Source organism: Microcystis wesenbergii NRERC-220 (assembly GCF_032027425.1).
Lineage (GTDB): Bacteria > Cyanobacteriota > Cyanobacteriia > Cyanobacteriales > Microcystaceae > Microcystis > Microcystis wesenbergii_A.
Genome location: NZ_JAVSJA010000001.1, coordinates 1,613,010 through 1,670,680, shown reverse-complemented (window position 1 = coordinate 1,670,680; position 57,671 = coordinate 1,613,010). Strand labels below are relative to the sequence as shown.

The following is a 57,671-nucleotide window of genomic DNA, read 5'->3' as shown; positions in this document are numbered from 1 at the left end:
TATTTTGGCGATAATAATAATTACCCGGCGACAAGCCAGAACAAATAATGGAAATAGGGAAAGACCGACGAGGATGGGACTAACTAACTGGCAATAATGATAGCGAGAAAAGAAGTGGTTTAGTCGTGCCGAATTCTCGTTCCCGATCATTTAGGAGGCAGGAAAGATGACAATTTATGTCACCCGCGAGGGAGATAAACTGGTGGCCGATTCCCCACTGGAGTTGGTGGAAAAATTGCAACAATGTCAGGGTAGAATGACCGAAACAAGACAGGACTTCATGACTCGGATGGCCGCACAGATGGTGGCCAGTCAAGGCGTTACTGTTCCGATCACCGATCCGGAGAATTTTATCGCCGAGCTAATCCACAACGATTTTCTGAGCGTGGTGGACAGTATTGATGGCTAAAAGTCGGACGGGGAATTGGCGGCAAAACTTAGCCCCTAGGGTTCCTAACACTCAAACCCACTAAGCTGCCCGCGCATTTAAATTGCTTGTTGAGACGAGGCAAAAGGCACTCTTGCAAGAGGCAAGCCCCCCCTGCCCCCCGACATCGGGGGGGTCGGGGGGGCAAGGGGGGTGGGCTAATCTAAGGATAGGCGGTTAAGATGCGTCTTAGCTTACCCTAGGTCAAAAAGCAAAATTTCCGAGTCTTCTAGAGATTGAATAGCCAAAGAAGTTTCCTCGCTAATTGCCGCTCCATCCCCCGCTCGTAAATGCACGCCATTTAGGTTTATTTGCCCTCTAGCCACCTGTAACCAGCCATAACGACCAGTGGCTAAGGAATGGGTGAGGGACTGGCCTAGGGGCAAAATTCCCGCGTAGAGATTAACGTCTTGATGGACTTTAACCGCGTTGCCAGCACCGGTGGGAGAGGCGATTAATTGTAGGGTATGGGGAGAAAATTCGATCGCTTTTTGTTCATAACCGGGTTCTAGATTTTTTTGGTCGGGAATAATCCAAATTTGCAGAAGATGGAGGGGATTAGTGGCAGAATGATTAAATTCACTGTGTTTTATCCCTGTTCCCGCGCTCATCCGTTGAATTTCACCGTGTCGAATCACGGAACCCGTGCCGAGACTGTCTTGGTGTTCTAGTTCTCCCTGCAAAACATAGGTTAAAATCTCCATATCATGGTGTGCGTGGGTGTGAAATCCTTTTCCCCCAATCACTTTATCCTCGTTAATAACTCTGAGACTCCTAAAATTAATCTGTTGGGGATCATAATATTGGGCAAAAGAAAAAGTATGATAGGTATCCAACCAACCATAGTTAGCGTGGCCTCTTTCCTCAGCTTTGCGTATAGTAATCATCAGTTTTCCTCTTTTTTATCTCTATATTCCCAGTCTATCTAATAAGCGTTTGTTGTCGATACGATGCACAATTACTATTCATAAGTACCTGAGCAAAATTAATTACACATTTCGACAAAGCTTTTGCCTCTTGCCTCTTGCCTCTTGCCTATCTTCACTAGGAAATTTATTTTGCATGACTACTTATCTTGATTCAGCAACGCCGACTTTTAGTCTTGAGATAATATAAGGTCGATGTCTGATAACTGATAATTGCTCGCTGAATTTAACTTCTTAAAGAAACTTGGAACTGTTTAACTAAAGCTTCTCGCACTTTTGTCATTAAGGGTTCCACATCTTCATCGGTTAAAGTTCGATCGCTGGCACGATAGACTAAACTAAAGGCCAAACTACAATGATTTTCTGGCACATTCTGCCCCTGATAGCGATCAAATAATTCGACTTTTTCTAAGAGATTACCTCCAGCATTTTTGATAGTTTTTGTCAATCTATCTACGGGTATATCTGTGGAAACAAAGAAGGCGATATCTCGCGCCGCCCCCGGATAGGTAGAATAGACCTGTAAACGCGGGGTAATTTTGGCACTATCGCTAAGAGTTGCTAACAGGATCGGGAACTGGATTTCAAAGGCATAAACTGCCTCAATTAATCCCTTTTGCTGACGCAATTGCGGGTGTAGTTGACCGAATATACCTAGGCGTTGTTTACCAATCCATAAAGAGGCTGTTCGTCCGGGATGAAAACGCGCATCTTCGGCATATTTTTCGTAGCTTACTGTCAGCGAAAGGCGATCGAATACTGCTTCTAAAATGCCTTTTGCTTCATACCAAGTCATGGCCACCTCTTTACCCGATCGCAGCCAACGTCCGGCAGGGAAGAAATCACCGCCGAAAATACCAGCAATTGCATCGTATTCGTTGATATTATCCGATTCTAAGCGGAAAACTCGCCCGATCTCGAAGCCATTTAAGGAACCGTTACCCTGAGACTGATTATACTCAAACGCTTCGATTAAACCGTCTAGGAGATTAGTCCGCAAAGCAGAATACTCGACAAAAAGGGGATTAGCGAGGACAACTTCCGCTAATTCCGGTTTAACTAGGGAATACTGGACTAATTCCGTCAAACCCACTGCGCGAAAAGCTTCCCGCACTCGACGCTGTATAGTTTCCTCAAAGGATAATCCTCCGGCTGCGGTTTTTGCCGGCAAAGTATCGACAAAGCGATCATATCCGTACAGTCGCGCCACTTCTTCAATTAAGTCAATTTCCCGTTCTAAATCCCGATAACGGTAGTCTGGCACTGTCACAGTCCACAGAACAGGATTTTTCGAGGTTAACTGCAATTCACAGCCTAAATTGCCTAAAATCCGTTCCACATCTTCGGCGAGAATTTCACCGATCGCACCATCATCTAGGGTAACTTGACCCAGTAGCTGCTGTAAACGTTCTAAACGCAATTCGATCGAACGACTGGACTGATCGGCACGATAATCAGCTTTAACCTGACTGCTGACAGTTCCCCCAGCTAACTCTAGAATTAAATCGATCGCCCTTTGACAAGCATATTCCAAAGCGGCGGGATTAACACCGCGTTCATAGCGTCCAGAAGATTCGCTGCGTAAACCCTGCGCTTTTGAGGAACGACGGATGGCGATCGGATCGAATAAAGCCGACTCTAGCACAAGATTAACGGTTTCCTCGTTAACTTCCGTCTCTTGACCTCCCATCACCCCCGCTAAAGCTACAGGCTGATTATTGGCAGTAATTAATAAATTAACCTCTTTTAAGCTTCTTTCCTGACCATCAAGGCTAATAATTTTTTCCCCTTCCTCGGCAAAACGGACCCCAATAGTAACGGATTTACCTCCGGCAAAACTTTGTAAACGATCGCGATCGAAAGCGTGTAAGGGTTGTCCCCACTCCAAGAGGACATAATTAGTAATATCGACCACATTATTGATCGATCGCAATCCGGCAGCCTGTAAACGCTGTTGCAACCATAGCGGAGATGGGCCAATTTTTACCCCCTCGATCACCGTACCAATATAAGCAGGACAGGCTTTATTTTCTGATATTTCCAGCGTTAAATCTTTTTTAGGGGAAAATTCCTGTAATTTGACTTTTGGTAGGCTTAATTCTCCTCCTGTCAAAGCCGCCACTTCCCGCGCGACTCCGATCATACTCAAAGCATCGGCACGGTTAGCGGTGGGAGAAATATCTAAAATCACCTCATCGAGTCCTAAAAGGGGACGAACATCTGTACCTAAAGGGAGATTTTCCTGACTAAAAATGTGGATTCCTTCAGAATCTTTAGTTAATCCTAATTCTGCGAGGGAACAGATCATCCCTTCCGATTTTACCCCGCGCAATTTAGCCGGTTTAATCGTTAAATTGATTTTGGGTAAATAGGTTCCCAAAGTAGCCACGGGAACTAGAATATCAGCCCTAGCATTGGGCGCACCACAGACAATTGTACTAGGGTTTTCCTGACCGATATCCACCTGACAGACACTTAATTTATCCGCATTGGGATGGGGTTGGCGATCGATAATTTTACCAATAACCACACCCTTTGCCCATTCTCGGCGATCCTCGATCTCTTCCACTTCTATTCCCGCAATTGTCAATAATTCGGCTAATTCTTGGGGAGATTGGACAATTTTGACTAATTCTCGTAACCAGTTGATCGAAATCCGCATCGTTAATTCTTGCTTGCCGTTGGTTCTTAACTATTGTAAACGGTGGGTTGTCACCGCGACTGGGTTGGCAGGAAAATGATTGCTAGTCAAAAAAAGAGCCACAAATGAGTTATAATACAAGGGTTTTATCGTAAAAATTGCAAATTTTATCTTTGATCCTAGCTATTTCAGTTGTTATCGGCAATATTGTAGGAGCCAGTAAAAATGACTCGGCTTTTTGAAAGTTTACAAATCAGTGGTTATCGTGGTTTTGAACAAATAGAACTGTCTTCTCTAGGACAGGTGAACATTTTTGTCGGTAATAATAATTCTGGCAAAACTAGCATTCTCGAAGCTGTTTCAATTGTTTGTAATCCCCTCGATCCCTTTCAGTGGCTAGAAGTGGCTCAACGTCGATTATATCTAGGCAGAACATCTTTAATGCGACCGGATTTGGAAGCAATTAAATGGGTTTTCTTTCGTCAGAATAATCTTGCTAGTAACGCATCCTATCAAGGACAAATTTCGATCAAGTGTACTGGAAATTCACCGATTAAAAATCTAGCAGCTAATCTCACCGATATTTACGGTGCGAGCAACGAAAAAGGCAACCCAGAAAAGTTCAATGATGATTCCACCGATTCGGAAACCGATCTGGTTATCAATGGGTTAGAATTAAGTGTTACCGCCCATATTTTAGAGCAAGGCAGTCTGCTTGGGATAGATAAGGAACAAGTATTTCAGTTTTGGGAAAAAGAGCGTTTTATTCAAAGGAAACGACAAAAAATACTGGTGAAAAATGCCACCATATTTCCTGCTTATTTGTCCTCGGAACCAATTCTAGATAGACTCTCACAAATCATCCTAAAGGAAGAAAATAACAAAGATGACATCCTAGATTTAATTCGGTTATTTGACGAGGAAATCACCGACCTACAAATACTTTCACCCAACAATAGACCAACTCTTTATATAGAACATAAACAGCTTGGTTTTGCTCCTCTCTATGTGTTTGGTGACGGATTTAAAAGAACCTTAGTTATGGTGCTTAGTTTGTTGACAATTACCGATGGGGTACTTCTAATTGATGAAATCGAGACATCTATTCATATTTCTGCCTTAAGTCGTGTATTTTCTTGGTTAATTAACACCTGTAATCAAAGAAGAATTCAACTTTTTGTAACTACCCATAGTTTAGAAGCAGTTGATGCCATGCTACGGTCAGAAAAGGCCATAGAAGACATGGTAGCTTTTCGATTAAATTCTCCAAGGGAAAAACCTCAAAGATTTTCGGGCGATTTATTGCATAGATTGCGTTGGGAACGTGGGTTAGATGTGAGGTAAAGATGGTGAGATACTGCTATATTGTTGTCGAAGGTCCGCAGGATGTCGAATTCTTAATTGGTTTACTTAAATTTTATGACTTAAAGCGAGTTATTCATTTATCTTCATTGGATAAATTTTGGGAAACACTTATCCCGACAGCTTATCCACTAGACGGTGATTTAACCAAACGAGTACCAGTACCATCTTTTGTTCAAAATGAGCAACTATCAATCGCTTTACATAGTTCTATCGGCATTACACGCATAGCGCAAACCATCGAAGAAAGTCTCAAGTTTATTCAACCTTCACAGCTTTTTAGTGTGGGGATTTTTGCCGATGCTGATTACAGGGAAACACCTCAAGAAAGGTTCAATAAACTAATTACTAAGTTATCGGATATTGACTTACCAAATTTGCTACCACCTTCTCAAATTGGTCAAGTTAACAATCATTCGCCTCGCTGTGGTATTTTCATCGCTCCTAACAATCGTGAGCAAGGAACTTTAGAAGATATTCTTCTCGAATGTGCTAGGATAAATTATCCTAATTTACTCAATCTTTCTCAAACCTACATAGAAAGTATTGACAGGAATCAGTTAACTAAAAAAGACCTCAAATATTTTGATAAACCAGCAGGTGAAAAGAAAGCAATTATATCCAGTATTAGTAGTATATTAAGACCGGGTAAAGCCCTACAAGTTTCCCTACAAGATAATCGCTGGCTAGATAAGCAAACCCTAGAATTAGAGAGCATCAAGCTTATTAAAAATTTCCTTGAGCAAATTATCGGACTTTGAGAAAAAAAAGATAATTGAATAGCTGCTATCGAAATTATCCCCATCTCCCCTAAAAACAAGCTATCCTAAAGATTGCCATCCCGTTGCGATTCTATCCGTGCCTTACTATTCCCAATATCCCGACGCTTTTACTCCCAGTTATCTGAGCGAACTACAAGGACAGATTCTCGCTTGTCCCCACTTCACAGTTAACAATTTAAATCGAGATTTCGTTAAAACCAAAGGCTTTTCTATCGCTTTTCGACGCACACAAATCAGCGAAGTCGCACGAATGTTTCCCTATTTTAAACCCTATCTTGATCGCAGTTTACAAGCTGACTGCAACGCTTTTTATCTTAACCCCTTACTCCTACAAACCGGTTCACGCGTCGATCCCCATATCGATCGCTCCCTGCGCTCCTATTGTAAAACAATCGATCCCCCGCTCCTAGTTAGCGTCCTTTATGTGCAGGTTCCTAAAGATATTCAAGGGGGGGAACTGGTACTAGCAACAGGCAATCGTTCCGTGGCCCAGATTCGTCCTTGTGCTAACACCTTGATCCTCTTTCAAGGAGATCTCACCCATTCAGTTAATCCCGTTAGCTGTTCTGGTATTCGTCTGAGTCTTGTCTGCGAACAATATCGTTTAGATGCCGAAGAATTGCGAGAGATTCCCGAAATGCAGATAGAATCGCGAACCATAAAACCAGAAAAGAAAAAAAAGAAAGATCGGGTCGTTGCCCTACAATAAAAGGGGATTTTTGTAAAGATATTCTAGATGGTGATGCGCGAACCGATCGTCGAATTAAGGGGAGTAACCAAAGCTTTCGGCAAGAAAGTAATCTTAAATAACGTCGATCTGAAAGTGTACGAAGGGGAAGCGATCGGCGTGATCGGTCCGTCCGGGACGGGAAAATCGACGATTTTACGCTTAGTCGCCGGATTACTGGCCCCCGATCGGGGAGAAGTGTACATCTACGGCACAAAACGCCAGAGAACCGTAGAACAGGGGGAAGATCCCCTCGGTGTTGGTCTAGTTTTCCAGCAATCGGCCCTTTTTGACTCCCTCACCGTCGGGGAAAATGTCGGTTTTGCTCTCTATCGCAACTCAAAGCTAAAACGAGCCGAAATCCGCGATTTAGTGGAAGAAAAACTCGATTTAGTGGGTATGTCCGGTTCCTACGACCTCTATCCCTCTGAAATATCCGGAGGGATGCGAAAACGGGTCAGTTTAGCCAGAGCAATTATCAGCGATCCCTCGATCGCCGCCGATCGATCGAATATTCTCCTTTACGATGAACCCACTGCCGGACTGGATCCCGTCGCTTCTACCCGCATCCAGACGGTAATTATGGAACTTCTCAAGGTAAAAAAAGCCTGTGGGGCCCATCTCATTGTCACCCACGTCCACAGCACCATCGAAAATACCACCGATCGCATCGTTTTTCTCTATAAAGGTCAATTTCAATGGGTTGGACCGACTCAAGAGGCTTATCACTCCGAAATCCCCGTACTCAAGCAATTTTTTACCGGCAGTATCGACGGACCAATTCAGTGATCAGTCAATTGAGGGAAGTGGGGTGTGGGGTGTGGGGTGATGGGGTGATGGGGTGATGGGGTGTGGGGTGTGGGGTGATGGGGAAGTGGGGTGTGGGGTGATGGGGAAGTGGGGTGTGGGGTGTGGGGTGTGGGGTGTGGGGTGTGGGGTGTGGGGTGTGGGGTGTGGGGAAGTGGGGTGTGGGGAAGTGGGGTGTGGGGTGATGGGGAAGTGGGGTGTGGGGTGTGGGGTGTGGGGTGTGGGGTGTGGGGTGTGGGGTGTGGGGTGTGGGGTGTGGGGTGTGGGGTGGTCACTGCGTGCGCGTTGCGGGGGGAAGTGGGGAGAATAAATAAAAATAATCTCCTGAATCCTGAATCCTGAATCCTGAATCCTGACTCCTGACTCCTGAATCCCGACTCCTGAATACTGAATCCTCACTCCCGACTCCTGAATACTGACTCCTTGACTCTTGCCTTCAGAAGCTGATCACTGAAATCCCACGATTTCTCCTGTAAGATACTTTTTAGAGATGAGGAGTAATTATTTATGGAAGCTGGCGGTTCACAACGAGGGATTTCCCCAACTCTGCGGCAAAGTGGTATCGGTTTAATGTTACTGACATCGGGGGGAATATTAATCTGGTTTATCGCCTGGTTAAGTAATTTTAGCTTCGGGGGGCGCAGTTATCGAGCCAGCTTCCTTTTTCCTAATGTGGGTGGCATGATGGTGGGAACCCGCGTCGGTTATCGGGGAGTGAGAATCGGGCAAGTGACGGCAATTACCCCAGAACCGGAGGGAGTCGCCGTAGAAGTGGAGATTTCGCCAGCAGATCGCCTAATTCCCAGTAATTCCCTCATCGAAGCCATTCAATCCGGTTTAGTGGGTGAAACCACGATCGATATTACTCCCCTGCAAGCTTTACCCGTCGGTGGTGTTAAAGAACCCCCTTTGAGTCCTAACTGCAATGGGGAGGTGATTATCTGTAACGGTTCCCGTTTACAAGGGCAATCGGCGCTAAATGTCAATACCTTGATCAGATCTTTACTGAGAATTTCTAATCTAGTTAGTGATCCCGATATGGTGGCCGGATTTCGTTCTTTTACCCAACGCGCTGCCAATGCCTTGGGGGGACTCGATCGCTTTAGTGGTGAGGCAACCACCGCTTTAAGTGAGGTACGTCGCAGCGGTACTCTAGGTAAACTTAATTCGGGGATGAGATCTCTAGAATCCTTACCCCAAGTATCCGGTTCTCTCGATCGCCTTTCTAGTGATCTTTCTGGTGTCGGGGGATTGAGTCAGGAAGCGACTACTTTACTGAGAAGTTTACAGGGAAGTGGCGGCCTGAGAAATTTAGACGCTACTCTAGTAGAGGCCCGAAAAACGCTGCTTTTGGTGGGACAAACCACCGAAGAACTGCGGGTTTTTTTGGCAGCTAATCAAAATCGTTTAATTGCCACTCTCGATAGTATCAAAACTACCAGCGATCGCCTACAAACTACTCTCGCTGCTTTGGATCCCATCCTGACGCAAGTGCAGAAAAGCCAAATTATCGAGAATTTAAACACTATTTCGGCAAATGCTGTTAAATTAAGCGAAAATTTAGGCAACTTTACCGCTTATCTCTCCGATCCTGCCACTGTTGTCACCCTACAGCAACTCCTCGACTCCTCTCGTGCCGCTTTTGCCAATCTTCAGAAAATCACCTCGGATGTGGATGAAATTACCGGTAATCCGCAACTGCGACAGGAAATTATCCGTTTAATTCAGGGTTTAAGTCGTTTGGTTTCTTCTAGCGAACAACTACAGCAGGAATTCGCCCAAGGTCAAGCAATGACAAGAATGGCCGCCCAAATTGCGACAATAGCCCCAAATCCCGCCCCTAATACCCCAGAAAAAGACGCTAAAAAACCTGAATCTGAGTAGCAGAATTTGGGGTTGGGGGTTGGGAAAAAAAAGTCTGAGCATTTGTACTAAATTTTTCAAGACCCAGTTTAAATACACAACAGTTTGCCTAATTTTTTATCATATAGCAAAGAGCGGGATAGTTAGGACATAATAGAGAAAAAGAAATGAGGAGAAGCTTTCATGGCAGCACCCTATAGTGATGATTTAAGACAGAAAGCAGTGAGTGCCGTAGAGCGAGGGGAGAAAAAAAGCCATGTCTGTCGCACCCTCAATATTAGTCGTAATACATTAGACCTATGGCTGAAACGGAAGAAACAAACTGGGACGGTGGCCGCTAAAACTAACTATCGTCGAGGGCCGAAGCCCAAAATTGACGATTTAGAAGCCTTTCAAAAGTTGGCCGAACAATATGGGCATTTGACCCAAGAAAAAATGGCGCAAAAATGGGCTAACCCAGTCAGTAGGATGAGAATTGGTCAAGCGCTCAAAAGAATTGGATTTACTAGAAAAAAAGGCTCTTCGTTACTCTTTATGCTAAATCAACAGACAAGATGCCAAGACAACATACTTCTAACCCAAAAATTCCGAAAGTTTCTAAAGCCATAGCCTCTTCGTTTTATTAGTTTAAGTTTATTGTTGATTCCCTCGACTAATCCATTCGTTGTCCTTCGCTCGAAATAACTAATGATTTCTCCAAACCAGTTTCGGATTGTTTGACAACTCTTGGTAAAAACACTGGAGGATTTTGCCAACCATTCCGAGATGGATAGCATTCCCTCTGTCGGATTCTTTGAGGTTTCGTAAATCCTTCTGAATTCTTCCTTTAATTCGTGCATCTCTTTCAAATTTAGCCAAGTTTTTTTGATAGCTTCTAGTTTGATTTTTTGGGGTTCCGTTAAATCTTCTTCATTTTTTAACAGGCTATATTTACTTCGCTTTAAAACTTCTAGCTTCGCTTCTTTTTCCGCTTTCTGTTTTTTATTTTTCTGCGCTTCTACGGCTCTTTTTTCTGCTCTTCTCTGTTCGTCTAACTCTTGATTAATTTGTTTCATTACATGGAATCTATCGGCGACTAATTCAACCGATGACATCAATTCTTTCACCAAATTTTTATAGGGCAACCAAAGGTCTATGCTCACTTCTTCAATTGGCTCTAACACCTCTTTTCCCCAGCCTGTAAGCGTTTTTCTCAACTCCTCTTGTGTTCGCTTCTCTAGAATAGCTATTAGTTTTCCCGTATCTAAATTTACTAAAACCGCACAGTAATTTTTTTGTCCTTTGACTAGAGCGATTTCATCAATTCCTAGTCTTTTTAATTCCGATAGGTCTGGCTCGGTAATTTCTTCAGCAATGTCCTCTAGCCTTCTTTGAATCTCTTCTTCCGTTACGTCATTTATTCGACTAACATTTAAAATATCTCCTGATTTTAATTGTTCGAGTATATTTTCGGCTAGTCTTTTCGTATAGGTTCGTTTACTGGCGACAAAATCTAACTCTTCGCTCAAGGGTTTTCGACAATTATCGCACTTAAATTGACGACGATTAACTTGTAGGTACACTGGTTGTCCTGAGATTGGTAAATCTTTGACTAAATATCGATGATTTTGGTGTAGTTTATCGCTCTCTAACCCACAACGAGGACAGATTGCTTTTTTCTTTTTCGATTCGACTGGTCAAACTATACCGACATTTTCTAGGTGTCGATAGCCTTGAATAGAGGTTCCTTCTAGGTTCAAAAATTTGTCAAGTATCATAAGTAAAATACTCTGGTTTTTGGCTATTATATCAAATCTTAACTCGATTGTCTATCTTTTGGTATTAACCTGTTTGTGTCTAAAATCTCTCCCTGTATAAATTTCAGCTATTTTTGAGCGTAGGCACTATCATCGAATTTTATTTGAAGTTAATTATTTGCATAACAATTACCGAAGAGCCGTAAAAAAAAACTTATGGCTACAGAGAAAGAGATGAAGAAGCCCGAAAAGAGTTTCTCCAAAAAATCAGAGGTTATGCCCCGGAAAGATTTGTCTATATTGATGAAGCTGGAATAGATAACACCATCGATTATCCTTATGGATATTGTCACAAATCAGAAAGATTTGAGGCTTTAAAGTTAGGTCACTGTAGCGAACGAGTTAGTGTGATCAGCGGTTGGTGGCGTGGTTCCACGATTCGCGCCAATGGTGTTTGAGGGGTACTGTAATACAGAGTTGGTGTGTGAGTGGATAGAACAATTGCTATTACCCGAACTACTACCCGGTCAAATTATCATCATTGATAACGCCAGTTTTCATCCCAAAGAGAGAATCAAAAAATTGTTAGCTAAAGCGGGATGTGAAGTGCTATTTTTACCCGCCTATTCTCCAGACCTCAACAAAATTGAAAAGTTCTGGGCTAGATTGAAAAACTATGTTAGTCAGATTATCAATGATAGTGAAAACCTTGTGGATGCTGTGAGTAAAGCCTTCAGGCATCTGTCCTAACTAACTCGTTCTATGCCATATTACCCGAACTACTACCCGGTCAAATTATCATCATTAATAACGCCAGTTTTCATCCCAAAGAGAGAATCAAAAAATTGTTAGCTAAAGCGGGATGTGAAGTGCTATTTTTACCCGCCTATTCTCCAGACCTCAACAAAATTGAAAAGTTCTGGGCTAGATTGAAAAACTATGTTAGTCAGATTATCAATGATAGTGAAAACCTTGTGGATGCTGTGAGTAAAGCCTTCAGGTATCTGTCCTAACTAACTCGTTCTATGCCATATTACCCGAACTACTACCCGGTCAAATTATCATCATTGATAACGCCAGTTTTCATCCCAAAGAGAGAATCAAAAAATTGTTAGCTAAAGCGGGATGTGAAGTGCTATTTTTACCCGCCTATTCTCCAGACCTCAACAAAATTGAAAAGTTCTGGGCTAGATTGAAAAACTATGTTAGTCAGATTATCAATGATAGTGAAAACCTTGTGGATGCTGTGAGTAAAGCCTTCAGGCATCTGTCCTAACTAACTCGTTCTATGCCATAGTCAGATTATCAATGATAGTGAAAACCTTGTGGATGCTGTGAGTAAAGCCTTCAGGCATCTGTCCTAACTAACTCGTTCTATGCCATAAATGACAGTTTTAGTCGCTTTTTCAGGCTTTAATTGTTAATTTTGTGCGGTTGATTAAGGATTTTTACTTACTTATTTAAACCCCAAAAAAACTGGATGTAAATCCAGTTTTTCGGGTTCCTTGTTTTTTGGTTCATGAATAATGCAGGCTAAACACCTCTTGCCTCTTGCAAGAGGCAAGAGTGCCTCTTGCAAGAGGTGTTTAGATATGTGTAATTAATTTTGCTTAGGTACTTATCTATTCCAGCTTCATCAATATAGACAAATCTTTCCGGGGCATAACCTCTGATTTTTTGGAGAAACTCTTTTCGGGCTTCTTCATCTCTTTCTCTGTAGCCATAAGTTTTTTTTTTCTAGTAAATCCAATTCTTTTGAGCGCTTGACCAATTCTCATCCTACTGACTGGGTTAGCCCATTTTTGCGCCATTTTTTCTTGGGTCAAATGCCCATATTGTTCGGCCAACTTTTGAAAGGCTTCTAAATCGTCAATTTGGGGCTTCGGCCCTCGACGATAGTTAGTTTTAGCGGCCACCGTCCCAGTTTGTTTCTTCCGTTTCAGCCAGATGTCTAATGTATTACGACTAATATTGAGGGTGCGACAGACATGGCTTTTTTTCTCCCCTCGCTCTACGGCACTCACTGCTTTCTGTCTTAAATCATCACTATAGGGTGCTGCCATGAAAGCTTCTCCTCATTTCTTTTTCTCTATTATGTCCTAACTATCCCGCTCTTTGCTATAGCTAAATGAGGAATTTCTTCACCATATTTACGATAACTTTCTTTAACGCCTTCCCAAGCTAAAATTAATTGATTGAGTGCTGTTTGGGGGCGATCAGAAAAAGCGGAAACGCTAGGAATTTCTACTAAGTATGCTATCCAATCTCCCTCCTCATCTCGGAAGATATTAATGCTAAAACCGTTAAAATCATCGGTTTTTGACTTCATTTTCTTCCTCATGTATTTTTAAAAATTGTTTAACTTGATCAGCTTTTGCTTCACCGTTTTTTGTCGGTTGAATAGATAGACGGACGGGTGCATCTCCTATTTGTGACTTTCTCTCACATATAGGTGAGCAGCAGAAGTTATCAAAAAAGGGCGAAGGCAATTCGCCCCTACAATATATTTAATTTAACCCACCTACTTTGGATGGGTTAAAAAGATCAAAAGAGATTAAGACTGACGTTTTAAAGCAGAACCAATTCCTAATACTCCTAAACTCAATAATCCTAGAATTGATGAAGGTTCGGGAATAGAAGTAGGAGTAGGAGGAGTAGAAGAAAGCATCACCGAGACATTATCCAACGCAGGACCTGCACCAGTTAAATTTATACCGGCAAACTGAATTGTTGTGCTTGTGCTGGTAGCGACAAAACTCCAGGATTTTTGCACCCATCCCATATTATTAGCGCTTTTTCCTGATGCGTCAAAGTCAAAATCAGCAAAAGTTCCTGGAGCTGTGCTAACCCGCAGCACCTTAGGATTAACACTGAGGTCGGTGTAATTACCAGCTAGATCAAAAGTAACTTGATAGGTCTCACCGATTACTGTGGTGATAACTTGTGATATTGAACCAGGACCCGCTCCATTCAGATCAATACTTCTAACACCATCAGCAGCGTCCCACAATGTACTTATATAATCAACTGCGGGAGTTGAGTTGCCGCCAACCGTCCAGCCTGTAATTGATGTGCTATCACCACTAAATAAACTTAGAAAACCACCAATTGGGGTAGTTGTAAGGTTACCAGGTGGGATGGGCACACCGTTTTCAAAACTGCCATTTGTGATCAAATTTACTGCTTGTACAGGGGTGACTATCAAAGCACCCACCGCAAAGACAGAGGAAGCAATTGAGAGTTTTAATAAGCCCTGCTTAGCTAAACCCCCAAGATTAGTTAGTTTTGCTAATTGTTGAGTCATGATTAACAAGTTCATCTTTGTAAGGATACCTAAAGCGTAGCAGGGGAAAAGATTAAAAAAGATGAAAAAATGATTAACTTTTTCCTAAAGAAAGATGGGGGAGCATCTCACCTCTGCCATAAGCATAAATGCTCAATGAGGTAAGAAAAAAGTTAAAAAATATGGTAATAATTTGGTAGTAGTGGTGTAGCCCTCTTGCTTATCCGGTATGAAGTGTGTCAAATATTTATTAATAAAAATAATTGGCTCAAATCAGTCCTTAAACCTCTAGCTTGATCATGACTTTTCTGATAAATATCTTTTTGTGGATCGTGTCCAGCTTACTTAAATATCAGCCTAGCACAGAACAAAATCCCCCCTTCGCCTCTATTTACTTGTCCGGCGTTGTGGTTCTCACCATACTATAGCGGTATGCACTTGCATGAGGTACAATAGAAGAGGACAATAAATTATAGACCTAGGCAGGAGCCACGACCCGATGAAGCCCTATTCTTTAGACTTGCGACAAAAGATCATCGAGACCTACGAGGAGAATAACCTCTCACAACGTGAGTTAGCCAAAAGATTTAGAGTAGCTTTAAGCTTTATCCAGAAACTAATCAAGCAGTGGCGTGAAACAGGAAATCTAAATCCCCGACCGCATGGTGGAGGACAAAAACTCAAGCTTAAGAGCGACGAAATTATCTTGCTGGGCGATTTAGTCCAAGAAAAGAAAGATGCCACCTTAGACGAGTTAAGAAAACAAATTGAGGAAAAAACACAGACGGTGGTGAGTAACTCAACAATCAGTAGAATTTTAAAACGGCTAAATTTAACTCAAAAAAAAAAAGCTTACACCCTAGGGAAAGAGACACGGAAAGAGTGCAAAAATTAAGAGAAGAATATTGGGAGAAAATCCGAGATGTTAGAGCGGAAGATTTGGTTTTCGTTGACGAGTCTGGCTCTAATCTAGGGATGACAAGACTTTATGGCAGGGCTGAAAAAGGTCAGAGAGTGTATGATTCAGTTCCGTTAAACCGAGGAAAAAACGTCACGATAATTGGAGCGATAGCGCTCAAAGGCTTGCTGGCTTTTATCAATGTATTTGGAGCCGCAAATGGTTTAATATTTGAAGCATTTATTGCTACATTATTAGTTCCAAACTTGTGGAAAGGAGCTTGTGTATTAATGGATAATGCTTCGATTCATCAAAAAGAAACCCTCGAACCAATTCTTCAAGAAGTCGGTGCTAGACTGGAGTTTTTACCTCCCTATTCTCCCGATTTTTCTCCCATTGAAAACTGTTGGTCGAAAGTGAAAATACTGATTCGTTCTATGTCACCTCGTACCTATGCTGATCTAGAAAAAGCGCTCGTTCAAGCCTTTAGTCAGATTACATTGCGAGACATCCATCACTGGTTTACCCATTGTTGCTATTGCGATACCCCTTTTAAAGAGCCTACCTAGTCATCCATGCTGTACCTCATTCAACTGAAACCCGCTATATCAAGAATGGTTCTATTCATAATGGGAAACCCAAACGTCAATGTCAAGAATGTGGTCAACCGTTTGTGCTCAATCCCACTAATAAAACTATCTCTCCCGATACCAAACAATTAATCGATCAACTCTTGCTCAAACGAATTTCTTGACGAGGAATTACTAGAGTAACAGGGGTAAGTTGGTCATGGTTACAAAATTATGTCAACGTCTCGACCCTTCGACGTAGCTCAGGGTTATATCACTCAACCCTAGGGTTGAGTGATAAAACCGAAAGTAACGCCCAATTTTAGGAGAAAGTTTCCCCTTAAAAATCCCAAATTAGTAGATTTACAAAAATGAGATGCACCCGTTTTAGATATCCTCTTTTTCACCAAATTTATTAATCTAATTGAACCGAATGCTCTTGTTTTAATTGCTTTTGGATAGTTTTTACCGTCTGCTCAATTTTATTGATTCCGCGAGAAGAAGGGCGATTTACTCTATCAGCTAGAGGAGAAGTTTGTTGAATAGCAATGCTTAAATAAAGAGGAAAAGCGAGGGTAAAGGCTAAAAAAAGACGTTGTAACATGATCCACTCCCACAAAAGTTTTTCAGCGATTATTTAGCCGGCTGAAACTTCTAACAGAATAACGACTAACTAGGAAAATTTCAGCTAGTTTGTGACAGTCCGGCAATTGGTGGGGCAATCCTAAAGAATTAGCGCTGAAACCCTCAACCCTAGACCGAGAGTCTGATAGATTGATCTAGAAACATGATCGATCGCTCTATCTATGCACAAAATTCCAGTTACTGTGATCACGGGTTTTCTGGGTGCGGGAAAAACTACCCTCATCCGTCATCTACTGCAAAATAATCAAGGCCGACGGGTGGCCGTTATGGTCAATGAATTCGGAGAAGTGGGAATTGATGGTGATTTGTTGAAAAGTTGTCAGACCTGCGATGACAACCCCAACGATAATATTGTGGAACTGACCAACGGTTGTCTGTGCTGTACAGTACAGGAAGAATTTCTCCCCACCATGCAGAAATTGCTAGAGCGACGGCAACAGTTGGATTGTATGCTGATCGAAACTTCGGGGTTAGCTTTACCTAAACCTCTGGTTCAAGCTTTTCGCTGGCCGGAAATCCGCAACGGTGCGACGGTGGACGGAGTAATCACGGTGGTGGATGGTTTTGCTATCGCTAGGGGTCGTCTGGTGGCGGATTTGGACGCTTTAACGGCACAAAGGCAAGCAGACCCCAATTTAGAACACGAAACGCCCATTGAGGAGTTATTTGAGGATCAGTTAGCCTGCGCTGACCTGGTACTCTTAACTAAAACCGATCTCATCAGCGAAATCGAATTAGAAAAAATTATTAATTGGCTGAAAACACAACTGCGATCGACGGTAAAAATAGTTACTTGTGCTGATGGACAAATTAGCCCCGATGTGCTATTGGGATTTAATGCCGCCGTCGAGGATGATTTAGCTAGTCGTCCTAGTCATCATGATCACGAGGAAGAACACGATCACGATGAGGATATCAATTCTGTGCAGTTTTGCCTCGATTCTCCCGTAGATGCCCAAATTTTGACCCAACGGCTCAAAGAATTGGTGGCCCGAGAAGAAATCTATCGGGTCAAGGGATTTGTTAACGTGGCCAATAAACCGATGCGTATGGTGTTACAGGGAGTCGGCGATCGCTTTGATTCTTTCTTCGATCGACCCTGGCAATCCACGGAAATGCGGCAAACTCGCTTGGTCTTTATCGGCCGATCCCTTGATAGTCAGAGAATCGAGCAGGCCTTAACTAGCGTTTGCTGAAGAAGTTTTTCCTAGGGACAGGGTGTGGGGTAGGGAGATTATTTTTATTTATTCTCCCCTCTCCCCTCTCCCCTCTCCCCCTCTACAATAATTACTCGCAGCCAGAAATACGTTGGGGCTTATCATACTTTGTGCTTTTTGTCAAAAAAACTTTTTTTTTGCAATAAAACTACACAAAAAAAAGATCATCGTTATGGGTGAAATTGACTGATTTGACCGTCTTAATTAGGATCACCTTCTAGGTGTGGCAAGGGTTTCAACCATTGCTGCCCAAAAAAGCACAGAATAACCCATTGTGAAATTCTATCAAATCGCTGTAACCCTTGTAACATCGTTGTTAAATAAAAATCTTTCTCAATTAATTCTTAAGAATTTGTAAATATTGCGGAATGTTAATTTAAATATTCTCAAGTTTTTGCAGTCAATAAATAATTTTTGCTTATCTTTGATCAACAGAGGCAGTCCCAATGAAAAAATTTTCACCCCCACAGATGAAAGAGGTTTCTTTCCCTACACCCTACACCCCACACCCTACACCCCACACCCCACACCCCACACCCCACACCCCACTGAAAAAGCTCCGGCGTTCGATCGCCCGGATAGATGGTCGGGGATTTGGGTTAGGGTAGTAAAAGATACAGATTACTCACCCTTCCAGACCAAAAATTATGACGAACACCAGTAACCCGCTGCTTGCCGGTCAAGGATTACCGGCTTTTGACCAAATCCAACCCGGCCTGATTGTCCCTGGGATGACGCAACTTTTGCAGGAACTGGCCGGAGAATTAACCGATCTAGAAGCGCAGATTGCCCCCACTTGGGAAAAATTAGTCGAACCCCTCACCCGGATCGAAGAACGTTTAAGCTGGAGTTGGGGGATTATCGGTCATCTGATGGGGGTAAAAAATAGCCCAGAATTGCGTCAAGCTTACGAAACCGTACAACCGCAGGTAGTCGAGTTTATTAGCCGTTTAAGCCAAAGTAAACCCATTTATGAGGCATTCTCGTCCCTGCGCCAAGGAGAAAGCTGGGGGCAATTAGACGAGGCACAACAGCGCATTGTCGAAGCTTCCCTGCGGGATGCTCAATTGGCCGGGGTGGGATTAGCAGGGGAGAAAAAAGACAGATTTAACGCGATTCAACTGGAATTAGCGGAAATCACCACGAAATTTTCTAATAACATCCTCGATGCCACCAAAGCTTTTCAACTGAAACTAACAACCCCAGAAGATATCGCCGGTTTACCCCCTAGTCTCCTCAGTTTAGCCGCCCAAACCGCCCGCACCCAAGGAGAAACTAACGCCACCCCCGAAACCGGCCCCTGGGTGATTACCCTCGATTTTCCCAGTTATTTCCCCTTTATGAAGTACAGCGATAATCGGGAATTGCGCGAAAAACTCTATAAAGCCTACGTTAGTCGGGCCGATCTGGGAGAATTGGATAATAATCCCTTAATCGATCGCATTTTGCAACTGCGTCAGGAACAGGCCCATCTACTAGGTTATAGTACCTACGCCGAGGTCAGTCTTGCCAGGAAAATGGCCAATTCTGTGGATGAAATCGAGAAATTGCTTGACAATTTGCGCCAAGTCAGCTATGAAGCGGCAAAACAGGATTTAGAGGCCTTAAAAACTTTTGCGGGAACCGACGATCTCAAGCATTGGGATATAGCCTATTGGTCAGAAAAACAGCGTCAGGCCAAGTTTAACTTTAGTGCCGAGGAATTACGCCCCTATTTCCCCCTACCACGGGTTTTAGAAGGCATATTTAGCCTCGCTAAACGGATTTTTGGGGTAGAAATTATCGCCGCCGACGGTAAAGCACCTATCTGGCATCCCGATGTGCGTTATTTCCAGATTAACGACGAAAAGGGCGAAAAAATCGCCTATTTCTACCTCGATGCCTACAGTCGTCCCGCCGAAAAACGCGGCGGTGCTTGGATGGATGTCTGTATCGGTCGCGCCAAAACCGGCACCGAGGTGCGTTTACCCGTGGCTTATTTAATCTGCAATCAAACGCCTCCAGTGGACGGAAACCCCAGTTTAATGACCTTTGAGGAGGTAACTACCCTATTTCACGAATTTGGCCACGGTTTACAGCATATGTTAACCACTGTGGATTATTCTGGCGCGGCGGGTATTAATAACGTTGAGTGGGACGCGGTGGAATTGCCCAGTCAATTTATGGAAAATTGGTGTTATGATCGCCCTACTTTAATGAGTATGGCCAAACACTACCAAACCGGTGAAACTCTCCCCGAACATTACTATCAAAAACTGCTTCTAGCTAAGAATTATATGAGCGGTTCGGCCATGCTGCGTCAGCTACATTTGTCTTTAGTAGATTTGGAATTACACCATCGTTATCAACCCAATGGCGGCGAAACTCCTAAACAAGTCAGACAGCGTTTAGCGGCAACGACGACGATAATTCCTCCCCTACCAGAAGATGCTTTCTTGTGTTCTTTTGGGCATATTTTCGCCGGCGGTTATGCGGCGGGTTACTATAGTTATAAATGGGCAGAAGTTCTCAGCGCCGATGCTTTTGCCGCTTTCGAGGAAGTGGGATTAGATAACGAAGAAGCAGTGAAAGCGATCGGTCGTCGTTTTCGTGATACTGTTTTAGCTATGGGGGGAAGTTCTCATCCTATGAATGTTTTTAAAGCTTTCCGCGGTCGCGAACCTAGTACCGAGCCTCTCCTCCGTCATAGCGGCTTATAAAAGTAGTCAAACACTTTTCTTTGTGGTGCGTTACGGTAATATTTAGCTCTTGATTTTTTCCCTGAAAACAAGGGATTGTCTGACGCACCCTACTTGAATATATTGTGATAACATATCAGGAAAAAAAAGTTAACTAACAGGAGGAAACTGTAATGAGTATCGCATTTTTTCAAGATATTATCGAATCGGTGGAGAGTCTATCCATTGAAGACCAAGATTATTTGTTTGAGCTAATTCGTAAAAGACGCATTGAGAAACGCCGGGAGGAGATGGCTAAAAATGGCGAAGAAACCTTAAAATCTTTAGCGATGGGAACAGCAAAAAAAGGCAGCGCTGAAGAGATAATGGCTTATTTGTTAGAGGATGAAGAATGAAATTAGTTGCTAACAAAAGCTTTAAAAGAGCTTTTCAACGCTTAATCAGCAAAAATCCTCAACTACAAAGCAAGGTATCAGAGGTTCTACATTTGTTAGAAGATAATCCCTTCACCCCTTCTTTAAAATCTCATAAGCTGACAGGTAGATTAGAAGGTTATTGGTCATGTTCTGTTAGTTATGATTGCCGTATTATTTTTACTTTTCGTCAAGATACTGATTCAGGAGAAACTTTAATTGTTATAGTTGATATTGGCAAACACGATCAAGTTTACTAATTTATCTCTTGAATTTGTTCTTTCTTATCAATTGTACAACCACAGTGGGATATCGCCTACTTTTCTAGCGTGCGTTCCTGGAAATTTTTGGGTCTGAAACCCCTTAACTACTATATATTTTTATTAAGAATTATCTGTACCTTGTAACATGAACTCTTAATTCTTAACAAATTACCCTAGATTCTCAGAGAAAAACCGATTATAATAAAGGGAAATGAACAGAACTGCTCGATCAATAGATAACTGATTAATTAAAGTTTTATTACTTTTGATGGCCTGGGATTAAGAGAAGTAAATTTATTCTCGATCGCCTCCTGAAAGTGAGAAGAAATAGTTTTAATAAACAAAGAGTTTTCCACTTGGCAAAAATCCTCTGGGGGCAATACACATGGAAGTTCTAACCGAGACAATTAACCCAACTTCGATCGAACGGGAACCGATCCATCTCTATAACCGAATTCAACCGCACGGGGTGCTTTTAGTTCTCAGCGAACCGGAGCTAAAAGTCAGCCAAACTAGCAGTAATAGCCGCAGTTTATTGGGTATTTCTCCGGGGGAAATTATCGGTAAAACCCTAGAGGAAATCTTCGATCCCTTTCAGATCGATCCTCTGAAATCAGCCATAGAAAATAACGATTTTGATGCTATCAATCCCTCCAAAATTTGGGCGCGGGTTAAAGGGGATGATTTTGCCGTCTTTGATGCTATTTTCCACCGTAACGCCGAACAAATGCTGATTTTAGAGTTAGAACCAGCTATTTCCTATGAAAACATTCCTTTCCTGAGATTCTATCACCTAGCCAAAACTTCGATCGATAAACTTGAAGCCACCCGTAGCCTGAAAGATTTCTGTAATATCATCGTTAAAGAAGTAAGAAAAATGACAGGATTCGATCGAGTTATGTTATACAAATTCGACGAAGAAGATAACGGTGATGTGATAGCAGAAGACAAAATAGAGCAACTAGAACCCTATCTCGGTTTACGTTATCCCGCTTCCGATATCCCTCTCCCGGCACGAAATTTATTAAGTGCTAATTGGATTCGACAGATTCCCGATGCTACCTCTGAACCCGTCGATTTAGTGCCTAGTCTTCACCCCGAAACCCAACAACCCTTAAATTTAACCCTGTCCAGTCTTAGAAGTGCTTCTCCCTGTCATTTAGAATATCTGCATAACATGGGAGTGGGAGCATCTCTAACCATTTCTCTGATTGAAAATAAACGTCTCTGGGGTATTATTGCCTGTCATCACCGCACCCCTAAATATGTACCCTACGAACTCCGTAAAGCTTGTGAGTTCTTAGGAAGAGTAATTTTCTCGGAAATATCGGCACGGGAAGAAACCGAGGATTATGACTATCGAGTGAAATTAACCTTTGTGCAATCGCAATTAATCGATTATATGGCGGAAGCTAATAACTTTATCGATGGATTAATTGCCCATAAACCTAATCTGCTCGATCTAACTAAAGCCACAGGAGCCGCTATTTGTTTAGGCGGCAATTATACCTTAATTGGAGTAACACCGAGCGAAGAAGAACTAAATTATCTGATTACTTGGCTAGAAAAAAACGTCCATGAAGATGTTTACTATACTAATTCCTTACCGCAAATTTATGCCGATGGGGGTAAGTTTAAAGACATTGCCAGTGGTTTACTAGCAATTCCCATTTCTAAACGTAATTATCTCCTCTGGTTTCGTCCAGAAGTAATTCAAACCGTGAACTGGGGTGGTGATCCGGGTAAAGCGATCGAAACGACTGCCATAGATGGTGATATTCGTCTCTGTCCGCGTAAATCTTTCTCCCTCTGGAAAGAAACTGTTCGTCTCAAATCTTTACCCTGGAAAGCAGTAGAAATTAACGCCGCACTAGAATTACGAAAAGCGATCGTCAATATCATCTTAAAACAAGCCGATGAATTGGCACGTTTAGCGCGGGATTTGGAACTATCAAACGCCGAATTAAAAAAATTCGCCTACGTCGCTTCCCACGATTTACAGGAACCCCTCAATCAAGTCGCCAACTATGTGCAGTTGCTAGAAATGCGCTACACCGAAGAACTGGACGAAGATGCTAAAGAATTTATTACTTTTGCCGTCGAAGGTGTCAGCTTGATGCAAACATTAATAGATGATGTGCTGGCTTACTCAAAAGTGGATATGCAGGCGGTAGAGTTTAATACCATCGATGCTAATCTGGCACTGGAAAAAGCTCTCGCTAACCTGAAAGGGAGAATTCAAGAAAGTCAAGCTATAATCACCGTTGATCCTTTGCCAATTGTTATGGCAGATAAAACCCAGTTAATGCAATTGTTCCAAAATCTCATCGGTAATGCCATTAAATTCCGGGGAAAAGCAACTCCCACTATTCATATTGCTGCCCAACGTCAAGAGGAGGAATGGCTGTTCTCTGTCACCGATAATGGAATTGGTATCGATCCCCGATTTTCCGAACGCATTTTCGTGATTTTCCAACGACTGCACACCCGCGACGAGTACCCCGGCACAGGTATGGGTTTGGCGATTTGCAAGAAAATTATCGAGTGTCATCGCGGACGAATTTGGGTAGAATCCCAATTAGGTAAAGGAGCGGTTTTCTATTTTACAATTCCCCTAGGAGGTAACGAGCGTGAGCGCTGGCGAGGACGTGCCACACAAAATTATCTTATTAGTGGAGGACAGCAAAGCTGATATTCGCCTCATCCAAGAGGCATTAAAAACTAGCACCGTCCCGCACGAATTAGTTATCGTTAGGGATGGTGTCAACGCCATGGATTATCTGCGTCGAGAAGGGGAGTATCTCGATTCTCCCCGTCCTAATCTGATTCTTCTCGATCTGAATTTACCAAGAAAAGACGGACGGGAGGTATTAGCGGAAATAAAAAACGATCCCAGTTTAAAAAGAATTCCTGTGGTGGTTTTAACCACTTCTCGCAACGAGGAGGATATTTTTTATAGCTATGAACTGCACGTTAATTGTTATATAACCAAGTCACGCAATCTCAACGATTTGTTCAAAATTGTCAAAAATATCGAGGCTTTTTGGTTAGAAACCGCTACTTTACCCGGGGAGTGAATCATTATCAGTGATCAGTTATCAGTGATCAGTTATCAGTTATCAGGAGTCGGTCGTCAGGAGGCAGGAGGCAGGAGGCAGCTTTATTCTCCCCACACCCTACACCCTACACCCTACACCCCACACCCCACTTCCTAACCTCCGAAATCTCTTTAACTCTTGATTAAAAAATGGGACTCTCGCAGGATATAAAAGTTCTTTTAATCGAGGATAATTTAGCCGAAGCTCGATTATTAAAGGAAATTCTTAAGGGTAATGAAAAAAAAGAATTTCATCTGGTTAATGTCTCAAGATTATCCGAGGCTATTTCCCTGTTACAACAAACAAATTTTGATGTAATTTTATTAGATCTAACTTTACCAGATAGTCAGGGTTTGGAATCCTTAGCTCCCCTTTTGATTACGGCTCCGAAATTGCCGATCGTGGTTTTAACTAATACTAATGATGATAATTTAGCTTTGGCAGCACTGCGTCAGGGAGCGCAGGATTATTTAATTAAAAGAGAAGTAAGTTTAGAAATTTTAACTCGATCGCTATGTTATGCGATCGAACGAAAACAGATGGAGGAAGCTTTACGAGAATCGAACGAAGCTTTAAAAATGAGCGTGATTGAACGCACTAATCAACTGGAAAAAGCTCAGGAATTAAATCAGTTAAAAACTGAATTTGTTTCCATGTTATCCCACGATTTTCGCAATCCTTTAAATAAAATTTTACTCTCGGCTGGATTATTAGAAGAAAGTCGCGATCGGTTGACAAAAGATCAGCAAGTTAGCTATTTTCGCATGATTCGATCGGCCATTAAAGACATGGATCAATTGCTCACAGAAGTGTTATTAATTGGCCGGGCCGATTCTGGGAGATTATACTGTCAATTTGATCTGGTGGATTTGCTGGATTATTGTCAGAAATTGGTAGAATCTTTTACTGTTAAGCCGGAGCCGCAATTAGCAATTATTTTCCAAATTGAGGGCAGCTTAGAAAGAGGACTTTGGGATATAAATTTAATTAAACATATCTTGACAAATTTACTAGGAAATGCTCTCAAATATTCACCCCAAGGAAACCCCGTAGAATTTAAGATTATTGTCGAATCCGAGCAGGTAGTCTTTAAAATTGTCGATCGAGGAATTGGTATTCCCAGCAAAGATCAAGAACATTTATTTAAACCTTTTTATCGCGGTAGCAATGTCGATAATATTCAAGGAACGGGATTAGGATTAGCCATTGTCGGACGCTGTGTGGAAGCGCACAAAGGACAAATTCACTTGGAAAGTGAGGAAGGAAAAGGCACAAAGATCACGGTAATTTTACCGATTATTACCGACATTGAACACCTAAATTGAGATGAACGATAGGGTGGCACCACAATTTTTTTTTCTGCTGCCCCTCTGCCCTAGGGTTGATTCATAGTAGGGTTGATTCATGAATCAACCCTACCTCTCCCCTCTCCCCACTCCCCTTCCATAGGATCGAGGATCACCCTGAGCGTTCATCCGATCGAGTGATTTTCGGGAAAAGTGTTAAAAAAGATTGCTGTTTGTAAAGACAACTGTTACCGTAGGTTCAAGAGTGCGCTTTGAAGGAGGAAAAATCCCATGCACCCTAACCTATCCATCTATCCCCCGATTGCTTCACTACTTATGTAGGGCATAGATGCACAAATCAAAGATTTCAGAAGCAAAACCAATAAATTTCTGTACTGTTGCTTAAAACAGGAGTTTGATCATGAAATTACAGGGAAAAACAGCCCTAGTCACGGGGGCATCCCGGGGCATTGGACGAGCGATCGCCTTAGAATTAGCCCGACAAGGTTTAAGCAGAATTGTGATTGTTGCCAGAGATCAAGAGCGATTAGAAAAACTAGCCAAAGAAATTGAGTCCCTAGGGGTCATTGCCACACCTTTAGCCCTAGATTTAACCGAAAATGACCTTGTTAGTCCTTCAATTATCCGCGTTTGGCAAGAATGCCGCGGCATCGATATCCTCGTTAACTGTGCCGGTATTGCCCATCAAACCCCCTTTCTACGCTCGCAATTTTCGCAAGTGCAAGCAGAAATATCTTTAAATCTGATGGCCCTGTACACGGTTACTCGCTTAATTGCCCGCCGGATGGCAATTCGGGGACAGGGAACGATTGTCAATGTTTCCAGCATGATGGGTAAAATTGCCGCTCCTAGCTTTGCTACCTACTCGGCCACCAAATTTGCCATTTTGGGTTTTAGTCAAGCTCTCAGGTCGGAATTACGGGAACACAACATCAAAGTTGTCACCCTCTTACCCTCTTTAACCGATACGGATATGGTGCGAGAATTGCAGTTATTTCGATGGTTAAAACCGATGAGCGCCGAAGAAGTCGCCCAAACCCTAATTACCGGGTTAAATAGGGACAAAACGGAAATTGTCGTCGGTTGGCAAAGTCATCTAGCTCTTTGGTGTCAAAAATTGGCCCCGAAACTGCTCGAGAAAATTGTCGATTTAGCCTCTCCCTTACGCCAAAGCAAAGGAAAGCGAGGATGGCGAGAAGTGTTTAACTAGGGTTTAATTAAATCCATCAGGGTGAGCATGGCTCACCCTAATCACCTTAACCAACAGGCAATTAAACAGCTGTCAGGGTTTTTTCTAGAAGTTGTCGGGGAGCTTGAACCGAACCACGACAGTGGATTTCGGCAGAATTATTGGGACTTTCAATCAGTTTAACTTTATCCAATTCGGCTCCTAATTGGCGGATCGGTTCCTCTAATAGTTGAGCGATATGTAGGGCAATATTTTCCGCGGTGGGAACCACTTCGGCAAAGTAGGGAATATCCTTATTTAAAAAAGTATGATCGAAGGGTTCTACTACCAATTCATCGATCGCTTTTTGTAAATCCCCTAGATCTACAATCATACCGGTGCGGGGATCGATTTCTCCCGCCACGGATACTTCTAGGTGATAATTATGACCATGACCGTTTACCCTGGCGCATTTGCCGTAGATTTCCGAGTTTTGTTCCAGGGTTAATTGCGGTAAAGCCAAACGATGAGCGGCACTAAAATGGGTTTTGATAGTTAAAGTTGCTTCCATATCTTTTCCTTGATATTCTGCCCACAATTCGGGGTGTTCAAATAGTTGAATTTTGACTAATGGTAAATAGGGTGCTAATCTTTGCCAGATAACTCTGGCGATATTTTCTGTGGTGGGTAGGGTTTGCTGAAATTCCGGCCAGACTTGATTGAGATAGGAGTAGTCTAATTGACTGGTTATCTCTCGTTTAATTACCTGTTTAACGGTGGAGAGATTCTCCACCATGCCATAAGGATTGAGTTCTTTGTATAGGGAGACATATAATTCGTAATTGTGACCATGACCGGGAAAACGGCTACCAAGACCAAAACGTCTTTGATTTTCGGCTTCGTCCCATTCTGGCAGATAATAGCGATGGCTGGCTGAAAACCGCGCTCGACGATTGATGATGCAATCCATAAATGTGGGCGATCGATGACTTTGTAAAGTTACGTTAAGAGCAACTTTTTCTAGCATAAACCAGTTTTGTCTCCTCCGGCTTGCGGACCGGAGAAAGTTATCCCTCAATTCCGGCAGAATGCGATCGCTGTGAGTCGATAAGTAGTCGTGCAAAATTAATTTCCTAGTCGAGACAGGAGACTCCGAGACAGGAGACAGGAGACGGGAGACGGGATACAGCTATTAGGGATCGGATTTGAGTTTTCAGTTCACTGTTTCCTCACATCAGAAGTCTGACGGAGTAGTGGCTTAGATGTGTAATTAATTTTGCTTAGTTACTTAGTGAGAAAATTTATCTTTGAGAAGGCAAAGGAATTGCTTTTTTACCACTATAGCAAAGAGCGGGATAGTTAGGACATAATAGAGAAAAAGAAATGAGGAGAAGCTTTCATGGCAGCACCCTATAGTGATGATTTAAGACAGAAAGCAGTGAGTGCCGTAGAGCGAGGGGAGAAAAAAAGCCATGTCTGTCGCACCCTCAATATTAGTCGTAATACATTAGACCTATGGCTGAAACGGAAGAAACAAACTGGGACGGTGGCCGCTAAAACTAACTATCGTCGAGGGCCGAAGCCCAAAATTGACGATTTAGAAGCCTTTCAAAAGTTGGCCGAACAATATGGGCATTTGACCCAAGAAAAAATGGCGCAAAAATGGGCTAACCCAGTCAGTAGGATGAGAATTGGTCAAGCGCTCAAAAGAATTGGATTTACTAGAAAAAAAGGCTCTTCGTTACTCTTTATGCTAAATCAACAGACAAGATGCCAAGATAACATACTTCTAACCCAAAAATTCCGAAAGTTTCTAAAGCCATAGCCTCGCCGTTTTATTAGTTTAAGTTTATTGTTGATTCCCTCGACTAATCCATTCGTTGTTCTTCGCTCGAAATAACTAATGATTTCTCCAAACCAGTTTCGGATTGTTTGACAACTCTTGGTAAAAACAATGGAGGATTTTGCCAACCATTCCGAGATAGATAGCAGTCCTTCTGTCGGATTCTCTGAGGTTTCATAAATCTTTCTGAATTCTTCCTTTAATTCCGGCATCTTTTTCAAATTTGGCCAATTTTCTTTGATAGCTTCTCGTTTAATTTTTTGGGGTTCCGTTCAATCTTCTTCATTTTTTAATAGGCTATATTTACTTCGCTTTAAAACTTCTAGCTTCGCTTCTTTTTCCGCTTTCTGTTTTTTATTTTTCTGCGCTTCTACGGCTCTTTTTTCTGCTCTTCTCTGTTCGTCTAACTCTTGATTAATTTGTTTCATTACATGGAATCTATCGGCGACTAATTCAACCGATGACATCAATTCTTTCACCAAATTTTTATAGGGCAACCAAAGGTCTATGCTCACTTCTTCAATTGGCTCTAACACCTCTTTTCCCCAGCCTGTAAGCGTTTTTCTCAACTCCTCTTGTGTTCGCTTCTCTAGAATAGCTATTAGTTTTCCCGTATCTAAATTTACTAAAACCGCACAGTAATTTTTTTGTCCTTTGACTAGAGCGATTTCATCAATTCCTAGTCTTTTTAATTCCGATAGGTCTGGCTCGGTAATTTCTTCAGCAATGTCCTCTAGCCTTCTTTGAATCTCTTCTTCCGTTACGTCATTTATTCGACTAACATTTAAAATATCTCCTGATTTTAATTGTTCGAGTATATTTTCGGCTAGTCTTTTCGTATAGGTTCGTTTACTGGCGACAAAATCTAACTCTTCGCTCAAGGGTTTTCGACAATTATCGCACTTAAATTGACGACGATTAACTTGTAGGTACACTGGTTGTCCTGAGATTGGTAAATCTTTGACTAAATATCGATGATTTTGGTGTAGTTTATCGCTCTCTAACCCACAACGAGGACAGATTGCTTTTTTCTTTTTCGATTCGACTGGTCAAACTATACCGACATTTTCTAGGTGTCGATAGCCTTGAATAGAGGTTCCTTCTAGGTTCAAAAATTTGTCAAGTATCATAAGTAAAATACTCTGGTTTTTGGCTATTATATCAAATCTTAACTCGATTGTCTATCTTTTGGTATTAACCTGTTTGTGTCTAAAATCTCTCCCTGTATAAATTTCAGCTATTTTTGAGCGTAGGCACTATCATCGAATTTTATTTGAAGTTAATTATTTGCATAACAATTACCGAAGAGCCGTAAAAAAAAACTTATGGCTACAGAGAAAGAGATGAAGAAGCCCGAAAAGAGTTTCTCCAAAAAATCAGAGGTTATGCCCCGGAAAGATTTGTCTATATTGATGAAGCTGGAATAGATAACACCATCGATTATCCTTATGGATATTGTCACAAATCAGAAAGATTTGAGGCTTTAAAGTTAGGTCACTGTAGCGAACGAGTTAGTGTGATCAGCGGTTGGTGGCGTGGTTCCACGATTCGCGCCAATGGTGTTTGAGGGGTACTGTAATACAGAGTTGGTGTGTGAGTGGATAGAACAATTGCTATTACCCGAACTACTACCCGGTCAAATTATCATCATTGATAACGCCAGTTTTCATCCCAAAGAGAGAATCAAAAAATTGTTAGCTAAAGCGGGATGTGAAGTGCTATTTTTACCCGCCTATTCTCCAGACCTCAACAAAATTGAAAAGTTCTGGGCTAGATTGAAAAACTATGTTAGTCAGATTATCAATGATAGTGAAAACCTTGTGGATGCTGTGAGTAAAGCCTTCAGGCATCTGTCCTAACTAACTCGTTCTATGCCATATTACCCGAACTACTACCCGGTCAAATTATCATCATTAATAACGCCAGTTTTCATCCCAAAGAGAGAATCAAAAAATTGTTAGCTAAAGCGGGATGTGAAGTGCTATTTTTACCCGCCTATTCTCCAGACCTCAACAAAATTGAAAAGTTCTGGGCTAGATTGAAAAACTATGTTAGTCAGATTATCAATGATAGTGAAAACCTTGTGGATGCTGTGAGTAAAGCCTTCAGGTATCTGTCCTAACTAACTCGTTCTATGCCATATTACCCGAACTACTACCCGGTCAAATTATCATCATTGATAACGCCAGTTTTCATCCCAAAGAGAGAATCAAAAAATTGTTAGCTAAAGCGGGATGTGAAGTGCTATTTTTACCCGCCTATTCTCCAGACCTCAACAAAATTGAAAAGTTCTGGGCTAGATTGAAAAACTATGTTAGTCAGATTATCAATGATAGTGAAAACCTTGTGGATGCTGTGAGTAAAGCCTTCAGGCATCTGTCCTAACTAACTCGTTCTATGCCATAGTCAGATTATCAATGATAGTGAAAACCTTGTGGATGCTGTGAGTAAAGCCTTCAGGCATCTGTCCTAACTAACTCGTTCTATGCCATAAAATAAACTTTCTAGCTTCTTCAATATTAATCATCACTTCCTCTAAAGTTTCCCCCTGAGTAATACAACCATCTAAATCTGGAATTAACGCGGTGTATCCGCTCTCTTCTTCGGGATAAATTGAAATCGGATATTTAAGAGATAAAAAGTATTCTAATATTGGTGTTCCATCGATAGGTCTAAATAGGTTTGACTAAATCGCCAACTTGAGCATTATCAAAAGGTTTTAATTCATCGGATTCTACCACTTCAGATTTATAACTCCTCAATCCCAAAGAAGAATTTTCTATTCTTTTTCTATAAGTTTTTTTCTGATCGGTTTCAATTATAGATATTTTATCTTGAACGAAAATAATTCTTCCCGTACCTCTTACTAATTCGAGAAACCCTAAAGATTCGCCAGTATGGGGATCTAATATTTCTTCGTCATCGATACGATAAACCATCATTCTTTGACCTTCTCGAATTCCGTTCTGTTCACCTCTATTCATTACTAATTTATAGTCGTCAATAACCTTAACGACAGTGGCAGGAAAAGTTCCTTTGGGGGATAAAAGGGGAGTTTCTGTGACGTTTTCCATATTTTCCTCTACAGGTTTAATTATTTTTTATAAATACTCGGTTTGACTTTGATTCTTTGAATAATTGTATCGTCGTTATTAGCTAATCCGTCTAAAACATTTTGATAGCCCGCTTCTGGCTGGTCGAGAACTGTCTGTATTTTTTGATCGCTTTGTACATTTTTAACAACCCCCTCACCGATTAATACTTCAAACCCATCTTCGTCCGTATAGTAAAACGATATCATTAGTTGAGCGGCAAATAAATTGGAGGCTTCGAGTAAGCATTGAATATTATTATTTGCGTCCTTTTGAACTCGTAGGATTTTCGGAATAATATTTTGCTTGACTCTTTGATATTCTTCTAGTGCCGTTTGTAACGCTGTAATTAGAGTTGCTATAACTAATATAGCTATCGTGATTATAACAAAAAGAACCACTAGAGGAATAGGTGTCTGCCCAGCAAATGCCCACGCAAGTAAACTAGCGACAAAACCCAGGAATCCCAGCACCAATGACTGAATTCCTAAAAAACTAGACCAAATTAACCCCCAAAAGTTATTTTTCATCTTTGTTCAAAACTCAAGAGACCGGTGATTAGCCAGTCTCTCAAGTCTTATCTATCTATTCTACTCGATTCCTTCGATACGGTCCTCCACTTCTTGATAAAGTTCCTGTAAGCGGTCTAAATTCTCTTGAGAAGTTTCCCAGTAACCGCGACCATTAACTTCTAACAGGGTTCCCACCATCTTGCGGAAAGAATTAGGATTGAGATTCATCAGACGCTGACACATTTCCTCATCTTGAATAAAAGTGGTGTTGACATCTTCATACACCCAATTATCCACCGCGTCAGCAGTTGCAGACCAACCCATCGTATTAACCAAACGCTTCGATAATTCTCGGACTCCTTCGTAACCGTGACTTAACATTCCCTCGTACCATTTGGGATTGAGTAACTTGGTGCGGGTATCCAAGCGCACGGTTTCCGATAAAGTACGCACCTGAGCGTTAGCGGTGGTAGTATCGGCAATATAGGCCGCCGGTTTTTTGCCATCATCGCGTAAACTAGCGACAACTTTCGTCGGGTCCGAGTCGAAATAGTGGGAAACATCGGTTAAACTAATCTCGCTAGAATCCAAGTTTTGGAAAGTTGCCTCCGCAGTTTTTAAAGATGCTTCAAACAACCGACGATTATCGGCCATCATCCCAGGATTATCCGAGTCGAAAGCAAAACCCTTGCGGTTGAGATACATATTCTGTAACTCTTTTTCATCTTCCCAACTGCTATTTTCCACCGCGAGATTGATGTTAGAAGAATAAGAACCAGAAGCATTAGAAAAGATGCGGGTGGCTGCCTGTCGAACCGTTAAACCCATTTCTTTTGCTTGTTCAATAGCGTGTTTACGGACATAATTCATCTCCATCGGTTCATTTGCTTCCGCGGCCATTTTTACCCCTTGGTCAAGCAAATTCATCTGATTGATAAATAAATCCCGGAAAACACCAGAACAATTGACCACCACATCAATGCGCGGTCTTCCTAATTCCTCTAGGGGAATCAATTCCAATTTATTCACCCGTCCCAAAGCATCGGGAACAGGACGAACCCCCACCATCCAGAGAATTTGTGCTAGGGATTCCCCATAAGTTTTGATATTATCAGTTCCCCAGAGAACACAAGCGATGGTTTCAGGATATTTACCGCCATTATCCAGTTTTTGCCGCTCTAACAGACGATCCACCACGATTTTAGCCGATTTTACCGCCGCTAGGGTCGGGATAGACTGGGGATCTAAAGCGTGGATATTTTTACCCGTCGGTAAAACTCCGGGGTTGCGGATGGGGTCGCCACCAGGACCGGGAAGAACGTATTCCCCTTCCAATGCTTTTAATAGCGCCCCCAATTCATTATCGGCACAGACCTGTTCTAAACAGAATTCTAGGTATTCAAACAGGGGTTTTAATGCCACCGGATCAACTTGTGGATAACCCATCGACCGTAAAGTTTCGATCCAAGGCGATCTTTTGCCTATATTCAAGAAATTCAGCTTAGAAAGCATCGATACCCGACCTTCTGGGTCAGTTTGGGACTTGACTAAAGCAGCAACAGCAGCACGAGTCGCTAGGGTGATGTTTTGCAGTAATTCCACATCCTCTAACACCCCTCGATCGCTATTGCGATAAACTTCCTCTAGATCCCGGCCGATGCTGTTGGCAATAATCCGGGGTAAGGAAAGTAAATCGTCCTCTTCCCGGTCTAAACTGGCAATATTGACCAAAGTTGCCACCGCCTCTTCCGCCGAGGGGGGTTTCCCAATAACATGAAGTCCGCAGGGAAGCAAGCGCGATTCAATTTCCATCAGTTTGCGATAGACCGAACCGACGATATTATCCCGTTCCTCTTGACTGAGATGGGCAGTGTCACCATCAGGTAAACTTATATCTTTGTCGAGATTGACCAATAAACATTTATCGACAATAGTATTGACAATTTGCACCCCACGTCCACTATCCTTCAGAGTTTGGTAGGAACCGATCAACTCGCTTAGTTCTTTTAACCCTTTGTAGAGTCCGGCATTTTCTGCGGGGGGAGTGAGATAGGAAATAGTTTCCGCATAACTGCGACGTTTAGCGATCGTCGCTTCGCTGGGGTTATTAGCGGCATAATAGTAGAGATTGGGAATCATCCCGATGAGGTTATCGGGGTAGCATTCCCCAGACATTCCCATCTGTTTCCCCGGCATAAATTCTAGGGATCCGTGGGTGCCAAAATGGAGAACCGCATCTGCTTTCCAGACTTGATTGAGATAGGTATAGTAGGCTGCAAAACCGTGGTGAGGACTAGCAGAACGAGAAAAGAGCAGACGCATGGGATCCCCTTCATAACCGAAGGTGGGTTGAACCCCGATAAAGACGTTACCGAATTCTTTGCCGTAGATTAACAGATTCTGTCCATCACTGTTGAGGTGTCCAGGTGGTGGTCCCCAATTTTCCTCTAAACGGACGGAATAGGGGGTTAAACGTTCGTATTCCGGTACGGACATCCGATAGGCGATATTTAGCTCCGGACTATGGTATTGTGCTTGAGCATCATGGATTACCGCTTCCATCAGTTCCCGGGGAGATGCGGGTAAGTCCTGCAAGTCATAACCATTATTTTGTAACGCTTTCATCACCTCGTAGATAGAACCGAACACATCTAGATAGGCTGCAGTTCCCACATTCCCCTTATCGGGGGGGAAACTAAAGACGGTGATGGCGACTTTTTTATTGAGTTTCGGTTTCTTTCTTAAATTGGCCCATTTTAGCGCCCGTTGAGCGATCGCTTCCACCCGATCCTGTAAAGCGATCGCTTTACCCGTGGCCCCATCCCGGCCCGATAATATAATAGGTTCGATCGCACCGTCTAATTCGGGAATGGCAATCTGTAGCGCCACTTGAATCGGGTGTAACCCCAAATCGCTTTCTTCCCATTCCTGAGTGGTTTGGAAAACTAGCGGTAACGCGCACATATAGGGACGATTGAGACGTTTTAAAGATTCTATCGCTTTCGGATGATCTTGTCGCGCTGGACCCCCCACTAAAGCAAATCCTGTCAGGGAAATTACCGTATCAACGATAGCAACCGCCCCTTCGGCTTGGCTCAGGGCAAGTTCCACTCCTTTTAAGCTTTTATCCCAGAAGTATTCTTCTACCGGTTTAGAAAAATCTAATCCCCCAGCAAAAACAGGAAGAACTCGCGCACCCATAGACTCGAATTCCTGCACGAGAGCGACATAATGAGCGTCATCACCAGTAACGAGGTGAGTTCTCTGTAAAATTAAGCCAACACAGGGAGCTAAGGGTTCTTTCAGGTCATCAGCAATATCACTGCGGTTATTGTACCAAGCGAAGTATTCCTTGACATCCTCGAACATTTTCAGGGATAAAGGATGCCAGATACCCATATCTGGATAAACTACCGGTTCTTTGTAAACTACACTGTCATCCTTATTATCAAAGACGTACTTATCGGCCAACATTAACAGAAAATTCTCTAAATTTTCTGCCGAACCTCCCAGCCAATACTGGAAACTTAACATAAAGTTGCGTGCGTCCTGAGCTTTTTCCATGGGGAGGTATTTCAGGACTTGCGGTAAAGTTCGCAATAACTTTAACATCGCATCTTGGAAACCAGCGCCAGAGTTTGACCTGCGCTTTTTCATAAAGTTAGCGATGACACTCTTAGACTGTCCCAATTGGGCCATGGAAAAGCTGCCTAATTTATTTAAGCGCATTACCTGGGGCATGGAGGGAAAGATTATCGCTGCGTCTAATTTATCCCGATGGGGACTGACAGCGGCCACGACTTTATCGGCTAAATCTTCGATAAAGATGAGAGAAGCAATGAAAATATTAGCTTTGGCTACATCCTCTTGAAAATTGCGATAATTTTCCCCATCGCGCAGTTCTTCGATTAAATAACCACTAATTTCGATCGCTAGTTTCGGGTTGTTAGCGTTGATTTCCCTGACCGCACTACTCAGCGCACTTTGGTACTGAGGTTCTAGCACGACATAGACCACCTTGACCAGCGATCGACCATTCAACCCGTCGGGAACTATGTGACGAATGGTGGACTTGACGTGAGTGAACATATATGATGGTTCTCCTTATGATTGCTGAGTCTGGTATGAAGTGATTTTCGTCATCTGATGACGATCGCCCTTTGTTTAAGGTATTTGGATATATATGTTTCTGTTTTGTATCAGAAAATGTCACCCAAGTGAGTATTTACTCTGGGTTTTGACACAATTCGATAAATATCTTGCCATATTTTGTAACAGATGGTAAAGAGCTTTTTGAGTAACTACTCAGGCTTTTCTTTACAAAAATTAATATTTAATCTATTGACTTTTAATTACAAAAGTGTTATTAATCAGCACCTCAGACGAGATGTCCCTGTTCAAACATGATCAGGGTTAGGATTCGAGATCATCTCATAGACATCTGCAAGTGCTATAACTCAATCAAGATGAGCTTTTTGTCCTTGTCCTAGACCTCTGGTAAAAATCAAAAATTGTTGTTAGGGTTAGGATTCAGTAGCCGGTAAGCTGTACTGGATTTAAACTGAGTAGGGGAAATTTTAGTACAAATGCTCGAACTGGCAACTCTGGCACTCTGGTGCAGTCTTAAGGAGTAATTTAGATAGTCAACAGCTTAATTATAGTGAGGAAATCAGGCAATAGTTTCAGAAAATTTGGCAAGTTTAGGTTAAAAAATCAAAAATGAAGTAAAGTTCTTAGAGTTTCGTTATGGTGGTAGAATTTGTTTATGGCTAAAAAGTTTTTATTTGATTCGATACATCTATGACCGAGTTATTTGCTAGTGCAGCGGGACGACATTTGCAAGATGCCAAAATTTTGCTGTCTAAAAAACGTTGGGACAATGCCATTTACCTAGCTGGTTATGTAGTAGAATGCGCTTTTAAGTTTTTAGTAGAACAGTATTTTAAAAATGATCAAAAAGCCGCTAAAAAATTCGGACATGATCTCGAGGAATTAGAAGGTAAAGCGAGGGAAAGATTAGGAATTCTCTATCCTATTTTAGAGCAACAGTTACCAGTTTCTCGCATCCGGGGAACTGTTCTAGGGCAAAATCACCCAGAAAGAAGATATTATCAATCTGGATATTGGACTGAAGATCAGGCTAACTCGGCCGTTGAATATGCTGAAGAAATTTATCGAGATATTATTCTCAGATTAGTGCTAAACGGTTATATTTCTAGTAAGGATATTTAAGATTCTGATGATTAGTTTTAGTGAAACTTTTGCTAGGGTAAGGGACTGCTTTCAGGATTCCAGTCTTGGTTCTCTTGTAGCCAAACTAGAATCCGTGATTATTATTCGTGATGTTGAGGGAAAAATTCGCTTATTTCTAGGGTTAACAGGGACAAACAAGATAGAATCAAACGAAGAAAATCATCTATCTACACTCCTGTCTGAAAAACTTGAGGATTACTATGGCCATGATATTTGGTGGCAAAAAGGAGAAGGAGATGCTTATAAAGCCCTGATTGATCTTATCATGAAGGAAAAAGTTAAGGCACCTTGGTTCGATGAATCGCCAAGCTTGAAATGGTATATTCTAGAACGTCATCTGGCTAAACAAGCATGGACAGAGAATAAAATTGGGCAGCAACTGCCTTGGGATTTTGAAAAAGTTGAAAAAGGATATAAACCAGCTATTGTCTCCTTTTTTTCCTTCAAAGGAGGAGTTGGTCGCACCACTACTATTGCCGCTACTGCCTTAACTTTAGCGCGGAATGGTCATCGAGTCGCTATAGTTGATCTTGATTTAGAAGCTCCCGGTCTGGCCACAATTTTTTCTGAGGATTTTGCCGATAATTCTGGTGTCATGGACTATTTGCTAGAAAAGAAAGTTCAAAAAGACAAATGGAAACTGAGTTTAAAAGATATTAATGACTCAAATTTGTTAGGAGATGAAGGTGAAATCTTAAAATTGCTACCAGCAGGAAATGTGGATCAAGATTATTTAGAAAAATTGGCTCGTTTAGACTTTCAAAATCTTGTCAATGGTCAACTACAAGGCATTTTAAAACAAATGCTAGAAGAAATAGAAAGGTTAAGCAGACCACTGGATTTTATTCTCATGGATGCAAGAGCAGGTTTTCATGATATTGGTGGTTTAGCTATTACTTATTTTTCCCATGCAGTGGTTATTTTTGGTACGGAATCTCGACAAAGTTGGGCAGGATTAACCCAAGTTATCCAACATTTAGCCCTATCTAACCCTGAGGATCCTTTACCATTAATTTTAGTTCATGCTCTCGCTCCATCTTTAGGAACAGTTGGCCGAGAAAGAGAGTTACGAAATTTTCGACAAAGAGCCTATACAATTTTCCAAGAAAACTATTATACTGAATCTGAAGATGTCCCTAACTCTAATGATACTGATGCACCATTTTTCCCGATAGTTGTCCCCTACGATAATAGTCTGCGGGGAGATATTGCCCTCTTTACTCGTGACTCACGGCACGATACTCCAGAAGAAAAAGAGAGATTAGCAAATCTCGTAAAAGTTATGACCGATTCTCCTTATCAAACTATTGCTGAAAAGCTTTGTCAATTATTTGGACGTGATGTGATTATAAACAATCGGTAAAAATTATGGCTGAATTCGATAAAAAAAAGTTACTGGAATTAATGGGAGCAGTTGCTCCTGGAAAAGCAACTGCTGAACAGGAAAGTGATGATGAAGACGTATTTCTCAAAAATTTCTTACCCGTGGTTGATTATAGAAAAGCTTTGGAGCCAAGCATTTTATTAATTCAAGGTGGTCGGGGTGTGGGTAAAACAGAATTATTTCGTTTACTAGCCATTCCCTCTGGACGAGAAGCTTTAGTTAATAGTTTAAATATTCGAGGTCTTGCTCCTTTAAATCAGACCAGATGGATGGCAGGATTTGGTCGCACTCTCAAAACTGAAAAACGATTTCCGATACCAGAAATTATAGAAGAAGAAATGCAAAACGCTACTAATCTTGAATGGCGTAGTTTCTGGTTAGGATTGATTTTAGGTGTCATTTTACAGGAAAAAGAATCTGATATTGCCAGCATTATAGGTCAAGAATTAGATTCAAATATTACTACTATTCTTCAAAATAGGTTATCGCTTTTATCAGAATGGAGAATTTTAGTTAAAGATAATTTTGAACATCTAAATTATGTTCTTGACAAATTAGACGAACGATTAATTACTTCTGACCACTGGCTATTTATTACTTATGATGAATTAGATCGGTTATTGACTACTTATAATGCTCTAGCTAATCCGATTAGAGAATTATTAGCTTTTTGGCTCGATCGCTCTCGTCGTTGGGAGAGAATTCGACCAAAAATATTTCTTCGTACCGACCTATTTAGAGAGGAATTTTTGGGATTTCCTGATGCTTCTAAATTACAATCCCATCGGCTAGAATGGCGACCTTCTTGGCTCTATCAACTCTGGATTAAACGGTTAGCTAATTCGGCTCAAGAAATGAGAGACTATTTACAGATTATCCCTAATTTAATTTATGAAAGCTCAACCCAACTAGGATGGAATGTTAGAAGTGATGAACAATTATTTCAAGAATTAATCGAAATAATGATCGGTAAATATATGGGAGCTAGTCCTAAAAAAGGCATTACCTACCGATGGATACCTAATCATCTTCAGGATGCTGGGGGTAGAATTGCTCCTCGCTCTTTTCTAAAATTATTCGACAAAGCGGCAGCCAAAAGATTAGAACATTTTGAAAGTTTTGAACAACTGACCGAGCTATACCTTCTACAACCCTCTGATCTCCAGAGTGCTTTAATGGATACTTCAGAGGATAGAATTAAAGAATTAGCACAGGAAGAATATCCTTGGTTAGAATCTCTAAAAACTAAGTTAAAAGGGTTAGAAGCTCCTATATTAAAAGAAACTTTTTTAGAGGCTGTGCGCTCAACTCACTGGAGTCCTGAAAAACAACCTCCTGTTAAGGAACCTGAAGAAATTATGCAATATCTAATACAATTGGGTGTGGTGGAAAGTCTCCTCGATGGTCGAATTAATATACCTGAAATTTATCTATATGGGTTTCAAGTTAAACGTCGTGGTGGGGTTAAACGTCCTCAATAACTTGAGGATATCGACAATAATTTTATGTAGAATAAATAGTAAAATACATGAAGCAATAATAACTAACATTGGCAGATTTTAACAGTTGATAACTCCGATAGTTAATGTGTATTAGTCGGTGATAAACCCTTATTATTTTCAGTAATCGATCGACAATGTTTTTTAATTGGATAACTTTACCCTATTTATTAATTAATCCTGTTTTAATTCCCTTGAGTATAGCTCGATCGGAAACTATTCTTGCTCAAGAAGTCAGCGATCCTAATTATCAAAAACTGGTGCAGTACGCCCAAAATACACAACTCGATCGCTTACCCATGGCTGATATAATCCAGAATATCGCCACTCAATTTTTAGGAGCAAAATATCAAGCAGGATTACTCGAACGCTCGGCAACAGAAAAATTATTTATCTCTTTAAAAGAGTTTGATTGTGTCCTTTTTGTGGAAACAGTTCTCGCTTTGAGTCACAATTTTGCTTTAAAAAATTATCAATATTCTGCTTTTAGTCAGCAGGTTTTAAATCAGCGTTATCGCCACGGTATTCTCGACGGTTATTGTAGTCGTCTGCATTACTTTTCCGATTGGATTAATGACAACCAAAAACGAGGCAATCTAGAAAATATTACTCAAAAATTAGGTGGAATTACTCTTAACAAAAAGCTCAACTTTATCAGCAAAAACCGCCCTCTATACCCCCAGTTAAAAACTCAAAGTAATTACGATTGTATTCAACAGGTAGAACGGCAATTAGAAAGTTTATCCTTAACCTATATTCCCACCGCTAAGATTAAAGATATTTATCCACAACTGCAAGCTGGCGATATTATCGGTGTCGTGACTAATATCCCTGGTTTAGATACCACCCATACCGGTCTAGTTTATCGCTTTTCCGATGGCAAAATTGGCTTAATTCATGCCTCTCCTGCTGGTCAAGTTACCATTGCTAAAGACCTAGAAAAATATATCACTAAAGTGGACAAAGCCATCGGTATTTTTGTTGTTCGTCCCCTTGATCCAAGAAATAATTAACCCTGAATTGCTTGAGCTAATTGAACGTGGAGTTTATGACTAGCTTTAAAAGCCATGTAATGAGCGGTGGGAATAGTTCCCAGTAAACTCAAATCACCAATTAAGTCCAATAATTTATGTCTTGCTGGCTCATTATCAAAGCGTAAAGGAGGATTTAACCATTGATTTTGATCGCAGACTAAAGCATTTTCTAAACTGCCTCCTTTAATTAAACCAGCCTTTTGCAGATATTCAATTTGATCGGCAAAACCGAAAGTACGGGCAGCTGCGATCGCTTGACTAAAACTTTCTTGATCAGGACTCCAACTATACCATTGATTACCGATCGGTTTATAGGTAAAATCGATCCCGTAGGTAAAACGTAATTCAGGGGAAGGAATCGCCGCCACAAAAGCATCTCCTTCGTACAACCAAATCGGTTGAGAAATAGTTAAATCCGATCGAGAAAAAGAGTTATCTAAACCGGCATTTTCGATCGCTTCTACCCAGATTTTGGCCGAACCATCGAGGAGGGGAATTTCCGCACCATCCACCTCAATGCGAGCATCCTCTACCCCCAAAGCGGTTAAGGCTGCTAATAAATGCTCAACGGTTCTAACCTTGGCTTCTCCTTGTCCCAATTCCGTTGATAAAGTCGTTTGGTAAACCGAAGAAACTAGAGCGGGAATAATCGGTTGATTGGTTAAATCTCTGCGGACAAAATAACGTCCTTCTCCGGGATTGGCCCCACAGACGCGCACCCGTGTTATTTCCCCCGAATGCAGGCCAATTCCCGATAATTCAAATTGTTTAGGGATAGTAGAAACCATAATTATTAAGTAATAAAGCTTTTATCAGTGAACAGCAAAAAGAACTAAATTTATCGATAACTGATAACTGATAACTGATAACTGATAACTGATAACTGATAACTGATAACTGATAACTGATTAGAATCGTTCCCCGATCCCGAAATGGAGACGAGAACCACCATCGACATTAAAACCGAAGTCAACCCGAATTTGGCCGACGGGAGATTGTACCCGAACACCCAAACCGTAACCGAGACCGGTACCGGGTAAATCCCGGACAATCCCTGGTTGACCAGGGACATCCCCTTGGGAACCAACAGTAGTGCCGAAATCGACAAATAAAGCCCCCCCGATAATGGCGACAATGGGAAAACGATATTCGGCCGTCGCTTGGAAATAACTGCGACCGCTACCCACTTCTCCCTCGGCGTAACCCCGTACAGAGTTACTACCCCCAACGATAAAAGCATCGTAGGGGGGTAAATCGCCTAATACTGTCCCTGCTTGCACATTAAAAGCGAGGGATTGCTGACCTTTAAAAATATCGGTTTCAAAGAGATTAAAGGAATTAATCAACCGAACGGGGATAAAGTAACTGTAACTACCCCGAACACGAGTGCCGAAAATACTGCCAGAACCGACCGGAATAGTTTGTTCTAAACCTAGACGCAGGAAAGAACCACTGGTGGGTTGCAGGGGATTGTCGCGAAAATCTTGAATAGCGCCAATATTTAGGGAAAGTAGATCATCGATCCCAGAGGAACTAAAAGCCAGTTGTTGACTGCCAAAACCATTGAGAGGTGCAGACAGAGGGGAGATGTCACCATTGGCATTTTGCACCTGTACCTGTTGATAGTTAAAGCCTAGGGAAACCACCCATTTTGGTTTCGTAAACACATCAGGGGCCAAAGGACGGACAAAAGTAATACCGCCACCCGTCCGGACGATACGGGGACTATCATTATCGTTAAGAGTCCGAATTGAGGAATTTTCCCCATCATAAACCAGAGAAATCGACTGTCGCCGGAAAACGTTGACCGTGTAGGAAGTGCGGAAATTATCCTTGGCAATCCAAGGATCGGAAAAACTCAGATCAAATAACAATTCCCGTTCCCCTAACTGGACTTCTGCCCCTAAAGTTTGGTTATTACCGCCAAAATTGCGCTGTTGATAGCTAACAGTCCCGAATAAGCCCGCATTCGAGCTAATACCACCCCCAGCGGCCAGGGAACCGGTATTACCTTCCACCACATCGACGTTAACGACCACCTCCCTTGGGTCGCTGCCAGGGGAAAAAGACAGACGCACATCCTCGAATAAACCGAGACCGAAAACACGCTGTAAATCCTGTTGGGCTGTATTGCGGTTAAAAATATCCCCCGCTTTTAGGCGCATTTCCCTAGTAATGATAAATTCTCTGGTTTTACCCTTGACCGGTTCCTGTTCGACGTTAAAGTAGCGTACTTGAATTTTTTCGATTAAACCTTCGGAAATGACCAGAATCACCCTACCATCGGGAGTGACTTGCGGCGCACCGATCACCTGGGCCAGATCATAGCCGTTTTTGCTGTACCAGTCATTGATTTTTTTGACCCCCGCCTGTAATTCCCGCAAATTCAGGGTTTTGCCGTATTGACTGGCGAAAATTTCCTCGACCACCGCGGCAGGTAAAATCGATTTGTCCACGGTTTCTGGGGCGATTTGAATCTGTACACCCTGAAAAACGGGGTTAGGTTGCACCTCGAAGGTGACTCGCACCCCTAGGGGCGTATCTTGAGGAACTGCCCGCACATCGGCAAAAAAGCCCGTGGCAAAAACGGCGTTAATATCTTCTTGTAGTTGCGATCGAGTCGTGCTGCGTCCGGGTCGGGTACGAATGGTATTATAAACTAGATTTTCTAATTCTCGATCAGCCCCCTGTACTACCACTTCAGCCACCAAGACCCGCGACTCCTCGGCCTGCGCTGGTGGGGGTGTTGTGGGAGTTTCTGGAGGGGTTGGGGTTTCCGGCGGCGGTAGCACGGGTGGAGTAGTTTCTCCCGTCGCGGGAGGCGACTGTACTAGCTGCTCGACCCGGGGAAAAACCGTCTCTGGGGGTTCTTCTTCGGCCATTACCGTCCCGTGAAATAATCCGAAAATAGCCAGCAGCAAGGCCAGCGAGGAATATCGCCTCGAAAAATTGAGATTTTTAAGCACTTCCACACACCCAGTAACACCATTATGGTTTTGTTTGTTTTCTCTGCCCGAGAAATTTAACGAACGTTAAAACTCTAGCAGATCGCTTACTCTCAGTAAATCCCAGCTTGACCAGTGACTAAAGAGACACTGCCTCAGGTCTGATACTGGTCAGCCGTTAGCATTAAGTTTTTATCTTGCCATATCTTAGCTTTTTTCGGTTTGGCTCTATCCCCACTTCACCCTCTAGGATTATTGCCACCTCGGTTGGTGAACAATTAATTACGCTAGCGCCGACATCAACCTTTCTTTTGTAATAACTGTACCAGCTGCGAGACCTGTTGGCGATTGAACATTTGCAGCAGGGTACTAGCTACTAATTCCGGTTCCAGGGTAATCAGGATTTGTGGTAATTTCGCGGTGGCTAATAACTGCAATTCTTGACTGACGGTGATTTCTTCCCCGCGACCCCATTCTAATAAATCATTAGCTTGTTTTAATTCTTTAATAATAACCGGGGCGAGAGTACGATAGGAATGTTTGGGGTTAGCCAGGGCTGATTGGGCATTTTTAACTAAATATTGCCATTTTTGCTGTTCTGAAGCCAATTGAAGAGATAAAGTTAATTTTTGTAATTGCTGACGGGAAGCACTGGTTTCTTCCTGTTTGAACAGTTGTAACATCTGTTTGAGGATATCTCTGACGCGGATGGAGATAGAAGAGGCTGCCGCCATAGCTGGGGTAGATTTTCCTTGGCCGACAAGATACTTAAGATGGGCCTGTAATTCGGCAAAAGTCGGTTCACCTTTTTTAACGATAGCGTTAGCTTCCTCGGCTTGCAAGCCTAAGGGACTCCGCAGCTTATTGATCAATATCTTAAGCAGATCATAACCCTTGAGGAACAAAGATTCTAATTTTTGATCCACTTGTAGGGGATTTTCTTTCAGTATTTTAAAAGCATCCTCAAGACGGTGAGCAGTTTTTTGGATACTGCTATAACCTAACATGGCCGCCCCCCCCTTGATGGAATGGGAGGCACGAAACATCTCGTTAATCTGTTCAGTGTCGTTCACGAGATTGCCTAAGTCTAAAATCCCCTGCTCCAAAGTTTGCAGGTGTTCTTTTGCTTCTTCGATGAATATACCGAGAATTTTCTGAGCGTTAGCGGAGTCCAAGGTCTTATCCCCCTTATCAAGATGCTGTCCAATCCTAGATTGCCCAGTTTTTCAGGAAATATATCAGTTATGAGGCAATGGCTAGGAAAACTGGCCCTGACGGACACAAGCTAAGTTCAAAAGCCTGCCCAGAAAAGTTCTCAGCTTCTCTTGCTCAAAATAGATCTAGCAACGGCAGGCAAAAAGCTAAGGAAAGAATCGGGGATGGGAGCAAGCTGACTAGAAATTATTATTGATCCGTGGCAGCTAGTCAACAACTGAGGGAATTAGAGTTAGATGGACTGATTCACCGAGAAGTTGATCCAGAAATTCCTCCTAAAGTTGAATATTCTTTAACCGCTTTCGGAGAAACCCTGAAACCGATTATTCTGCCAATGCACCAATTAGGAATTGAGAAAAATGCCAGACTTTAAGGTTTCAAATTTCCTCCTCGAATAAACCAAGTAATTGTGGCACTGGTAAAAGCAGTGATAGCGACAATAGCTATTTGTTTCCAGTTTTTTAATTCCCCAACTTTCTCGATTAAATCAGGAATTTTTTGGGTTAATACTGCTTGGGATTGAATTGTTCCTTCAATTTTAGCCGTGATAATTTTGACTTCCGTGATTTCTTTGTGTAGGTTAATAAATTGCTTGTTATTTTCTTCTCTCAGGTTTTCTAGTTGTTTGCGATTATCTTCCTTTAGCGTATCAATTTGCTTGCGGGTTTCTTCTCGCATTGCCGAGAGCAAGTCTTTCAATTCTTGAATATCATTGCTAGTAACAGTAGTCATACAATTAACCCCAAGAGAATCTATTTAACTGGTCTTCTTTAATTTTATTATACTTCACCTCCGCTAAAAAGGTCAAATTCATCAAATTTAATTACCTCGGAGTCAGGATAACGAGTATCAAAACGATAACTGCTCACGGTTCCTTTTTCTGTATCTAAAATGCTAAAAACCGTCAGATCATTACTGGCAATATAGGGTAAAGGTTGATTAACCCAATCCACTAGAGGAGCAATATTCGGGATAATTGCTTCTAATCCATTGGGATTACTGATCGCCGCATAATTTCTATCGAGAGGTACAGGACGTTTTTTATCACCTAAATAAGCACCATAACTATTACCAACGTTAGAAGATTCGAGAAAATTCATACCGTTAGGACTAAGAAAACGATTCCATAAATGAGAATGCCCATAAAAAACCAAATTAACCTTGGCTGATTCTAATAAAGGAATTAGATCACGAATAATATAATCATTTTCTTGGGGATAATCATAACGGACTGATCTAACTTTTCCCGTGGCATCCCGTTCAATTGTCGGCACGGGATCGGTGTAGGGTGGAACGATATTGACCCCTAGGCTATGGGGAGGATGATGAAACATAACTACTTTATATTTAGCCTCTTGAAATTCTCGACTATTTAACTCTTTTTCTAACCATTGATATTGAGGACTACCCTGAGCAATTGGCTCAAAAATATGCTGGCCATAACCCCAGCGGTCGGGTCTATCTAAATCTCTTTGATTTTCGTAATATCTTCCCCTTGCATTGGGTTCTAAATTGGGATTTCTCCAGATATTAGTAACATATAAAACCACTAAACGAATATCCCCAAAGGTGAGAGAATAATATTTATTTTGAGGCAAAGAAAAAATTTCTTCGTAGGTTTCTGTGTTGAAAGCATGATTTTTTAACCAGTTTTCATTAATTGCTGCTGTATCCTCTGCTAGTTGTTTAGCGATCAACTGAGGAATAGCATCTTCAAACTGTTCATTTAAACCTGTAGAATTAGAAAATCTGCCCATAACTTCATGATTACCAATAGCAGGAAATAAGGGCGCATTTTGAATAATTTCTCCCCCCTTATAAATAGTCTGAATACCATTCTTTGTCAGAGTATAATTAGCACGACCTTGTAAACAGGGAAAGAATGCGCCACCGCGACTATCATCAAACCATTCGGAAGCTCGATCGGGTATATTAACTAAATCTCCTGCTAAAAAAACTGCATCCACCTGTCCAATAGTTTCGCTAACTTTTTGCAAATTAGCGGCAGTCATGGGCATTAATTGATGATCGGAAGTGAGCAGAATTTTGAGATTAGTTCCTTTTTTTGGTCTTGGTGTAAGGGTATAAATATCACTTCTAATCGCTGTATTTTCCTGAAAACTGGTGACTTGATAGGGAATCCTTTCCCCAGGATTTAAATCAGTAATTTCGGCCTGATGTCGCCAGATTTCTCGCTCGCTTAAAGATTGATAAGCTTCAAGGGTTCTCGATTTGGCATCTTCTCTAACTCTAGTTAATTTGCTAGTACGAGCGAGGGCAATTTTCTCTAGTTTTTCCCCGTAGCGCACCTGATGACCAGTGCCAAAAAATTCCGTAAACCAAACCACTTGTATTGATGTTTCGGTGGGTAATTGTAAAAAAGGTTCGGTTAAAAGTTGATTCTTGTTCATTAAACCTCTTGCATAATTAATTTTTCAGGGTTCAAAAACGGCAAAAATAAGGATTAAATGGCATAAAGTCTGTAAATAGACCATTTAACTGATTATTATTCATTCTTAATTCTCCTGACTACTGACTACTGGCTACTGACTCCTAACCCTAACAACAATTTTTGATTTTTACAAGAGGTCTATTGTCGCTAAAAGATAACTGCTGTACTGCATTTAAACAGTCCTGACGAGTAATTGAGATAGTTCCCAGCTTAACTGGCAATAACTAGCAGATTCGCCATTTTATCGGCTAATGTAAAACCTTAGACTCTAACTGCTGCTGTTGCCAGAGATTTTGATAGACCCCAGGTATTGCGATTAACTCCTCGTGGGTTCCCATCTGGACAATTTCTCCGCGATCCATGACAAAAATGCGATCGGCAGTGGCAGCGGCCGATAATTGATGGGAGATAAAAATCACGGTTTTTTGGCTTTCTTGTCTGAGATTTTCCAAAATAGCCGTGGCTGTTTGATTATCGACGCTAGATAGGGCATCATCGAGGATTAAAATCGGCGCTTGGATGGCTAAAGCGCGCGCTAAAGAGGCCCGTTGACGTTGACCCCCGGAAAGAGTAATCCCACGTTCTCCCACTAAAGTTCCGTATTTTTGCGGGAAATTCTCGATTTCCTCCTCAATTCTCGCTTGTTTGGCCGCCGATGCCACTGCCGGAAAATTCAGCAGCGGATCGCCGTAACGGATATTATCTTCAATGGTGGTACTAAATAAAAAACTTTCTTGGGGAACATAAGCGATCGCTTTTCGTAGATATTCAAGGGCAATTCGAGTGACATCTTGATCATCAATAAATAACTGTCCCTCGGCAATATCCAAAAGACGGGGAATAGCGTTAGCAAGGGTAGATTTTCCTGATCCGATCGCACCGACGACCGCTACCGTTTCTCCCGGATTAATGGTAAAAGAAAGAGATTTTAAGGCTGGTTCCTTAGCATCAGGATAGAAAAAAGTCAAGGCTTTGGCGGTAATTTTTCCTTGAATATTTTTTAGGTGAATACAATCGGCATTGTCTTTAATTTTAGCCTCAGCTAACAGGATAGTTTCTAGGCGATCGATACTCACTTCTCCCTGTTGGTAGGCCGTAATAGTGAAACCTAATAAAGCAGTGGGAAAAACTAATCTTTCCGCCAAAATTAACAGAGCAATAAAGTCCCCAATGGTGATATTATCCGATATAATTTGTCTAGTACCGAGGGCAAGCAACGCCAATAAACTCACATAGGATAAAGCTTCAATCAGGGGAAAAAGAAAATTACGAGTCTGGACTAAATCTAAATTAGCCTGTAATAATTTGCGATTTCTTTGTTTAAATGCTAGGCGCTCGTTACCTTCTTGGGCATAGATTTTAATCAGAGTAATACCACTCATATCCTCTTGAATTAAATCGCTCAGATGCGAGAGTTTTTCTTGTACTTTTTTCTGTTGCCGCTGCAGACGACCACTAAATAACTGCACAGCAATTAACATCAAAGGATAGACAGAAATAGCGGCGATTGAAAGGGGAATATGAATCGCTAACATTACGGGCAAAGTTAACCCATAGGCAAAAAAAGTATTGGCTAAACTGAGTAAAGCAAAACCCACCAGACGACGCACATTATCCACATCGCTAGTGGCACGGTTGATTAAATCTCCTGAAGTTTGCCGAGAAAAATAGGCAGGTTCAAGGGTTAATAAATGCTGAAAGATTTTTTGTTTAAGATCGAACTCTACCTGACGACCGATCCCGAATAATAACACTCTAGATATCATGCGGATAAACCACATAATCGAGGCTAAAGCGACAATTAAAGTCAGATAATAAATGATTTTTTGGAAATCAAAGGATTTACTCAAATCATCGATGCTATCCCGGATTAAAAGCGGTATGTAAACACCCAAAAGATTAACAATAAGCAAAGCAACTACCCCCCCAGTTACTATTTGCAAATGGGGACGTAGATAATTTGCTAGTTTTTTAATGCGAGAATAAGCCATATTCAGTTATCAGTTATCGGTAAGCAGTTAGAACAGGGAACAGGTAAAAGGGGGAATAGCCCCCCAAGATTTTATTTTTTCTCCTTGTCCTGATTTGGTGGCGGTTTAACATTAGAACCACCCTGGGGCGGTTTACCGGGTGGTTTATCAATTTTAGGTTGATAGCCGTGCTTAAATTTATCATATCGTCTTTCTTGTTTGTCCGACATTTAAGTTATCTCTGTTTGATCCTGCTAAAATTCAATATAGCGAATTTCCTCTGCATTAATCAAAATAAGCTGCCCGCGCATCTAAATTAGTCTAGGTCGATAAGGGAACACCAGAACACCGGAACACTGGAACAGTAAGGGTTATCTGCTTTTTAGCTAACTTAATAATGCCCAGTTTAAATTCGTCTTAGCTTATCTTCAATAGTTAAAACTACCCCTTCTAATTCGGCGACTTCATCTAATAAAAGGGAAGCATCGATCGATAATAATATTCTTTTGTCCTTGGCAAGTTCCAAAGCATAACAGAGATTGTCTCAAGCTGGTAGCATCGCTAATACTTGCGGGGATTTTTCAGTAATCGGTAAATAGTAACCAGTAATCATTGAACTGCAAACTCAAATCCGATAACTGAGTCAAGATAGCTAAAAATCCCCATCGCCCTACCATGCGTTTCAGACAAATTTTTATGCTTTTATTACATGGCTGGCAATATTTTGTAACAATCTATACGAATTTTCCCGTTGAAGACTGTAAATTTAAGTTAATTGCTTCGGTGATAACCCTGAAATAAACTGATCTTTCTAGCCCAGATGACTAAAAACCGACTCTATACATCGAATCCTCAAAACTGTTATGCTTCCGGAAAAAATCTCTTAGACAAAAACTATTGCTAAATCTCCCTAGATGGAGAAGCAAAAGCGATCGAGAGATACAAATAATTAAAGCACCCTTACTGAATCAACAGTTACTTGCAAGAAATTTTCTCGGTTATCACCGCAGTCAGTTAGGGTAAATAATGAGAATTTTTCACCGTTTCATCACCTTTGTTTAGTTTCTAATCACGATTTTTTAGTCCATGAGTAAACTTTCCAGACGTAGATTTATCTTCACTGCCGGGGCAACTGCCGTAGGAACAGCAATTCTCCACGGTTGCGCCACTCCCAATAATACCGCGACCAGTCCCTCCCCGGCCGGCAGTCCTGCAGCTTCCCCCGTTGCCAGTGGAGAAACTCCCGAAGTCACCACCGCTAAACTAGGTTTTATTGCCCTCACCGACGCTGCCCCCTTAATTATCGCCAAAGAAAAAGGTTTATTCGCTAAACACGGGATGCCCGATGTGCAAGTGATGAAACAAGCCTCCTGGGCGGCAACCCGGGATAACCTCGAATTAGGTTCGGCGGGCAACGGTATCGATGGGGCGCATATTTTATCCCCCATACCCTACCTAATGACCTTGGGCAAAATCACCAAACAGCCCGTACCAATGTATATTCTGGCGCGTTTGAATACCAACGGTCAAGCGATTTCCATTTCTAATGAATACATGGATCTAAAAGTTGCCCTCGATAGCGGTGTACTGAAAGAATCCTTCGCTAAAGCTAAATCTGCGGGCAAAGAAGTTAAAGCCGCCGTCACTTTCCCCGGTGGTAATCACGATCTCTGGATGCGTTACTGGTTAGCCGCCAGTGGTATCGATCCGAATAAAGATCTATCCCTAATTGTTGTTCCTCCACCACAAATGGTGGCTAACATGAAAGTCGGCACGATGCAAGCTTTCTGTGTGGGGGAACCTTGGAACGCCCAATTAGTTAACAAAAAACTCGGTTATTCAGCCCTGATTACTGGGGAATTGTGGAAGGATCACCCCGAAAAAGCCTTCGCTTTACGCGCCGATTGGGTGGATAAAAATCCCAAAGCGGCAAAAGCTTTAACTATGGCTGTTCTAGAAGCGCAGCAATGGTGCAATGATCCCGCTAATGTTAAGGAAATGTGCGAGATTATTTCAGGACGGGAATGGCTGAAAATTGACCCCGCCGATATCTTGGGCAGAATGCAGGGTAATATCGATTTCGGTGATGGTCGCAAAATCGAAAATAGCCCCGTAGCCATGAAATTCTGGGCTGATAACGCTTCCTATCCCTACAAGAGTCATGATACTTGGTTTGTGACTGAAGACATCCGTTGGGGCTATATTCCCGCCGATACGGACATCAAAGCTTTAGTTGATAAGGTTAACCGGGAAGATATCTGGAGAGAAGCCGCCACAGCCCTCAATGTTCCGGCTGATCAAATTCCCGCTACCCCTTCCCGCGGCGTGGAAACTTTCTTTGATGGCGTGAAATTTGACCCCGAAAATCCCACCGCTTACCTGAAATCTCTCAAGATTAAAAAGGTTTAAATCAGTGAGCAGTAATCAGTAACCAGTCAACAGTTAAAGATGATTTTCTGATAACTGTTAATTAATAACTGATAACTGATAACTGATAACTGATAACTGATAACTGATAACTGATAACTGATAACTGATAACTGATTATGGCTGTTTCTATTTCTCGTCGTTCTCAAAGTCCAAAATGGGTAAAAGACCTGCAAAAAAAATTACCCAAACTAGCAACTTCGGCGATTGCTTTATTAATTTTCCTTGCCATCTGGCAAATTCTCTGTTTTAGCCCCGATGCTCCCCTTCCTAGTCCCACCAAAGTGGTTAGCGATACCTGGGAATTAATTATTAATCCCTTCTTCAATAATGGTGGCACGGATGTGGGGTTATTCTGGCAAATTTTCGCCAGTTTACAACGGGTGGCCGTCGGTTTTACCCTTGCCGCTATTGTCGGTATCGCTGCGGGTATTTTAATCGGTAGCAACGCTCTAATTTATGATGCGATCGATCCGATTTTCCAAATCCTGCGTACCGTTCCCCCCCTAGCTTGGCTACCCATCTCCCTCGCCGCTTTTCGTAATAACGAACCTAGTGCCATATTTGTAATTTTTATTACAGCAATTTGGCCAATTATTATTAACACAGCCGTGGGAGTACAGCAGGTTCCCCAAGACTATAAAAACGTCTCTAGAGTGCTAAAATTATCAAAAATTGAATACTTTTTTAATATTCTTTTTCCCGCCACTGTTCCCTACGTTTTCACGGGATTAAGAATCGGTATCGGTTTATCTTGGTTGGCGATTGTAGCGGCGGAAATGCTGATCGGTGGCGTGGGAATTGGCTTCTTTATCTGGGATGCTTGGAATAGTTCCATGATCAGTGAAATTATCCTCGCCCTGATTTATGTGGGTATTGTTGGTTTCTTACTCGATCGCCTCATGGCCTACATCGCTAAATTAGTTGTACCCGAAGAAAATAAATAAGTTTAATTGTTACAAGTAAATAAAAGTGGGTGAGGTTCAAAACTAAATTATTAGCCACCCAACCCACCTCACCCCCGATAACAAGGGCCGAATCTAAAACCTAATTTGTTAAGCTAAAAGCTTTGATCTACCTAGTTTCTAACCTTCTTGTTAGATAGGAGAATTGCCAGATTCTTTCTTTTGCCTCTTGCCTGTTGCCTCTTGCCTTCAGAAGCTGATAACTGATAACTAATAACTAATAACTGATAACTGAAAATGTCTGCATTTATTGAAGTCGATCACATTGATAAGGTTTTCCCTCTCCCCGATGGCCGTCAATATATTGCCCTAAAAAATATCGATCTCAGCGTTACTCAAGGGGAATTTATCTCTTTAATCGGTCACTCCGGTTGCGGGAAATCTACCCTCTTAAATATGGTCGCCGGACTCGATCGCCCCACGGTGGGAGGGGTGATTTTAGAGGGAAGAGAAATTAAAGGCCCCGGCCCCGATCGCATGGTGGTCTTCCAGAATTATTCTCTGCTGCCTTGGTTAACCGTCCGGGAAAATATCGCCCTAGGAGTTAACCGTGTCCTGCGTCATCTGCCGGCTGCTGAACGCAAAAGTGTCATCGAACATAGTATCGATATGGTACACCTGCGCCATGCCGCCAACAAACGACCGGGAGAATTATCGGGAGGCATGAAACAACGGGTAGCGATCGCCCGCGCCCTAGCCCTACGGCCAAAAGTCCTGCTACTCGATGAACCCTTTGGGGCGCTGGATGCGTTAACCAGAGGCAATTTACAGGAACGTTTGATGGAAATCGTCGAAGAAAGCCACGTTACCTGTATCATGGTCACGCATGATGTGGATGAGGCCCTATTACTATCCGATCGAGTGGTGATGTTAACCACTGGTCCAGAGGCCCATATCGGTCAGATTCTCGATGTTCCCATTCCCCGGCCCCGGCATCGTTTAGAAGTAGTTAATCACCCTAGTTACTACGCCCTCCGTAACGAGATCGTTTATTTCCTCAACCAACAGAAGCGATCGAAGAAAGTCGGTCAACCCACCGGACCGGTGACGGTGATCGGCCAAGCTACCCGACTGAAAACCAATCCCACCATCGGTTTTATCCCCCTCACCGATTGCGCCCCGATTATTATTGCCAAAGAGAAAGGCTTCTTCGCCGAGGAAGGATTAGAGGATGTTATCCTGCAACGGGAACCCAACTGGAAAGCGCTCGCCCAAGGAGTGGCTACCGGTCGTCTCGATGCAGCCCAGATGGTGGCGGGAATGCCCCTGAGCATGACCATTGGGGCCGGCAATAAGCCCTCTGTCCCCGTGATTAGCGCTTTGGTACTCAGTCGCAACGGTAACGCCATCACCCTCAGCAATAAATACAGGGAATTGGGGGTAGAAAAACTGGAGGACTTGAAGGATGCCCTCCTGCAAAGTCCCGATAAAATCGCCACTTTCGGCATGGTTCACCCCGCCTCCATGCACAATCTACTGTTACGCTACTGGTTAGCTAGTGGCGGCATCGATCCCGATAGTGATGTCAATTTAGCCGTAATTCCGCCGCCTCAGATGGTTTCCCTACTAAAAGCGGGTAATATCGACGGTTATTGTGTGGGGGAACCCTGGAACTCCTACGCCGTTCAGGAAAAATTAGGCTACGTTATCGCCACCGATCTTGATATTTGGCCCGGACACCAGGAAAAAGTCCTCGGAGTCAAGGAAACTTGGGCGGCGAAACATCCCGAAACCCATATCGCCATGGTGAAAGCTTTAATTAAAGCCTGTGAATACTGCGATGATCGGCGTAATCGAGAAGAAATCGTCAATATTCTCAGTCAGCCCCAGTATGTGGGCGTGGATAGCGCAATTATTCGCCCCGGTTTCCTCGATGGTTACGATCGCGGTTTAGGAACTGCCCCCGAACCCCTATTCCGATTTAATCAGTTTTACGTCGATCAAGCTAACTGTCCGGGCCGGAGTGAGGCCCTATGGACCCTAACTCAGCTTGCCCGTTGGGGTTACGCACCTTTCCCCCGCAACTGGGTGGAAGTGATTGAACGCGTCCGTCGTCCCGATCTGTTTGGTGAAGCTTGCCGGTCCCTGGGCCTTCCCGATTTGGAACCCGATCGCCACAGTTTTGCCCTCTTTGATCATCTTATTTTCAGTCCCGACGATCCGATCGGCTATCTGGAACGTTTCTCGATCCGTCGCGATTATCGCGTCTCAGAAGTTCTCCTCGATGATCCCGTCGCTAATTAAGGTTGGCTGAATAAATCTAAAAACCTTGTTGGGTAAAACTTTTAGACTTTTTGGCAATCAAAAAGTACCAGATATGGGAGTGATCGGGGGGAAAATTCAGGGACTTTTTCCCTGAAAATTAGGTAATTGACCAGATGAAAATCGCTAAAACCCTAAACCCCACACCCTGTCCCCACGAAAAACTTTTTCAGCAGACCCGAATTAATGGTTGTGGTGGGCAAAGCCCACCTTAAAATAAATCTAGGACGAATATGCAAACTTTTACCGATAAGACCGTGAATTCCAGCACCACCACCCAGCCTTTTTTATTAGTTAGTAATGTTGCCAAAGAATACCCCTCTCCCGAAGGGGTTTACACCGTTTTAGACGGTGTGGAGCTGCAAGTTAATGAGGGGGAATTTGTCTGCATTATCGGTCACTCCGGCTGCGGTAAATCGACCCTTTTAAATATGGTAGCGGGGTTTTCTTCTCCTAGTCGTGGGCAAGTGCTGCTACAGGATAAAGAGGTTAAGGAACCAGGGCCAGACCGGATGATGGTATTCCAAAATTATTCGCTTTTGCCCTGGAAAACTGCCTTTGAGAACGTTTATATCGGGGTTAATTCGGTTTATCCCGAAAAATCTCAGGCTGAGAAGGTGAAGATCGTGGAAGAAAATCTATCCTTAGTGGGATTGACAGAAGCAGCCCAGAAAAAACCCCCTCAATTATCGGGAGGTATGAAACAACGGGTAGCGATCGCCCGCGCCCTGGCCATTCGTCCCCAAGTCCTCATCCTCGATGAACCCTTTGGGGCCCTAGATGCGATCACTAAAGAGGAATTACAGGAAGAATTGCTGAAAATCTGGCAAGAACACCAGTTAACCGTGTTGATGATTACCCACGATATCGATGAGGCTTTGTTCTTGTGCGATCGCTTGGTGATGATGACCAACGGCCCAAGCGCCAAAATCGGTGAGGTGTTAAAGATGCCTTTTGCCCGTCCCCGGGTTCGTTCCCAAATTACCGAGGATCCCCGTTACTACGAACTTCGCAATGAAGCCCTCGATTTCCTCTACAATCGTTTTGCCCATTCGGAGGATCCCAACGAGGATGCCCCCGAACAACCCCCCACAGAAAATCTCGTGGGTAAAATTGTTACTGCTATCGGTGGGATAGCCTTACTCGCTTTTGTCGGTTTTAGTCTAATACAAATGTTCACCAGCAAGACTCCCAATACTGCTAATCCGGCTACCATCGAGGACTCCAGATAAGTAACAGTTATCAGTTATCAGTTATCAGATTTGAGTTTTAAGTGATACTAAATCCGCTGAGTATAGGCTACATATCAGGACAGGCAATAGGCAGAAGGCAATAGGCAAAAGGGAGAATGAATAATCAGTCTTTAATAACCGGATTTAGTATGACAGTCTTAAATAGAAGTTTCCTACTGTCTTTTCACTGATTACTGCTTATTGATTACTGACCAAGGATAAACCAGAAAGAGACAAAAAACAAAAAGGTGAAAACTGATCCCACAAAAGACAAGAGAGGCATTTAGATAAGCGGGCAGCCGACTTAATTTTCCGAATATTTTCCGATTAATCTCTGGAGAGTTCGTCAATGATTAAGATGTTCAAAGACGGATTTATCACCGATATCGTTGGGGAGAGGTTGGCTTAACTTTCCCAGGGCAAAGATAACGAATAAAGTCGCCCAGAGAATTAATAGCCCCTTTTCCCAATTTAAGGGCAATATCCCCAAAAGATGACCGAGTAAAAGGGCGGGAACTAGAGGGGTTAAAAACTTGGTTTCTAGACGATTAAAACAAAAGGCTTCTTTGAAATAAATCCCCGTGAGACTAGCAAAAATAAAGCCCACACCCAATAAACTCACCGGATGGTTATAGACAAATTCTAGGGGAGAAAGCTGATAATAAAAGCTTAAAATTAGGGAAGTAATCGCCCCGATTAGCCAAAAAACTTGCAGGAGACGATGAAGGGGAATTAAATAAATATGGATAGTCAATAAACTGATGCCTAACCCCAGA

The 57,671-nt window shown here is 42.3% G+C and carries 51 protein-coding genes and 5 pseudogenes (1 of these 56 only partly in view); 35 read left to right on the top strand and 21 right to left on the bottom strand.

Going from position 1 to position 57,671, the window contains the following annotated elements; translation table 11 throughout:
* Window positions 1-166 precede the first annotated feature (166 nt).
* The gene (locus tag RAM70_RS08125) at window positions 167-409 is read left to right on the top strand and encodes a hypothetical protein (protein WP_002740673.1); all 243 of its coding nucleotides are present in this window, start codon (window positions 167-169) and stop codon (window positions 407-409) included.
* A 212-nt stretch (window positions 410-621) separates the two neighbouring features.
* Here the strand turns inward: RAM70_RS08125 and RAM70_RS08120 are convergent, their stop codons facing one another.
* Together RAM70_RS08120 and pheT are read right to left on the bottom strand one after the other, a co-directional pair.
* Window positions 622-1,314, bottom strand: coding sequence for a pirin family protein (locus RAM70_RS08120; RefSeq protein WP_045362529.1), 693 nt, complete (start codon window positions 1,312-1,314; stop codon window positions 622-624).
* 265 nt (window positions 1,315-1,579) lie between these two features.
* Window positions 1,580-4,015: a phenylalanine--tRNA ligase subunit beta gene (pheT, locus tag RAM70_RS08115; RefSeq protein ID WP_312673196.1), complete on the bottom strand. Its 2,436-nt coding sequence runs from the start codon at window positions 4,013-4,015 to the stop codon at window positions 1,580-1,582.
* Between the two features lie 204 nt (window positions 4,016-4,219).
* Between pheT and RAM70_RS08110 the strand changes: the two genes are divergently transcribed.
* The 6 genes from RAM70_RS08110 (at window position 4,220) to RAM70_RS08085 (ending at window position 10,144) form a co-directional block, all read left to right on the top strand.
* Window positions 4,220-5,338 carry an AAA family ATPase gene (locus RAM70_RS08110; protein ID WP_045362523.1) on the top strand — a complete coding sequence of 373 codons (1,119 nt, stop codon included), beginning with the start codon at window positions 4,220-4,222 and terminating at the stop codon, window positions 5,336-5,338.
* A gap of 2 nt (window positions 5,339-5,340) precedes the next feature.
* Window positions 5,341-6,117 carry a DUF3226 domain-containing protein gene (locus RAM70_RS08105; RefSeq protein ID WP_312675849.1) on the top strand — a complete coding sequence of 259 codons (777 nt, stop codon included), beginning with the start codon at window positions 5,341-5,343 and terminating at the stop codon, window positions 6,115-6,117.
* 97 nt (window positions 6,118-6,214) lie between these two features.
* Entirely contained in the window at window positions 6,215-6,847 is a 633-nt protein-coding gene (locus RAM70_RS08100) for a 2OG-Fe(II) oxygenase (RefSeq protein WP_002763712.1), read from the top strand.
* Window positions 6,848-6,874: 27 nt separating this feature from the next.
* Window positions 6,875-7,654 (top strand): ABC transporter ATP-binding protein, encoded by a 780-nt coding sequence (locus RAM70_RS08095; RefSeq protein WP_287730670.1) that lies wholly within the window; start codon window positions 6,875-6,877, stop codon window positions 7,652-7,654.
* 525 nt (window positions 7,655-8,179) lie between these two features.
* On the top strand, window positions 8,180-9,556 hold the full coding sequence (locus tag RAM70_RS08090) for an MlaD family protein (RefSeq protein ID WP_045362486.1): 1,377 nt from the start codon (window positions 8,180-8,182) through the stop codon (window positions 9,554-9,556).
* 162 nt (window positions 9,557-9,718) lie between these two features.
* Window positions 9,719-10,144 (top strand): IS630 transposase-related protein, encoded by a 426-nt coding sequence (locus RAM70_RS08085; RefSeq protein ID WP_312672158.1) that lies wholly within the window; start codon window positions 9,719-9,721, stop codon window positions 10,142-10,144.
* Here RAM70_RS08085 and RAM70_RS08080 read toward each other — a convergent pair.
* Window positions 10,078-11,292 (bottom strand): annotated as a pseudogene (locus tag RAM70_RS08080) (ISL3 family transposase). The gene RAM70_RS08085 and the pseudogene RAM70_RS08080 overlap by 67 nt on opposite strands.
* Window positions 11,293-11,697: 405 nt before the next feature.
* Between RAM70_RS08080 and RAM70_RS08075 the strand changes: the two are divergent.
* Genes RAM70_RS08075 through RAM70_RS08065 form a run of 3 tightly spaced genes read left to right on the top strand, consistent with a single transcriptional unit; the run spans window position 11,698 to window position 12,547 of the window.
* Complete coding sequence (locus RAM70_RS08075) at window positions 11,698-12,021, top strand: transposase (RefSeq protein WP_376750879.1); 324 nt, start codon at window positions 11,698-11,700, stop codon at window positions 12,019-12,021.
* Window positions 12,022-12,038: 17 nt separating this feature from the next.
* Window positions 12,039-12,284, top strand: a complete 246-nt coding sequence (locus RAM70_RS08070) for a transposase (protein WP_312675775.1) — start codon at window positions 12,039-12,041, stop codon at window positions 12,282-12,284.
* Between the two features lie 17 nt (window positions 12,285-12,301).
* Window positions 12,302-12,547: a transposase gene (locus RAM70_RS08065; RefSeq protein WP_376750906.1), complete on the top strand. Its 246-nt coding sequence runs from the start codon at window positions 12,302-12,304 to the stop codon at window positions 12,545-12,547.
* Between the two features lie 346 nt (window positions 12,548-12,893).
* Here RAM70_RS08065 and RAM70_RS08060 read toward each other — a convergent pair whose 3' ends face one another.
* The 3 genes from RAM70_RS08060 to RAM70_RS08050 form a co-directional block, all read right to left on the bottom strand.
* The gene (locus RAM70_RS08060) at window positions 12,894-13,334 is read right to left on the bottom strand and encodes a helix-turn-helix domain-containing protein (protein ID WP_312673191.1); all 441 of its coding nucleotides are present in this window, start codon (window positions 13,332-13,334) and stop codon (window positions 12,894-12,896) included.
* A 29-nt stretch (window positions 13,335-13,363) separates the two neighbouring features.
* Window positions 13,364-13,600, bottom strand: a complete 237-nt coding sequence (locus RAM70_RS08055) for a type II toxin-antitoxin system HicB family antitoxin (RefSeq protein WP_312673190.1) — start codon at window positions 13,598-13,600, stop codon at window positions 13,364-13,366.
* Window positions 13,601-13,825: 225 nt separating this feature from the next.
* Entirely contained in the window at window positions 13,826-14,575 is a 750-nt protein-coding gene (locus RAM70_RS08050; RefSeq protein WP_312673189.1) for a choice-of-anchor C family PEP-CTERM protein, read from the bottom strand.
* Between the two features lie 278 nt (window positions 14,576-14,853).
* Between RAM70_RS08050 and RAM70_RS08045 the strand changes: the two are divergent.
* The 4 genes and pseudogenes from RAM70_RS08045 to RAM70_RS08030 form a co-directional block, all read left to right on the top strand.
* Window positions 14,854-14,981, top strand: a pseudogene (locus RAM70_RS08045) (ISNCY family transposase); the annotation flags it as partial.
* 72 nt (window positions 14,982-15,053) lie between these two features.
* Window positions 15,054-15,449: a helix-turn-helix domain-containing protein gene (locus RAM70_RS08040; protein WP_312673188.1), complete on the top strand. Its 396-nt coding sequence runs from the start codon at window positions 15,054-15,056 to the stop codon at window positions 15,447-15,449.
* Window positions 15,434-16,021, top strand: a pseudogene (locus RAM70_RS08035) (IS630 family transposase); the annotation flags it as partial. The gene RAM70_RS08040 and the pseudogene RAM70_RS08035, both read left to right, overlap by 16 nt.
* 35 nt (window positions 16,022-16,056) lie before the next feature.
* A pseudogene (locus RAM70_RS08030) lies at window positions 16,057-16,217 on the top strand (ISNCY family transposase); the annotation flags it as partial.
* 219 nt (window positions 16,218-16,436) lie between these two features.
* Here the strand turns inward: RAM70_RS08030 and RAM70_RS08025 are convergent.
* Complete coding sequence (locus RAM70_RS08025; RefSeq protein WP_002784873.1) at window positions 16,437-16,625, bottom strand: hypothetical protein; 189 nt, start codon at window positions 16,623-16,625, stop codon at window positions 16,437-16,439.
* 202 nt (window positions 16,626-16,827) lie between these two features.
* On the opposite strand from RAM70_RS08025, the gene cobW reads away from it, so the two are divergent.
* The 8 genes from cobW (at window position 16,828) to RAM70_RS07985 (ending at window position 26,852) form a co-directional block, all read left to right on the top strand.
* Window positions 16,828-17,862, top strand: a complete 1,035-nt coding sequence (cobW, locus tag RAM70_RS08020; protein WP_312673187.1) for a cobalamin biosynthesis protein CobW — start codon at window positions 16,828-16,830, stop codon at window positions 17,860-17,862.
* A gap of 668 nt (window positions 17,863-18,530) precedes the next feature.
* Window positions 18,531-20,582, top strand: a complete 2,052-nt coding sequence (locus RAM70_RS08015) for a M3 family metallopeptidase (RefSeq protein ID WP_312673185.1) — start codon at window positions 18,531-18,533, stop codon at window positions 20,580-20,582.
* 152 nt (window positions 20,583-20,734) lie between these two features.
* Complete coding sequence (locus RAM70_RS08010; protein ID WP_045362580.1) at window positions 20,735-20,956, top strand: hypothetical protein; 222 nt, start codon at window positions 20,735-20,737, stop codon at window positions 20,954-20,956.
* On the top strand, window positions 20,953-21,234 hold the full coding sequence (locus tag RAM70_RS08005; protein WP_045362582.1) for a type II toxin-antitoxin system RelE/ParE family toxin: 282 nt from the start codon (window positions 20,953-20,955) through the stop codon (window positions 21,232-21,234). The genes RAM70_RS08010 and RAM70_RS08005 overlap by 4 nt, the downstream gene beginning before the upstream one ends.
* Window positions 21,235-21,622: 388 nt before the next feature.
* Window positions 21,623-23,929: a sensor histidine kinase gene (locus RAM70_RS08000; protein ID WP_045362584.1), complete on the top strand. Its 2,307-nt coding sequence runs from the start codon at window positions 21,623-21,625 to the stop codon at window positions 23,927-23,929.
* Window positions 23,868-24,314, top strand: coding sequence for a response regulator (locus RAM70_RS07995; RefSeq protein ID WP_002758488.1), 447 nt, complete (start codon window positions 23,868-23,870; stop codon window positions 24,312-24,314). The genes RAM70_RS08000 and RAM70_RS07995 overlap by 62 nt, the downstream gene beginning before the upstream one ends.
* 170 nt (window positions 24,315-24,484) lie before the next feature.
* The gene (locus RAM70_RS07990; protein WP_045362586.1) at window positions 24,485-25,660 is read left to right on the top strand and encodes a hybrid sensor histidine kinase/response regulator; all 1,176 of its coding nucleotides are present in this window, start codon (window positions 24,485-24,487) and stop codon (window positions 25,658-25,660) included.
* 382 nt (window positions 25,661-26,042) lie between these two features.
* A complete protein-coding gene (locus tag RAM70_RS07985; RefSeq protein WP_002758498.1) occupies window positions 26,043-26,852 on the top strand; it encodes an SDR family NAD(P)-dependent oxidoreductase in 810 nt (269 codons plus the stop codon).
* A gap of 61 nt (window positions 26,853-26,913) precedes the next feature.
* Here RAM70_RS07985 and RAM70_RS07980 read toward each other — a convergent pair whose 3' ends face one another.
* Entirely contained in the window at window positions 26,914-27,780 is an 867-nt protein-coding gene (locus tag RAM70_RS07980; protein WP_190381904.1) for a 6-pyruvoyl trahydropterin synthase family protein, read from the bottom strand.
* Between the two features lie 429 nt (window positions 27,781-28,209).
* Here RAM70_RS07980 and RAM70_RS07975 point away from each other — a divergent pair, with 429 nt between their 5' ends.
* The gene (locus RAM70_RS07975; RefSeq protein WP_312672158.1) at window positions 28,210-28,635 is read left to right on the top strand and encodes an IS630 transposase-related protein; all 426 of its coding nucleotides are present in this window, start codon (window positions 28,210-28,212) and stop codon (window positions 28,633-28,635) included.
* Here RAM70_RS07975 and RAM70_RS07970 read toward each other — a convergent pair.
* Window positions 28,569-29,783 (bottom strand): annotated as a pseudogene (locus RAM70_RS07970) (ISL3 family transposase). The gene RAM70_RS07975 and the pseudogene RAM70_RS07970 sit on opposite strands and share 67 nt — an antisense overlap.
* A 405-nt stretch (window positions 29,784-30,188) precedes the next feature.
* On the opposite strand from RAM70_RS07970, the gene RAM70_RS07965 reads away from it, so the two are divergent.
* From RAM70_RS07965 to RAM70_RS07955, 3 genes are read left to right on the top strand one after another with little or no spacing between them, the layout of a single operon-like run.
* A complete protein-coding gene (locus tag RAM70_RS07965) occupies window positions 30,189-30,512 on the top strand; it encodes a transposase (protein WP_376750879.1) in 324 nt (107 codons plus the stop codon).
* Window positions 30,513-30,529: 17 nt separating this feature from the next.
* Complete coding sequence (locus RAM70_RS07960; RefSeq protein ID WP_312675775.1) at window positions 30,530-30,775, top strand: transposase; 246 nt, start codon at window positions 30,530-30,532, stop codon at window positions 30,773-30,775.
* A gap of 17 nt (window positions 30,776-30,792) precedes the next feature.
* Window positions 30,793-31,038, top strand: coding sequence for a transposase (locus RAM70_RS07955; protein WP_376750906.1), 246 nt, complete (start codon window positions 30,793-30,795; stop codon window positions 31,036-31,038).
* A gap of 88 nt (window positions 31,039-31,126) precedes the next feature.
* Here RAM70_RS07955 and RAM70_RS07950 read toward each other — a convergent pair whose 3' ends face one another.
* From RAM70_RS07950 to RAM70_RS07935, 4 genes are read right to left on the bottom strand one after another with little or no spacing between them, the layout of a single operon-like run.
* A complete protein-coding gene (locus RAM70_RS07950; RefSeq protein WP_312675846.1) occupies window positions 31,127-31,321 on the bottom strand; it encodes a type II toxin-antitoxin system HicB family antitoxin in 195 nt (64 codons plus the stop codon).
* 4 nt (window positions 31,322-31,325) lie between these two features.
* Window positions 31,326-31,727 (bottom strand): hypothetical protein, encoded by a 402-nt coding sequence (locus tag RAM70_RS07945; protein ID WP_287730986.1) that lies wholly within the window; start codon window positions 31,725-31,727, stop codon window positions 31,326-31,328.
* A 20-nt stretch (window positions 31,728-31,747) separates the two neighbouring features.
* Complete coding sequence (locus RAM70_RS07940) at window positions 31,748-32,275, bottom strand: hypothetical protein (protein ID WP_287999895.1); 528 nt, start codon at window positions 32,273-32,275, stop codon at window positions 31,748-31,750.
* Window positions 32,276-32,335: 60 nt separating this feature from the next.
* Window positions 32,336-36,346 carry a magnesium chelatase subunit H gene (locus RAM70_RS07935; protein WP_312673176.1) on the bottom strand — a complete coding sequence of 1,337 codons (4,011 nt, stop codon included), beginning with the start codon at window positions 36,344-36,346 and terminating at the stop codon, window positions 32,336-32,338.
* Window positions 36,347-37,057: 711 nt separating this feature from the next.
* Between RAM70_RS07935 and RAM70_RS07930 the strand changes: the two genes are divergently transcribed.
* The 4 genes from RAM70_RS07930 to RAM70_RS07915 all read left to right on the top strand — a co-directional run bounded on the left by RAM70_RS07930 (window position 37,058) and on the right by RAM70_RS07915 (window position 41,406).
* Window positions 37,058-37,489, top strand: coding sequence for a HEPN domain-containing protein (locus RAM70_RS07930; RefSeq protein ID WP_045362601.1), 432 nt, complete (start codon window positions 37,058-37,060; stop codon window positions 37,487-37,489).
* 7 nt (window positions 37,490-37,496) lie between these two features.
* A complete protein-coding gene (locus tag RAM70_RS07925) occupies window positions 37,497-38,873 on the top strand; it encodes a KGGVGR-motif variant AAA ATPase (protein ID WP_288136692.1) in 1,377 nt (458 codons plus the stop codon).
* A 5-nt stretch (window positions 38,874-38,878) separates the two neighbouring features.
* Window positions 38,879-40,375, top strand: a complete 1,497-nt coding sequence (locus tag RAM70_RS07920) for a P-loop ATPase, Sll1717 family (RefSeq protein ID WP_312673172.1) — start codon at window positions 38,879-38,881, stop codon at window positions 40,373-40,375.
* A 155-nt stretch (window positions 40,376-40,530) separates the two neighbouring features.
* Entirely contained in the window at window positions 40,531-41,406 is an 876-nt protein-coding gene (locus RAM70_RS07915; protein WP_045362608.1) for an N-acetylmuramoyl-L-alanine amidase-like domain-containing protein, read from the top strand.
* On the opposite strand, the gene lpxC is transcribed toward RAM70_RS07915, so the two are convergent.
* The 3 genes from lpxC to RAM70_RS07900 form a co-directional block, all read right to left on the bottom strand.
* On the bottom strand, window positions 41,403-42,215 hold the full coding sequence (gene lpxC / locus RAM70_RS07910) for a UDP-3-O-acyl-N-acetylglucosamine deacetylase (protein ID WP_312673170.1): 813 nt from the start codon (window positions 42,213-42,215) through the stop codon (window positions 41,403-41,405). The two genes, RAM70_RS07915 and lpxC, sit on opposite strands and share 4 nt — an antisense overlap.
* A gap of 120 nt (window positions 42,216-42,335) precedes the next feature.
* Window positions 42,336-44,309 carry a BamA/TamA family outer membrane protein gene (locus tag RAM70_RS07905; RefSeq protein WP_312675845.1) on the bottom strand — a complete coding sequence of 658 codons (1,974 nt, stop codon included), beginning with the start codon at window positions 44,307-44,309 and terminating at the stop codon, window positions 42,336-42,338.
* Between the two features lie 362 nt (window positions 44,310-44,671).
* Window positions 44,672-45,547 carry an Hpt domain-containing protein gene (locus RAM70_RS07900; RefSeq protein WP_312673168.1) on the bottom strand — a complete coding sequence of 292 codons (876 nt, stop codon included), beginning with the start codon at window positions 45,545-45,547 and terminating at the stop codon, window positions 44,672-44,674.
* A 239-nt stretch (window positions 45,548-45,786) separates the two neighbouring features.
* Here RAM70_RS07900 and RAM70_RS07895 point away from each other — a divergent pair, with 239 nt between their 5' ends.
* The gene (locus RAM70_RS07895; protein ID WP_312673166.1) at window positions 45,787-45,960 is read left to right on the top strand and encodes a winged helix-turn-helix transcriptional regulator; all 174 of its coding nucleotides are present in this window, start codon (window positions 45,787-45,789) and stop codon (window positions 45,958-45,960) included.
* On the opposite strand, the gene RAM70_RS07890 is transcribed toward RAM70_RS07895, so the two are convergent.
* The 4 genes from RAM70_RS07890 to RAM70_RS07875 form a co-directional block, all read right to left on the bottom strand.
* Window positions 45,957-46,319, bottom strand: coding sequence for a hypothetical protein (locus RAM70_RS07890; protein ID WP_312673164.1), 363 nt, complete (start codon window positions 46,317-46,319; stop codon window positions 45,957-45,959). The genes RAM70_RS07895 and RAM70_RS07890 overlap by 4 nt on opposite strands.
* A gap of 47 nt (window positions 46,320-46,366) precedes the next feature.
* Window positions 46,367-47,998, bottom strand: a complete 1,632-nt coding sequence (locus RAM70_RS07885; RefSeq protein WP_312673162.1) for a purple acid phosphatase family protein — start codon at window positions 47,996-47,998, stop codon at window positions 46,367-46,369.
* 289 nt (window positions 47,999-48,287) lie between these two features.
* Window positions 48,288-50,030 carry an ABC transporter ATP-binding protein gene (locus RAM70_RS07880; RefSeq protein WP_312673160.1) on the bottom strand — a complete coding sequence of 581 codons (1,743 nt, stop codon included), beginning with the start codon at window positions 50,028-50,030 and terminating at the stop codon, window positions 48,288-48,290.
* A 71-nt stretch (window positions 50,031-50,101) separates the two neighbouring features.
* Window positions 50,102-50,239 carry a hypothetical protein gene (locus RAM70_RS07875; RefSeq protein ID WP_190380135.1) on the bottom strand — a complete coding sequence of 46 codons (138 nt, stop codon included), beginning with the start codon at window positions 50,237-50,239 and terminating at the stop codon, window positions 50,102-50,104.
* Window positions 50,240-51,095: 856 nt separating this feature from the next.
* Here RAM70_RS07875 and RAM70_RS07870 point away from each other — a divergent pair.
* From RAM70_RS07870 to RAM70_RS07855, 4 genes are all read left to right on the top strand, one after another.
* Complete coding sequence (locus RAM70_RS07870; RefSeq protein WP_312673157.1) at window positions 51,096-52,418, top strand: CmpA/NrtA family ABC transporter substrate-binding protein; 1,323 nt, start codon at window positions 51,096-51,098, stop codon at window positions 52,416-52,418.
* A 137-nt stretch (window positions 52,419-52,555) separates the two neighbouring features.
* Window positions 52,556-53,383 carry a nitrate ABC transporter permease gene (gene ntrB / locus RAM70_RS07865; RefSeq protein ID WP_045362625.1) on the top strand — a complete coding sequence of 276 codons (828 nt, stop codon included), beginning with the start codon at window positions 52,556-52,558 and terminating at the stop codon, window positions 53,381-53,383.
* A 255-nt stretch (window positions 53,384-53,638) separates the two neighbouring features.
* Window positions 53,639-55,645: an ABC transporter ATP-binding/substrate-binding protein gene (locus RAM70_RS07860; protein WP_190380138.1), complete on the top strand. Its 2,007-nt coding sequence runs from the start codon at window positions 53,639-53,641 to the stop codon at window positions 55,643-55,645.
* Window positions 55,646-55,896: 251 nt separating this feature from the next.
* Window positions 55,897-56,895 (top strand): nitrate ABC transporter ATP-binding protein, encoded by a 999-nt coding sequence (locus tag RAM70_RS07855; RefSeq protein WP_045362629.1) that lies wholly within the window; start codon window positions 55,897-55,899, stop codon window positions 56,893-56,895.
* 346 nt (window positions 56,896-57,241) lie between these two features.
* On the opposite strand, the gene RAM70_RS07850 is transcribed toward RAM70_RS07855, so the two are convergent.
* Window positions 57,242-57,671, bottom strand: partial view of a DUF2301 domain-containing membrane protein gene (locus RAM70_RS07850; RefSeq protein ID WP_312673152.1) — the 3' portion only. 197 nt of this gene lie beyond the right edge of the window; 430 of the gene's 627 nt are visible here — the last part of the coding sequence; the start codon falls outside the window, past its right edge; its stop codon occupies window positions 57,242-57,244.

Bases quoted from the DNA above. Each gene is read 5' to 3' on its own strand.
- RAM70_RS08125 (WP_002740673.1), top strand. From the start codon at position 167: ATGACAATTTATGTCACCCGCGAGGGAGATAAACTGGTGGCCGATTCC.
- RAM70_RS08120 (WP_045362529.1), bottom strand. From the start codon at position 1,314: ATGATTACTATACGCAAAGCTGAGGAAAGAGGCCACGCTAACTATGGT.
- pheT (WP_312673196.1), bottom strand. From the start codon at position 4,015: ATGCGGATTTCGATCAACTGGTTACGAGAATTAGTCAAAATTGTCCAA.
- RAM70_RS08110 (WP_045362523.1), top strand. From the start codon at position 4,220: ATGACTCGGCTTTTTGAAAGTTTACAAATCAGTGGTTATCGTGGTTTT.
- RAM70_RS08105 (WP_312675849.1), top strand. From the start codon at position 5,341: ATGGTGAGATACTGCTATATTGTTGTCGAAGGTCCGCAGGATGTCGAA.
- RAM70_RS08095 (WP_287730670.1), top strand. From the start codon at position 6,875: ATGGTGATGCGCGAACCGATCGTCGAATTAAGGGGAGTAACCAAAGCT.
- RAM70_RS08090 (WP_045362486.1), top strand. From the start codon at position 8,180: ATGGAAGCTGGCGGTTCACAACGAGGGATTTCCCCAACTCTGCGGCAA.
- RAM70_RS08085 (WP_312672158.1), top strand. From the start codon at position 9,719: ATGGCAGCACCCTATAGTGATGATTTAAGACAGAAAGCAGTGAGTGCC.
- RAM70_RS08060 (WP_312673191.1), bottom strand. From the start codon at position 13,334: ATGGCAGCACCCTATAGTGATGATTTAAGACAGAAAGCAGTGAGTGCC.
- RAM70_RS08055 (WP_312673190.1), bottom strand. From the start codon at position 13,600: ATGAAGTCAAAAACCGATGATTTTAACGGTTTTAGCATTAATATCTTC.
- RAM70_RS08050 (WP_312673189.1), bottom strand. From the start codon at position 14,575: ATGACTCAACAATTAGCAAAACTAACTAATCTTGGGGGTTTAGCTAAG.
- RAM70_RS08040 (WP_312673188.1), top strand. From the start codon at position 15,054: ATGAAGCCCTATTCTTTAGACTTGCGACAAAAGATCATCGAGACCTAC.
- RAM70_RS08025 (WP_002784873.1), bottom strand. From the start codon at position 16,625: ATGTTACAACGTCTTTTTTTAGCCTTTACCCTCGCTTTTCCTCTTTAT.
- cobW (WP_312673187.1), top strand. From the start codon at position 16,828: ATGCACAAAATTCCAGTTACTGTGATCACGGGTTTTCTGGGTGCGGGA.
- RAM70_RS08015 (WP_312673185.1), top strand. From the start codon at position 18,531: ATGACGAACACCAGTAACCCGCTGCTTGCCGGTCAAGGATTACCGGCT.
- RAM70_RS08010 (WP_045362580.1), top strand. From the start codon at position 20,735: ATGAGTATCGCATTTTTTCAAGATATTATCGAATCGGTGGAGAGTCTA.
- RAM70_RS08005 (WP_045362582.1), top strand. From the start codon at position 20,953: ATGAAATTAGTTGCTAACAAAAGCTTTAAAAGAGCTTTTCAACGCTTA.
- RAM70_RS08000 (WP_045362584.1), top strand. From the start codon at position 21,623: ATGGAAGTTCTAACCGAGACAATTAACCCAACTTCGATCGAACGGGAA.
- RAM70_RS07990 (WP_045362586.1), top strand. From the start codon at position 24,485: ATGGGACTCTCGCAGGATATAAAAGTTCTTTTAATCGAGGATAATTTA.
- RAM70_RS07985 (WP_002758498.1), top strand. From the start codon at position 26,043: ATGAAATTACAGGGAAAAACAGCCCTAGTCACGGGGGCATCCCGGGGC.
- RAM70_RS07980 (WP_190381904.1), bottom strand. From the start codon at position 27,780: ATGGATTGCATCATCAATCGTCGAGCGCGGTTTTCAGCCAGCCATCGC.
- RAM70_RS07975 (WP_312672158.1), top strand. From the start codon at position 28,210: ATGGCAGCACCCTATAGTGATGATTTAAGACAGAAAGCAGTGAGTGCC.
- RAM70_RS07945 (WP_287730986.1), bottom strand. From the start codon at position 31,727: ATGGAAAACGTCACAGAAACTCCCCTTTTATCCCCCAAAGGAACTTTT.
- RAM70_RS07940 (WP_287999895.1), bottom strand. From the start codon at position 32,275: ATGAAAAATAACTTTTGGGGGTTAATTTGGTCTAGTTTTTTAGGAATT.
- RAM70_RS07935 (WP_312673176.1), bottom strand. From the start codon at position 36,346: ATGTTCACTCACGTCAAGTCCACCATTCGTCACATAGTTCCCGACGGG.
- RAM70_RS07930 (WP_045362601.1), top strand. From the start codon at position 37,058: ATGACCGAGTTATTTGCTAGTGCAGCGGGACGACATTTGCAAGATGCC.
- RAM70_RS07925 (WP_288136692.1), top strand. From the start codon at position 37,497: ATGATTAGTTTTAGTGAAACTTTTGCTAGGGTAAGGGACTGCTTTCAG.
- RAM70_RS07920 (WP_312673172.1), top strand. From the start codon at position 38,879: ATGGCTGAATTCGATAAAAAAAAGTTACTGGAATTAATGGGAGCAGTT.
- RAM70_RS07915 (WP_045362608.1), top strand. From the start codon at position 40,531: ATGTTTTTTAATTGGATAACTTTACCCTATTTATTAATTAATCCTGTT.
- lpxC (WP_312673170.1), bottom strand. From the start codon at position 42,215: ATGGTTTCTACTATCCCTAAACAATTTGAATTATCGGGAATTGGCCTG.
- RAM70_RS07905 (WP_312675845.1), bottom strand. From the start codon at position 44,309: ATGGCCGAAGAAGAACCCCCAGAGACGGTTTTTCCCCGGGTCGAGCAG.
- RAM70_RS07890 (WP_312673164.1), bottom strand. From the start codon at position 46,319: ATGACTACTGTTACTAGCAATGATATTCAAGAATTGAAAGACTTGCTC.
- RAM70_RS07885 (WP_312673162.1), bottom strand. From the start codon at position 47,998: ATGAACAAGAATCAACTTTTAACCGAACCTTTTTTACAATTACCCACC.
- RAM70_RS07880 (WP_312673160.1), bottom strand. From the start codon at position 50,030: ATGGCTTATTCTCGCATTAAAAAACTAGCAAATTATCTACGTCCCCAT.
- RAM70_RS07875 (WP_190380135.1), bottom strand. From the start codon at position 50,239: ATGTCGGACAAACAAGAAAGACGATATGATAAATTTAAGCACGGCTAT.
- RAM70_RS07870 (WP_312673157.1), top strand. From the start codon at position 51,096: ATGAGTAAACTTTCCAGACGTAGATTTATCTTCACTGCCGGGGCAACT.
- ntrB (WP_045362625.1), top strand. From the start codon at position 52,556: ATGGCTGTTTCTATTTCTCGTCGTTCTCAAAGTCCAAAATGGGTAAAA.
- RAM70_RS07860 (WP_190380138.1), top strand. From the start codon at position 53,639: ATGTCTGCATTTATTGAAGTCGATCACATTGATAAGGTTTTCCCTCTC.
- RAM70_RS07855 (WP_045362629.1), top strand. From the start codon at position 55,897: ATGCAAACTTTTACCGATAAGACCGTGAATTCCAGCACCACCACCCAG.